We start from the raw sequence: 57,671 nt of genomic DNA, 5'->3' as shown, positions 1-57,671 counted from the left end.
CCGGCTCGACGCCGAGGAGCTCGGTGACACGCGCGTAGAACTCGGCCTTGCCGATCTGCCGGTCGGCGTGCCCCTTCCAGCCGCCGCCGAGGACCACCAGGGAGCCCGCAGGAAGCTGGATCGGCGGCAGCCCCTGGGCGCGCATCCGCTCCAGGGTGAAGTGCAGGAACGCGGGGAAGCCGAGGATGCGGACCGGCAGGCCCTCCTTCGCGTACTGCCGCAGCGCGGTGATGCATCCATGCACGTCGAACTCGTGGCCCTCGCCGGTGTGCCGCAGCGCGTGCGTGACGCCCTTGGCCGGGGCGAAGTCGCACAGGTAGTTGTCGGTGAAGGACGTGCCGAGCTTCATGCTCGGGGCCGCTTCGTAGCTGTAGAGAAGGTAGTTGACGGGCCGGTCGGGGGTGATCCAGCCGTAGTGGTCGAAGATCCGGGCCACCATGCGCTGCGCGGAGCGGATGGTCCACTCGTCGAAGAACATCTGTGACTTCTGGCCGGTGGTGCCGGAGGACGTCAGATGCAGGAAGACGTCGTCGCGGGGGACGGAGAGCACCTCGTGGCGCTTGAAGAAGTTGGCGTGGATCAGCGGGGTGCGGACGCCCGCGCCCACCGTCAGTGCCGGGGCCTCCGGAGCGTCGGCGAGCAGCGAGCGGAAGAACGGCGAGCGGGCCGCGTGCCAGTCGTTCGTCTCGGCCATGGCGGCCGCGAACAGGGCATCGGTGTCCGGTCCTCCGGCATACGGCGCGGCCAGGTCGCACAGCTGCTGGACGTGTGCCAGGGCCTGCGGGTCCGGTACCCGGACGGGGGCGAGATAGGGGTTGGTGTCGGTGTTCACAGGGTGACCTCGTGACGGGGCAGATAGGTGGCGGCCCAGGCGGTCAGATAGGCGCTCACATAGGGCTGGAGCGGCCCGCCGACGGCGAGGGACCGGAAGTCGATCTGACGGCTCGTGCGGGAGAGCACGACGTAGTCGTGGAAGCGCTCGCCGATGCGGCGCATGGCCGGGTAGACGGCGCTGGGGACGAAGCCCGCGGCCAGGAAGGCGGTCAGGCTCGCGGTGTCGGACAGCGGAAGGAGCGTCTCGACGTAGTCGGCCCCGGCCCGGGAGACCGTGGCCATCAAGGGCTCCAGGGCCTGCGTGACCGCGGCGGGGTAGGGGTGCACGGCGATCAGCGCGCAGCTCCCCGCGACCGGGTCGAGATCCACGTACGCCTCGAACGCGCCGTCCGGCGGCACCAGTACGGCGTTGGGCGCGTGCAGCGGGTAGTAGCGCCCCGCCGGGTTGGGGAAGAGCTCCAGGAAGCGACGGCGTACGAAGCCGGGCGCGCCGACCACTTCCAGGTCGGCGGTCGGCGGAGCGGCTGGGCCCTCGGGGCGCGCAGAGCCCAGCGTGTCCGAGGGCAGCACCGTGCCGTAGGGGACGCCAGTGTTGTTCTCGGCGGCGGCGAGGAGCGGGCCGAGCGCGGCAGGCGCCCGGGTGACCGTCTCGCGGTGGGCAAGCACCCCGTCGGCGAAGCGGGCGAACAGGCCGAGGCTTTCGCAGCCCGCCACCTCGGCGGCGTTGGGCAGCAGGCCGAGCGGCCTGAACCCGTTGCGGACCACGACGTGTTGGGGACCTTCGGTGACCATCCGCACGGTGGCGTACACCGAGTCCAGGCGTCCGGTGGCGCATGCCTCGGCGCACACCGCTCCGGTGAGGCGTCCGGCGAGACCGCCGCGGCGGCGGTCCGGGTGGACCGCGAGGCCGACGAGTTTGCCGATGCGGCTGCCCGGGTCGGTCTGCACGACCGCCGAGCCCGCGAGCTCCCCGGTCCCGGCCAGGCGGGCGGTGAGCCAGTGGGTGTGCGGGTCGGTGATCAGCCGGCGCATCACGGCCGGGTCGCTGCCCAGGGGTACGGGGTATCCGTGGCCGTACACGTCGAAGTACAACTGCCGCAGTTCCGCGATGTCCTGGAGTGCCGCGGGGGCGAGGGTGACGGTCATCGGGCACCTTCGAGGGAGGCGGGGATGGCGCGGACGTCCTCGGTGGCGGTGTCCCGGGGGCTCGCGGGAGCGGGCGCGCCGGGTGCCGCGGTCCGCTCGTCCTGTGGAGCCGCGTTCGGGCCCTCCGTGGCCGCGCGCCCTCGACGCCCCAGCAGGAACAGCGCCACCGCGACCGGTGCCAGACCCACGCCCTGGACCAGGCACAGCCAGCGCGCCCCCAGGTGGTCGCCAAGCACCCCGAAGACCAGCGAAGACAGCGGGAACGTGGCGCCCAGCAAGGCCTGCATCACCGCGAAGAACCCCGGCTTGTCGGCGGCTGGGACCGACCGCTGGAACAGAGCGACGAAGCGTACGCCGATCACGCCGACGCACCAGCCCGCCAGGGCCAGCGACACCAGGGCCACGGCGAGGCCCGGCGCCGCTCCCGGCATCCCCAGCGCGAGCGCCATCAGCGCCAGGCAGGTCCCGCCGACCGCGGTCGGGGAGCCCGACAGCCGCCCTCCGGTGAAGGAGCCGAGCAGGGTGCCCACGCCCAGGGCCGCCTCCAGCGCGGCGACCGTCGATCCCTGCCCGTGCAGCACCGAGCGGGTGTACAGCGGCATCACGACGAACACGGCTGTGGTGAAGACGTTCGCCGCGGCGAAGCAGAGCAACACCTGCCGAATGAAGGGCAGTTCGCTCAGGATCTGCCGCAGTGTGCGGCGCTTCGGCACGTCACCGGGGGCGTGCGCGGCAGGGGCCGCGGCGGTGCGGGGGAAGCGGGTCAGCGCGACGAGCGCGGCCGCGGCGAGGTAGGCGCCCGCGCACCCGGCGACGATGCCCGCCAGGTCCCAGGCGTCGACCAGCAGGGGGCCCAGCAGCCCGCCCGCGAGCCCGGCCAGGGACTGCGTGGCGAGTTCGAAGCCGGTCGCGGCCTCGATGTCGGCGTCCTCGACCAGTTCGGGCACCGAGGTGGTCAGGCACGGGTCGAAGAGGGCCTGGCAGCCCGCGAGGAGCAGGGCGGCGCCGTAGATCATGCCGGTGGGCGGCTGTGCCGTGTACGTCCACGTGGCGGTCGCGGTGGCGACGAGGCCCGCCACCGCCGCCGCGCCCGCGAGCACACCGCGGTGCGGACAGCGGGCGACGATCCGCGCGACCAGCGGGACGAGGACCACCGCGGGGAGCGTGGAGACGGCGAGGAAGGCGCCGGAGGCGAAGCCCCGGTCGGCGCCCGCCGCCTGGCTGACCAGCCACCACACTACGCCGACCTGGAACATCCGGGCCGCCGCCTGGGTGAGGACCTGAGCGGCCCAGACCGCTCCGAAGGCGGGGTTGCGCAGCACCACGGGGAGCTGCCCGCGGGATGCCGACGCTGCCCTTCCGCTGGTTTCGCCGGACGCGGTCATGACTCCATCCGTTCGTCCACGACGCGGATGAGCTTGCCCGAGCGGGAGTTGACGGCCAGCACGCCGTGGCGCACCCACTCCACCGACAGCGGATGGATGTGCCCGGCGTCGACCGCGTCGCCGAACGACGCCCGGTCGGCCAGGAGCTGCTTACGGATCGCTTCCGCGAGGTCGTCGCGCCCGGCCGGGTCCCCGTCGCTCGCGAGACGCAGCCGTAAGCCGTCCCGCCCGTCCCAGTGGCGCACCACCAGCTGTACCCCGGTCACCCGGCCCGCGACATCGGCGCCGCGGACCAGGTCCTGTACGTCCTCGGTGTACAGCGAGACGGGCCCGACGCGGACCCCCTCCTGCGAGCGGCCCAGGATGCGGAAGTGTCCGGGTCCCGTGCCGGTCCACTCGGCGCGGTCGCCCGCCGGATAGCGCAGCACGGGCATCAGCCGGCGACGCAGGTCACTGACCACGACCTTGCCAGGGACCCCCGCTTCGGTGATCGGCTCGCCGCTCTCCTCGCAGAGGATCTCCACGGTGGCGTACGGGGTGAAGGCGCGGTGCACGCGTGGGTCGGCCCCCGGCACGGCGCACCCCAGCAGCCCCGCGTCGACGCTGGCGTAACCCACCGAGCGCGGACGGGCGTTGGGGAACGCCTGGGCGAGCAGCGGCTCCTGGTCCGGGTAGAGGCTCTCCCCGCCGAAGAGGAGCAGCTCCACCCGAGGGAGCTGCCGCCCGGCGGCGACGAGGTGGTCGGCCAGGGCGCACAGCGTGGTCGGGGTCCCCGCGACCACCTCCACATCGAACTGCTCCAGGGTGTGCACCGTCGACTCCAGGGGCGCGGCGCCGCCGATCGGTAGCCGGACGTTGGAGACGGGGGAGCGGTGCAGCGAGTCGAGGACGAAGGTGAAGCTGGCGTACAGCTCTCCCGCGTAGAAGAGGTCGGCGACCCGGTGCCCGGGACGCAGCCCGGATTCGAGGAGCCCGGCACCGAAAGCGCCGGTGAACTCCCGCCATTCCTCACGGGTGTAGAAGGAGAACTTCGGCGAACCGGTCGTGCCGCCGCTCTTGAAGATCACGGCTTCGTCGAGGGGGCCGGTCAGAAGCCGATTGTCGCGCGGCGTGTTGGCCCGCCAGAACTCGGCCTGGGGAACGACCGGAAGCTGTGTGAGCTCAGTAACATTCTCCGGAACTCCCGCATAGAGATCGGCGTAGAAAGGCGACTGACGGCGGACGAAACGTATGAGTTCCGTCAATGGTTGAACGGGCATCAATTCCTGCTCTGCGGCATACGAAGGCGGCGAATTCCCCTGTGGGGGAGGTCGCCTGAGTGGTTGGGATGGCACCCACCTGCCGGGCCTGCCGGGACTCCCGTCCTGAGCGGCTCACCGGAACTACGGAGTGCAACCAAGACATTACCGCATCGCGAATGCCGCGATTTCCCGGGCGGGTTCCTGCTTCCCTGTGCCGAAACCTTCCGGCCAATGTGCGAAGTCGGCCCTTCGGCTCGGACGGGCGGGATCCCCCGTGGTCGAAGGCTGACGACGCGTCACCCGTGAGTGGAAAACTCGGCCTGAAAGTATTTGTCGTGATGCATGCATGCTGAAACGTGTGCAACTGGCGGACCGCCCATACATATTCGCGGGATCCGATACTCAATCATTAATTCGAGGCATCGTGATTCAACTCACTGGCCTTCGCGCGGAGCGAGTTCCAAGGCGGCGACCGCTCCGCCGTCGGGCGCGTCGGCGAAGGTCAGCCGGGCGCCGAGGACCGAGGCCTGGCCGAGCGCGATGGCCAGTCCGAGCCCGTGCCCGTGTCCGCGCTCGGCGGCCTCCGTGCGGAAACGCTGCGGCCCGTGCGCCAGCAGATCGGCGGGGAAGCCGGGGCCGTGGTCGCGTACGGCGATCCGGGTGCCGGTGACGGTCACCTGGACCGGAGGCGCGCCGTGCCGGTGCGCGTTGGCGACGAGGTTGCCGACGATGCGCTCCACCCGGCGCGGGTCGGTACGCACGACGTCCGCGCCCTCGACACGCACCTCGTCGGCGCCACCGCCCCTTTCGACCACGTCGGCGACCAACTCACCCAGCGGCACCTCGTCGAGCCGCGCCTGCTCGGCACCGGCGTCGAGTCGGGAGATCTCCAGGAGATCCTCGGTCAGCCCGCGCAGCCTCCGCACTTCGGTACGCACCAGATCCGCCGCCTCGTCGTCCTCGGGGAGCAGACCGGCGGCGGTGACCAATCCCATCAGAGGGGTGCGCAGTTCATGGGCCACGTCCGCGGTGAAGCGCCGCTCCGACTCCAGCCTCTGCTGCAGGGTCGCGGCCATGACGTCCATGGCCGCGGACATCTCCGTGATCTCGTCGCGGGCCCGGCCGGGGCGCCCGATCCGGGCGTCGAGGTCGCCGTCCGCGATCCTGCGGGCGGTGCGGGCGCCGTGCCGCAGCCGCCGGTTGATCGGCTCGGTGGCGAGCGCGGCGAGGGGCACGACGACGGCGAGGGCGGCGAGCACGGACTTGAGGATGCTCCGGTCCAGAAGCTGGAGGCTGCGCACCTCGGCGCTCATGTCCGTGCGCACGACGAGCACCTGGTCGCCGACGGACACGGCCGCCCACATCCAGTACCAGTTCGGCGGCTTCTCGTCGTACCACAAGGCGTACTCGCCGGTCCCGCTCAGGCCCGCCAGGTCCCGGGCCAGGGGTTCGGGCACCTCGTCCCGCGACATGAGGTCGGCGGACGCGGGCCTCTCGCCGGTACGGGCGTACTCCTGCTCGACGGCGTGCAGTTGAGCCACGGCCCGGTCGCGCCCCGCCCGTTGCCCGTGTTCCTGCGTCGACCGGTGGACGAGCAGACCGACGACCGCGGCGACCGCGCAGCAGGCGGCCGCGGTCAGGGCGGCGATCTTCCAGCGCAGGGCGCGGGGGTTCAGGAATCGCATGGCTGCCGTTTCAGGACGGGGAGAGTTTGTAGCCGAAGCCGCGGACGGTCTTGATGCGGTCGGCGCCGATCTTCTTGCGCAGCCGCACCACGCACAGGTCGACGACCCGGGTGTCGCCCTCCCAGCCGTAGTCCCAGACGTCGCGCAGCAGGCGGCGCCGGTCGAGGACGATGCCGGGGTGCTCGGCGAACGCCAGGAGCAGGCGCAGCTCCGTGGGCGTGAGGGGGACGGCCGCGCCCGCTCGGCTCACGTTCAGTCCGCGCAGATCGATGGCCAGATCACCGAAGAGGAGCGGGCGGCTGTCGCTCTCGGAGCCGGGAGCGGTGCCGGTGTCGGAGGCTGGATCAGGACGGGTGAGGGCCGCCGCCCCCGCGTGGAACGTGGCACGACGCAGCAGCATCCGGATGCGGGCGACCATGACGCCGATGTCGACCGGCTTGACCACGTAGTCGTCGGCCCCGGCCTCAAGGCCGGACACGACGTCGAGCGCGTCACCCCGGGCGGACATCATCAGGATCGGTACGAGGCTCTCGTCACGAATGCGTCGGCACAGGCCGATGCCGTCCAGGCCCGGCAGCATGACGTCCAGGATCAGCAGATCGTGCCGCCCGGCCCGGAATGCGTCGAGGCCCCCGAGACCGTCCTCGGCGACCGAGACCTCATACCCGTAGCGCTCGAGAGCCAGTTGGACGGAACGGCGGATGACCGCGTCGTCCTCGACCACGAGGACGCGGACCGGGTTCGGGACGGGGGATTCGGACAAGACGTACCTTCCAGAGCTGCCGGAGCGTGCTGCGTTTACTGAGTGTTCCTGCGCCTTCCTGCGCCTTCCTGCGCCTTCTTGCCGACTGGTGATCGAATCGTAGCTACGCGGCGGCCCGCCCCTCGGCGGACCGTGTGCTCCGTAAGGGCGGCGTCACAGACGCAGGGAGGCAGCGACCGGAAGATGGTCGCTGCCCGTGGCGGGCAGGGTCCACGCGGAAACCGGAGTCACCCCCTTGACCATGATCTGGTCGAGGCGGACCACCGGGAACGAGGCCGGCCACGTGAAGCCGAACCCGGCACCCGCCTCCTGCTGCGCCGAACGCAGCTGGGAGGTCAGCGGGCCGAGCGCCGAGTCGGCGGTCGTCCCGTTGAAGTCGCCCACCACGACGACCCGGCCGAGCCTCTCCGCCCGGACGGCATCGGCCAGCTTCCCGGCCGCCTCATTGCGGCGCTCCGTGGTGAATCCGGAACTCGGCAGGACGCGTACGGAAGCGAAATGCGCGACGTAGAGGGCGACAGGCCCCTTGGGGGTGTCGACCGTGGCGCGCAGGGCCCGTGTCCAGGGCATGATCTCCACCGGCTCCACGGCCCGGAGCGGGTGCTTGCTCCACAGCCCGATGCCCTCGCGCACCGCGGAGTACCGGTAGGTGCGCGCCAGCTCGCGCTCGTACGTCGCCACGGCCGGGCGGGACAGTTCCTCCAGCGCCACTACGTCGGCGCCCGTGGCGGCCAGCGCCCGTGCGGTCCCGCGCGGGTCGCGGTTCCCCTCGTGCACGTTGTGGCCGACCACGACCACGTCCCCACCGCTGGATTGCTTGTCGATGAAGGTGCCCGCGAACAGGGAACACCAGGTGACGGCGGGGACGAGGACGGCGAGGCCCGCGAGGGCGGAGCGGCGCGCCACGGCGGCCGCCAACAGCGCCACCACGCTCAGGCCCGTCCAGGGCAGCACCGTCTGCAGCAGACTGCCGAGGTTGCCGAAGCCGTTCGGAATGCGGGTGTTGAACGCCATGAGCAGGGCGCAGAGCACGGCGGCGGTGGCGATGAACCGACCCCGCCGCCACGTCCCCGTACGCCACATCCCGGTAGGCCACACGCCGAGCGGCTTCGAAACGGGAGGCGAGCCGGTGCTGCTGGGAGTGGGCTCGCCGCGGAGAGTGTCCTGGCTCATCGGCGTCCGTCCCGACCGTTGCCGTCCGCCGCGAGGGCTGCGGGCAACTTCTCCCGGAGGGCGTCGAGGAGGCGGCCACTGCTCTCCAGGGCTGCCAGATTGCCCTCGGCGGGCGACGTGCCCACGCGCTGGGAAAGGACGACGCCGTACACGAGGTGACGCCTCTGGCCGTCCGGAACCTCGGCCGCCCACATCAGGTTGCCGCCCGCCGGGGTGCTCGATCCGGTCTTCAAGCCGATCACGCCGGGCCGGTCGAGCAGCTGGTTGGTGTTCCGCACCGGCTCGCCCCGACCGGGGACGCTGGTGCTGCGCAGGCCCACGGTCGCGCGCAGCGCCGGGTCCTTCATGGCCGCGCGGGCCAGCTTGAGCTGGTCGGCGGCGGTGGACCGAGTGGTGGACTCGATCCCGCTCGCACCGGTGTACGTGGTGTCTGCCATGCCCAGCCGACCGGCCGCGGCGTTCATCTTGGCCACGAACTTGCGCTGGCTTCCCGCGTCCCAACGGGCCAGCAGCCGGGCCACATTGTTCCCGGACGGCAGGAGCATCAACTCCAACAACTTCCGCTGGGACAACTTCTGTCCCTCCCGCACCGGCGCGGTGGACTCGCTCAGCGAATGGGCCTCGGACGCGGCCTGTTGGTCGACCGTGATCGAGGGCCCGCCCTCACCGCCCTCGAGCGGATGGGCCTCGAGAATCACGTACGCGGTCATCACCTTGGTGAGGCTCGCGATCGGCACCGGCTGCCGTGCTCCCTTGACGCCGAGGCCACCGACCTTCTCCACCGAGACGGCCGTCTGCCCCTCCCGCGGCCACGGCAGATCCAGCCGCTCGACGACAGCCCTCGGCGCGGAGGCCTCCTGCGCGACGACATCGCTCGCCCCGCCCTCGCCGCCATTGCCGTCGTTGAGCGCCATCAGCCCGCCGCCGGCGCAGCCGCCGATCAGCACCGCAGCCAAGGCCCACGCCGCACCCCGACGGGCCCGCGACGGCCCCCCGAGCACGGCGCGGGCAGCAGAGTGGACACGTACGAGCACGTCAACCGCCTCCCAGAGCCAGATACGCGTACACCGGAGATCGGGTACGTCGACAGCCTCCGGGAGATCCACTTCCAGGCGGTCAGGGCGAAGCTTCCGCTGTCGTGCGGTTGTGTATCAGCTGCGTATCAGCGCTTCGCCCGAGTCTCGGCAAGTGGCCGCCGGTGCGTGACGCCAGGAGTCGCTGTGGGACTGGCTGCGTCAGGAACCCGCACCGCGCGGCCGCGTCCGTCGGGACATGCCTCCACCGCAGGCGGGGACGATGGGCGTGTTGAGTGAACTGGTCGTCGAGAGCGCGGTCACGGGCACCATCGGCGCGCTCACCGGTGCCCGCGGGGGCGGAACCACGGCAACGGGATCACATGGCACCCGCATGCGCGGAGGAGCCATTCGCCATGGCCGCTTCAGTGAGATCAGATCCTGACGATCCCTCTGAACTGGCGCTCCGACTGGGCCGGGCACGGGCGCTCGAAGGACTCCTACCGGAGAATCGGCGCTCTCGACACTCGTCCGCTACGCCAAGGAGCCCGCCGACCAGTGACGGGACCGGTCAGTGACGAGGATCGGCCAGTCAGGTGTGGGTCCCCGTGAGGGTCGCGTAGACGACGATATTGTCCGAGTACCGCCGGTCCGCCTCCGAGTAGTCGCCGGCGCAGGTGATCAAGCGGAGCCCCGCGTGGTCGAGGTTGCGGTAGACCTCGACGGTCGGAAATTCGGCTTTGGGGTACTGCGCGACGCGGTCGACGGTGAACTCCGCGGTGACTCCGTCCTGGCGGTCCACGGTGATGGCCTCGCCTTTCTTCAGTTTGGCGAGGTTGAAGAAGACCGCGGGAGTGCCGTTCCAGGTGACGTGGCCCGCGATGACCGCAGGGCCCTTCGCGCCCGGTGCCGGACCCGGGCGGTACCAGCCCGCCTTGGCGGGGTCACGTGGCGTCTCCATCTCCTTGCGCTCGCCAAGGCCCAGCCGCTCCAGCGGCGAGGACACATCAAGCGAGGGGATCGCCACCCGCACCGGGGCCGAGGCGGCCAACGGTGCGGGGCGGTCCCGCCCGTGCGGACCGCTCCGCTGCCGCGGTGATGCGCCGGGGCGGTCGGGCGACGCCGCGGATGTGCCCGGGCTGTCCGCCCGGCCGGGAGGGGCGGGCTCCTGTCGGCCCAGACCTGTCACCAGGAGCAGTACGCCCACGATGAGCAAGGCGAACGCACCTGCGGCCAGAGCGACGCGGCGCAGCCGGGCGCCCCGGACCGCATCGCCTTGTCCGGACCGCCCGGGTTCCTTCATGGATCGCTCGCCTCCGCATCCGTCGCTTCGCATGCCCGCCCGATGGGGGCGTGGGCTTCAGCTGTCGGTACGCACTGTGCGGCGGCCGACGCCGTGGCGGCGTACGGCGAAGAGACCTCCCGCGGCGAGCAGCGCCGCCGCACCTCCGGCGATCAGGCCGGGCGATTCGATGCCCTGGGTACCGCCGCTGCCGGTCTCCACGCCGCCCACGGGCATGGAACCGACGGCGGCGCCCCTGACCATGCCGCAGTCCGCGGGGGCGGTGGCCTCCTGGGGCAGCTTGGGGTCGAGTTCGCTCTTGCCCTTGCCGAAGTCGTACTCGTTGTTGTTGTTCGGGTCGATGCCGTGCTGCACCACGTGCAGGTCCTTGATGTGGTCGGCCACGTCCTGGGACACGGTGATCGTGCGCGAGTAGGACAGCGTGCCGTCCTCCTTGGCGGTGGGCATGCGCTCCACGGCGAGGCCGCTCTTCTTGGAGGTGTCTCCCTTGGTGGTCAGCGAGATGTTGATGTCTCCGTAGGAGGGCAGTCCTTCGGCGGTCGTCACGATGCCGTCGCCGTTCTTGTCCGCGCTCGCGTCCGGGCAGTGGAAGTCGTGGCCGTCGGTCGAACCGTGGATGTGCTGGGCGTGCGGCTGCCCGGGAACGAGCCCCTTGGCCTCAATCTTCACGGTCAGCTTCGTGCCGTCCAGACTGAGCAGGGCGGTGCCCCGCGAGCCGGAATCGTTCAGCGGTTCGAGGTTGATCTGGTACGCCTGGTCGGCCGAGGCCGAGGTGGAGGTCTTGGAGGTGTGTCCGTCGTGCGCGAGCGCGGGCGTCGCCGCTGCCAGGCAGAGCGCCGAGGGCAGGACCAGCCATGCTGTCGTACGGGCCGTGCGCTGAGCTGTCACGATCTGGCATCCCCTTCCGATGGCCCAACTCACGTGCTGCTGGGCGCAGTTCTGTCATGGACACAGATAATTCGAAGCTGATCCGGCCGGGGATTGGTCGTGCCGTGAGGGGCGATGGCTCAGCCGGGACCTGTCGAGACCGTCGGTCCCCTGAGACGACGCGAGCTTCAAGACCGACAAGCCGGGCGCCCCGCGCAGGCCGTACGAAGTCAGTGCGCGCCGGCGCCGTACTCGGCATGCGCGACGACACGGCCCTCATCGCCGGTCTCGGGTGGAGGCGGTGCGGGAAAGGTGCCCCTGTGCGCTTCCGCCGACAGCCGGGCCATCAGCTCATCGAACTCCTCGTCCGTCACCACAACCACCTCGCACTCTCTCTTCACCAGTGATTCGTCACAGGCGGGCCCAAGGATGGGTCAACCCATCCGCGGCAGGGCGTGTTCTGCCCACCGGTCACCGGCCACCGGCCACCGGTCGCGGCAGGTCCGGCGGATCAGCCTCGCCCGCGCGGGGATGTCTCCGTGCGCTCGACGCCCGGGGATTCTCGGCGCCACGACCAGCGGCACGGACCCGCGCCACTCCTTTGCGGAAGAGGCCAATCCAGATCGCGACCGGCAACGGATCAGTGGTGATGGGGGGCAGAGAGCCCTCGTGCACACGATCGCTGAAGGATCCTCATGCAGACTCCAGTCCGCCGTATCGCCGTCGCCGTCGCCACTGCGGCCCTGCTCCCGCTGGCGCTGACCGCCTGCTCCGACAGCGACTCCAAGGACAAATCATCCGACAGCAAGTCGTCGGGCGCGTCGAAGGAGTCGGACAAGTCCAGCCCGTCGGATGAGATGGCCAGCATGGACAAGCCGTTCGGTCCGGGATGTGCGTCGGTGCCCAAGGACGGCGCGGGCTCTTTCGACGGCATGGCCAAGGACCCCGTCGCGACCGCCGCGTCGAACAACCCGGACCTGTCCACGCTGGTGACAGCGGTGAAGAAGGCCGGTCTCGTGGACACGTTGAACAGCGCGAAGGACATCACGGTCTTCGCGCCGACCAATGACGCCTTCGCGAAGATCCCCAAGGCCGACCTGGACAAGGTCCTCGCCGACAAGGCCCAGCTCACCAAGATCCTCACCTACCACGTCGTGGGGCAGAAGGTGGCGCCGAAGGACCTGGTGAAGGGCTCGTTCGAAACACTGGAGAAGTCCAAGCTCACCACGTCGGGCTCCGGCAACTCCTACAAGGTCAACGACAGTGCCAACGTGGTGTGCGGCAACGTCAAGACGGCCAACGCCAACGTCCACATCATCGACACCGTGCTCATGCCTAAGAGCTGACTGCGGTTGACCGGCTGGTCGGCTCAGCACCTCCATGATGGTGGGATGCACGACGGTGCATCCCACCATGTCCGTTCCCCCGGTCTTGGCACGGGCCAGAGCCTCCTCGGGCCTGGTGACTGTGTCCGACCCGCTGAGCTGGTGCCTTGATGGCGCCAGTGGCACGGATTCCCGGGGGAGCGGGACCGCAGGCCCATTCCCAGCCGTTCACACGACTGTTCAGGACCTCTGTGCGCGGGGCCCGTTCAGTCGATGGTGACGACCACGGAATGCCAGCCGGAGGCTCCGTCGGGGATGCTGCGGGTGCGCTTGTAGGTCTGGGTCTTGCCGGTCCTGTCCGTGGCCCGGACGGTCAGGGTTCGCTGGCCCCTGGCGGCCTGCCAGGCGTACGACCACCGACGCCAGGTGTCCGAGGTGTCCTCAGCTGCCAGCCGGGCCTCCTCCCAGGGACCGGCGTCCACCCGGGCCTCCACCTTGTCGATGCCGCGATGCTGCGCCCAGGCGACCCAGGCGACCCAGGCGACCTCGGCGACCATCATGGTCCCGGCCTTGGGCCTGGCGAACGGCTTGGGGTGTCGATGCGGGACCGGGGCTTGATGGGGCGCGTCGGGCCCAGCCCAGCTTGACCCAGTACGTGTTGTAGGAGTCGAACGTGGCCGGCTCGTCGACGAGCAGCTCGGGCATTCGCGGCTCGGGGCCGGCGGCGACCTGGGCCCCTAGCGCAGCCGGAAGCGTCTGGGGCAGGTGGGTCAGACGGCGTTGTCCGTCGGCCAGGCGGTCGGCCACGGCACGCGGCGCAGCACCTTCGCTCGCCAAGACGGCAGCGCCAGTGATCTGTATGCGGCCCGGGCGCGGCACGCGGAGTTCGGGGCCTGGGCGCATTGAAGTCAGCGGAACGCCAGGAGCGGGTGGGAGCGGTGAGGCTGCTGTTGTGAGCCCCACCGCTCCCACCCGCTGGACACGACCTGCCGAAAAGGCACCGCAACCTTCCCGGCCCGTCCCCGCCTGCCCGTGTGCACCCCAGATGCCCTAGGAATCACCTGGTGCGGGCACGTGCGGAGGATCTACGACGCAGGCCGGGCCGCCAGCCGGCCTGCGTGGTCGTGTCAGCTCTTGGGCATGAGGACGCTGTCGATGATGTAGACGTTGGCATTGGCGGTCTTCACGTTGCCGCAGACCACGTTGGCGCTGTCGTTGACCTTGTAGTTCTCGCCGGAGCCGGAGGTGGTGACCTTCGACTTCTCCAGCGTCTCGAAGGAGCCGCTCTCCAGGTCCTTGGGCGCGAGCTTCTTGCCCACGACGTGGTAGGTGAGGATCTTGGTGAGCTGGGCCTTGTCGTTGAGGACCTTGTCGAGGTCGGCCTTGGGGATCTTGGCGAAGGCGTCGTTGGTGGGGGCGAAGACGGTGATGTCCTTCGCGTTGTTGAGGGTGTCGACCAGGCCGGCCTTCTTGACGGCGGTGACCAGGGTCGAGAGCGCGGGGTTGTTCGAGGCGGCGGTGGCGACGGGGTCCTTCGCCATGCCGTCGAAGCTGCCCTTGCCCTCCTTCGGGACGCTCGCACAGGCCGGGCCGAACGGCTCGGACATCGTGTTCATGCCGTCGGACGGGCTGGACTTGTCCGACTCCTTCGACGCGCCTGACGACTTGCTGTCGGATGCCTTGTCCTTGGAGTCGCTGTCGGAGCAGGCGGTCAAAGCCAGCGGCAGCATGGCGGCAGCAGCGACAACAACGGCGACACGACGCAGGCTAGTCTGCATGAAAATCCCTCAACGATCGGAACGGTGAAGGCCGTCTGCCTCCATCGCCGGGAATCCGGTGCGCTCGCCGCTGTGGATTGGTCGCTTCCTCAAAAGAGTGACGCCGGGGTGAGAGGACCGCCACGAGGGACGTGGTCAGGCCTGATGTCGGGAGCGCCAGTAGGGGTTGTCGTGGGGGAGTCCTCCACTGACTCGTCCGTACATGCCGCCGGTCATCAGCAGCAGCCCGACCGCGAAGCTGAACAGCACGTTCTGCATGCGGAAGTTGAGAAAGTTGAAGCGGCTGTCCAGCGCGAACAGAAACGCGAAGCCGGCCAGCAGGAAGGCGATGCCGAGCACCATGTTCACGGTGGACGCGGTGTTCCCGCCGCGGACGGCGGCCGTCAGGAGCACGCCGCCGACGAGAAGGGACAGGACGCTCAGAGCCCCATTGGTGTTGAGGCCGAGAGCGGTGTTGGCGCCGGTGTCGAAGAAGCCGATACGACGGATCAGCCCGAGGACACCGAATGCCAGCAGGAACAGGCCCATGATTCCGGCGCTGTACCGGTAGACCTGGCTCAGGCGATGGTCGACAGGAAGATGATCGTCGAGCTTCACCCGCGGGCGCGCGTGGGGCCTGGCGTGAAGGGTGGTCATGGGAGGACCTCCTTGCCCCCTCCGAGTGGGCTGCGGACCATGAGGTCAGCAGGTCGCGGGCTGCCACCCGGTGGGGTGCACGTAGGCGGCGCTGATCCAGCCGTGGTTGTCGTTGTCGAAGTACCAGGTCGATGTGCCGTTCACGTGGTCGCCGGTGGTCTGGCAGAACAGACGGATGTGGGCTCCGGCGGGCAGTGTGGAGGTGGCCTTCGCGTCCACGGTCGGCGCGTCACGCACGTACACCTCGGACCAGGCCGTCACGACGGCCGGCGCAGCGTGGCGGTCGTCGGGTCCCCACGACCACGAGGTGGCGGGCCCCCCGCCGTCCGGATCCCAGTCGGAAGCGTGAGCGCTCCCGGCGGCGGCCAGGCCTGTCAGGGCACAGGCTCCCGCCAAGGCGGCGGCGCCAATCCCGGCGCGGATCTTCAAGCGGTACATGGCCCACTCCTCCTGGTGCCGTCCCTCCCGTCCCGTTGCGCCCGCGGGACCGACTGCGAATGACGCCGCACCACCAGATACCAGGTGTGCCCTCCATCGGTAATCCGGCACAGACCGTCTCCTTGGATTGCCGAATCTGGCGAATTTCCCAAAACGGGGCAATCCGCATCTCATGTGGCGTCGAATTCTTGGTGTGAGGGCGCGAATGACGCGCCGACCCCCGGTAGCCCGCGCTCTCACCGGCCCCGGGCCGCTCGGGGGCCCGTTCGCCCGCCGCAAAGGAGTGTTGATCATGACCGCTCATCGCGTAAGCACCCGGATCCTGGTGGGATCGGCGGCGCTCGCGCTGCCGTTCTCGCTGGCGGCGCTCGCCCCGTCTGCGTCGGCGGACGACATGACCGGCCCGTTCGGTCCGGCCTGTTCCTCCGTGCCCAAGGATGGTGCGGGTTCCTTCGACGGCATGGCCAAGGACCCGGTCGCCACGGCTGCCTCCAACAACCCGGCCCTGTCCACCCTGGTCACGGCGGTGAAGAAGGCCGGGCTGGTCGACACCCTGAACAACGCCAAGGACATCACCGTCTTCGCGCCCACCAACGACGCTTTCGCGAAGATCCCGAAGGCGGACCTGGACAAGGTCCTCAACGACAAGGCGCAGCTCACCAAGATCCTCACTTATCACGTGGTGGGTGAGAAGGTCACGCAGGACAAGCTGGCCGACGGCAGCTTCAAGACGCTGGAGGGCGGCATGCTGACCACCTCGGGCTCCGGCGAGAAGTACAAGGTCAACGACACCGCGAACATCGTCTGCGGCGACGTACAGACCTCGAACGCCACCGTCCACATCATCGACAGCGTCCTCATGCCCAAGAGCTGACGGCACGACGCGCCGTCGGAGGGAAAAGGGGATCCAAGGGGTGCACCGTGGGTGCACCCCTTGGACATGCCCAGGAAGGGCCGCTGCTCATGCCATACAGCGCGAGGCCAGGTTGTGGTCGACGCGCCTGCAGCCACGGCCGCGGATCGCTCAGGCGGGCAGTTGCAGCAGGGCGACCGGCGGGGTGGTGGGCTGCTGCGATCCACCGGCCGGCTCGACGGTGACCCCTATGCCGGACGCCTTGCCGACGGCGCCCGCCATCAGGACGCTCTGGCTCGTCCGGGAGGGGTTCATCAGGCCGGCCGGGCGCATGTGATCGCCGTCGGCGAACCACAGTTGATACACCTTGCCCTTTGAGGGCTTCGCCATACCGGAGGAGATGAAGACGGCCTTGTCACTGTCGTGCGAGACGACCACGGAGCCGCGCGCCCCGCCCTTGACGGCCGCCGAGGTCACCTTGGCGTCCGGAGCGGCGAGTACGTCGGTGATCTGGTCGGCCTCATGCTGTGCGGTCCGGGCCTGTTGACGGGCCTCGTCGGCCTGTTGGTGCTGCCACAGCGTCGTGCCGCCGAGCGCGGCGGCCGCGGCAATGCAGGCAGCGAGCGCCCAGCGCATGGCACGGTTGCCACGAGTACCGCGTGGCACGGCCGTTGCCACGGAATGCGGGCGCTCCTGTCGTACGCCGGCGATCTCCTGCATCACCTGGACCTTGAGGCGGGGCGGTGCAGGCACCGTGGTCGCGAGTGCCAGCCGTCCAGCGGTGGCGGTCAGTTCACGTACCTCTTGGGTGCACGATGCGCACGCGCTCAGATGCCCTTCGAATGCTGCGCGCTCGTCGTCCTCCAGCGCGTCGACAGCGTACGCGCCGGTCAGCGTGTGCAGGTCAGCCTGGGCGGTCATGCGGTCACCCCCAAGCAGTCGCGAAGCCGAATGAGCCCGTCACGCAGTCGCGTCTTGATCGTGCCCAACGGGGCGGACAGCGCCTCGGCGACTTCCTTGTACGTGAGGCCCTGGTAGTACGCCAACGTCACCGACTGACGCTGGATCTCACTAAGGGAACGCAGGCAGCGGCGCAGCTGTTCCCGCTCCAACTGACCCTCCACCTGCTCGCTCACTTCGTCGAACTCCGGTACCTGATCGAGCAGCGCGGCCCGGCGCTCGCGCGCGGCAGCCGCCTGCACCGAGCGGATCCGGTCGACGGTGCGGCGGTGCGCCAAGGTGAGCACCCAGTTCAACACCGTGCCCCGGTCCGCCCGGTAGCGGGCCGCGGTTCGCCAGACCTCGACGAGGACTTCCTGGGCGACTTCCTCGGACTGGGCATGATCGCGCAGCAGCTTGCACACGACGCCGAACACGGGTGCCGCCACCGCGTCATAGACCACGGAGAACGCCTCGCGGTCCCCCTGCGCGACGAGGGCCAGCTGTTCCTGCAGATCGGGTCTACGTGCTGGACCGGGGCCGACCGGGCTGGGTTGTGTCATGCGCCGCCTTCCGACCACCGCTGGGCTGCGGCTGAGCAGGTCAAAGTGCCTAGTAACGCACACCCGCCGTTCCGTGTCCCGGGCGGGGGCTCGTCATCTTTGGTCCGTCAATCCACGGTCACGACGACGGAGTGCCAGCCGGAGGCGCCGTCCGGGATGGTGCGGGTGCGTTTCTCGGTCTGGGTCTCGCCGGTGCGGTCAGTGGCCCGGACGGTGAGAGTGTGGCCGCCTTTGGTGGCCTGCCAGGGGTAGGACCACTGTCGCCAGGTGTCGCGGGTGTCCTCGGTGGCCAGGCGGGCCTCTTCCCAGGGGCCGTCGTCGACGCGGATCTCGACCTTGTCGATGCCGCGGTGCTGGGCCCAGGCGACTCCGGCGACCATCACGGTGCCGGATGTCGGGCGGGCGAAGGGTTTGGGGGTGTCGATGCGGGACTGGGTCTTGATGGGGGCCCTTCGTGCCCAGTCACGCTTGACCCAGTAGGAGTCGTAGGCGTCGAAGGTGGTCAGCTCGATGTCCTGGATCCACTTGCACGCCGATACGTAGCCGTAGAGGCCGGGGACCAGCATGCGGACGGGGAAGCCGTGCTCGAAGGGCAGGGGCTCGCCGTTCATGCCGAGGGCGAGCAGGGCGTCGCGGCCGTCCATGACGTCTTCGACGGGGCTGCCGATGGTCATCCCGTCCACGGAGCGGGCCACGAGCTGGTCGGCCGCTCCGCCCTGGGACGGGGGTTTCACTCCGCACTGTTTGAGCAGGTCGGCCAGACGGACGCCGATCCAGCGGGCGTTGCCGACGTAGGGGCCGCCGACCTCGTTGGAGACACAGGTGAGGGTGATGCGGCGTTCGATGAGCGGCATCTTCAGCAGGTCGTCGAAGGAGACGGTCAGTTCGCGCTCAACGCCCTTGCCGTGGATGCGGAGCTTCCAGCTGGTGGCGTCGACCTTGGGGACGACGAGTGCGGTGTCGACGCGGTAGAAGTCGCCGTTGGGTGTCATGAACGGGCTGATGTCCTTGATCCGCAGGGCGGCGCCGCGCGGGACCGGGGCGGCTTTGGAGGATGGGGTGGGGAGCATCACGTCCTTGCGGGAGGCGACGGCGTTCTGGCCCTGGGACCCGTTCAGCGCGCGGCCCGCGAGGCCGACGCCGGTGGAGGCGGCGGCCGCGGCGGTTGCGGCCAGGATGAACCCGCGCCGGTCCCACCCCGACTCACCGTGGTCGTCGGCGTCATGTACGGGGGCTGTGCCATCCAGTGGCTGCGCCGCGGCGTCTTCCGACACCGAGTCTCGAGAGGCGGAGGACTGGCCGGCGACGTCCCGGGTGCGTCCAAGCCAGCCGATCAAGTAGTAGAGCAGGCAGGCACCGACGATGGCGCCTACGGCGGAAGGCAACGCGTCCGTGACGCTGGTGGAGTCGGGCCTGCTGGTGGCGGCCAGAGCACCGACGACGCCGAACGCGAGGACACCCAGTGAACCGATCAGCCGCCACCGTGCGGCGAGCGCCCCCAGCACCAGGGCGAGCACGGTCAGCACGGCCAGAATGCCCAGTTGCAGCACCAGCTTGTCGTTCGTGCCGAACTGCCGGATCGCCCAGTCCTTGACCGCCGGCGGGGTGCGGTCGATCGCCGCCCCGCCCACCGCGATGACCGGACCCGATTCGGGCCGCACCGCGGCGGAGACCAGCTCGGCGACCGCGATCGCCGCGTATCCGGCGAGCAGTCCGCTCAGTGCGCCCAGAGACAGGCGTTTGATGCCGCGCAGCGGCGTGGGGGTCGAGTCGTCGTCCATGTCGGGGAATCCGTTCTTGCGCCGCGCTTGGATTGGCCGATCACGCCATCGGAGCATGAAGCGTCATGTGGCAGCAGTAGCAGGCAGTCCGGCGCGGTCCCTGGTGGCAGCGCCGCAGGGCTGCCGGTATTCCACGCTCTGGAGGGCAGCGTGTGGGGCGAAGGGGTGACGGCTTGCGCGAAGAACCAAGCCGTGGGGCACAGGCCGCCGGATTACCAGTGGGCACACGGACCCACACCACACCCAGCCGCCGCAGGAATGCGGTGATACCTGCCGCTTCAGCGGCCAGGTTGGACTACTCCGGGGGAGCGCTGTGAGAGTACGCATCCGGTTCGCGTCGATCATGAGGAGGGTTCGGCCCGAGCTTGTGGCCGGTTGCCGGTTCAAGACTCGTCGCTGCCGCGGCAGCAGGAGGCAAGGTGCGGGTGACCGAGGTGAAATGCGCTTCAGCACCTGCCACTTGAGCGCAGAAGCGTGCCCGGTGATGCCGCCCGCGGAGTTGCGAGAAGCCGTATTCAGAGCCATCTCGCACACACCTCAGGAACCCGCAGACACACACGCCGCTCAACAGACCGACCACGGTGCACCCAACCCGCCCCCCGGTATGCCTCCGGAATAGGGCGGTGACCCGCAGCCGTGAGCATTTCTACGACCGGTCCCATCTCGCCCGCCTCGAGGGCCGCCACACCCAGTTGACCTGCCACTGGTGGTGGCCACCGGACCCGAACCGGGTCTGTGGATTCCAGCGCGCGTTCCAGGATCACCTGACCGGTGAGCATTGCTTGGCCGCCCGTCACGTCTACGTCGCGGGGTCCCCGCGCCTTCGTCCGCTACACCGTGTGCGCCCTGGAGGAATACGACGGGTCGCTTAGCCTGACGCGCGATCCACTCCCCGCGGAGCATCCCCCGGCAGTGCTCACCCATGCCGAGCGCGTCCTCGACCGGCCCAGGCCGCTCTGGGACAACCCGTCACTGCACCACACCGGATGACCATCGGGCCCACGTTCTCTACTCTCTAGTAACTATGACTCTCCAGTAACTGTGTTTCTTGATCGAGAGGACCCCTGACATGAGCCGCGTATTCATGGTGCGCAGGAGCATCGACATCGAGGTGACGCCCGAGGCTGCCTATCAGGCTGTCAGTCGTCCTGAAGACATGGGTCGGTGGAGCCCGGAGAACCGGGGCACAAGCGGTGATACTCCGGTCGGACCGGCCGTGCCAGGGACGTCGTTCGTCGGGCGCAACAAGCGGGGGCGGTTCCGGTGGGTCACACGATGCACCGTCACCGCAGCCGATCCAGGCAGCCGCTTCGCGTTCCGTGTCCATGCGATCGGTGCCCGTCGACCCCGACTGCGCGGCTCGATCGCCACGTGGGAGTACCTCTTCGAGCCGACGGACAACGGCACACGCGTAACGGAGACCTGGACCGACGACCGGCGCGCCTGGCCCGATCTCGCCGCGCACTTCTTCGACCGGATCGTCACCCCGGGCCAGACGTTCGCAGACTTCCAGATCCGGAACATCGACATGACGCTGCAGAACCTCAAACGCGAGCTGGAGAGCGCCAACGCCGCCTGATGCGACAGCGTGGGACGCACCACTCACTGCCCCGACCGACTGTGGAGAAGGGAGGGGCCCAACGGGTGTGCGTCCGGTGCGTGTTGATCGCTGCGACTGCCCCGCTCAACGGTTGCTCGCCGGGCAGTGAGCCTCCTTCGTCGAGTGAAGAAACGCGACGGGCCCAATTCGCCGAAGCTGCCTGAGCCGCCGTCCCGGACGCAGCCGGGGCTGCCCCGTGCTGGTGGCCATCGGTGGAGCGGGGGCGGGTCTCGAAAGCGGGCACGATGGTCTCCGAGCGGGCCCGCGCCAAGCTGAACCAGATCGCCGCACGAAAGACCCGCCCGCCCAAGCGGAAGACCCGGCCGCTCGCGCAGCTGCGCGAGCGGTGGAAGGCAAGCGCGATCCTTACCTCCGGTGTCGCCGCCGACGTCATCACCTCCCTCCTCGAGCACGCCCGCGCCGCAGCCGCCGGAATCCGGACCCGGGTAACCGCCGTGGTCGACGTCGCCTTGGCGGCCGTCGAAGTCGCCGCGACCGTGTTCGTGATGAACGACGGCGGCCGCTTCCAGCGCCGGCACGTGCTCGCCGAAGCCCGACGCCACCTCGCTCTCGTCCTGCGCGGCCGCCATCGCGAGCCGGACCTAGATGAGCACATCGTGGACGCCGCACTCGCCAGGTACTGCGTCGACATCAGCGAGCCGAAGACATTGCGCGGCCGGATGCCCGCCTATCGCCTCTACATCGCCCGATGGTCGTTGGCCGACCTCACCTCCGGCCACGGGAGCCCGCCCGCCACCGCCCCGGACCGGCAGCCACCGATCGACCCGGGCAAACCGGCCGCGCCACCTTCCTCGGGTCCGGAACCGGGGGAGTGCGAGATACCCCGCGTGCCGTTGCAGCACGAGCGGGCCGTCCTCGCCGGCGCGGCGCTCCGCGCGAAACTGAACTCCACAGTCGCCACGCGCGGCCGCTCCTACGACGTCGCCCGGCACCAGCAGGCGGCGATGCCCGACCAGCTGCTCGCGCCCGAGCCGGCCGACCCCGAGGACGACGACCAGGAGCAGGAGGCCGGGCCCGGAGAGGTGATCGACATAATGGCGCTGCGGGCCCTCCGGAAATCCCGCACGGATGTGGAAGCCCTCAATCACACGGCCGATCGGCTGCGCCACCTACAGGACGTCTTCACCAAGGCGGGCGAGGACTCCCGCATCCGCGCGACCCGCTACGCCACACCGGACGATGCCGATGGGGCGCACCCGGCGCGCCGGGACGACCAGCGGGCGCACCGCCCACAGCAACAAGGACCGCACCGGGGCCCGGAGGCCAGCCGCTGAGAAGCCGTCCCGCTTCTCCTTGATCCATGACGTGCTGTATCTCGGTGTCCCGCCTCAGATGATCTGGCCCGAGGTCGTCGTCGTGACCTGCGACGACCAGATCATTTGAGACGAGTGGCGAGCCGAAATCTCAACTGATCTAGCCCGTGGCGTGTGGATGTCGCCCTGAATCTCAATCCGTCTGGTCCGCCGTGGCGGGACCCGAGAGAGCGGCAGCTGGCACACTTGCGCGACATGAACGACTGGTACGAGCAGTTGGAGCTGGGTAGTGATCTGGTTCGGATCTTGGAACCCCGCGTCGGCCCGCTGGTGTCAGCAAAGCTGTGGTGGCTGCGTGGAACCGACCGTGACATCGTCGTTGATGCCGGGCTTGGCGTCGTTGCTCTGCGTGGGGAGATCCCGCGCATGTTCGAACGTGACCCGCTGGTAGTTCTCACCCACGCGCACCTGGACCACGTTGGCGGGGCTCACGAGTTCCGTGAGCGGGCCGGCCACCCTGCCGAAGCCGCAACCCTGGCCGAGGGTGTCCCTGCCAGTCTGTACGGTGCCGAGCTCTCCGAGAAGCTGGGCATCGAGGCTGGGGATGAGCCTGTCCCGGACCTGCTGATCAAGAGTCTTCCGTATCCCGAGTACGACCCGCGGACATATCGGGTTCAAGCGGTGAAATTGAGCCGTCAGCTCGACGACGGGGACCGAATTGACCTGGGCAGCCGTACGCTGACGGTCCTTCACCTACCGGGCCACTCCCCGGGAAGCATCGCCCTGCTGGAGGAGCGTACCGGGGTGCTGTTCTCCGGCGATGCGGTGTACGACGGCTACCTCATCGACGACCTCCCCGACTCCGACGTGCCTGCCTACCTGCGCAGTATGGAACGCCTCGCGCAGTTGGACGTGTCCGTCGTGCATCCGGGCCACGGGCGTAGCTTCGACCAGATGCGGCTTCGTGAACTTGCCGGTGACTACCTGCGCGGCAAGCGGTGACGGAGCCCGACGCTGGGTATGCGGAGGGCCCGGCTTCTGTCCCTCATTGGTAGCTAGGCACGGGCGGCTCGGCGCACATCGCGGCGGGGCCCGGACGGAGCGCTGTGCGTGGCGTACTCTGACCGCACCTGCACGGTAATCGCCCCCGGCACCACGGAGGCATCCGGCCCCGTCCGGTTGCCCGGCCCCGCACGGACCGTGCAGCGCCCAGGGGGGGCACCTGCATCCGAAGACGCCCAAGAGGGCGATCGGGCCGCACGCGCCGCCATGGCCCGTGTGGTGGGCTCACCCCTTGTGGGGGATGCCGTCTTTTGCGGTACGTCGCTCAATTGAGGTGCAACTCGCAGAGGGAGAGAGGGAGGTCGTGATGACGGCCGAGGGCGGTCCCGTGCAGGTGCTGATGATCGTCTTCGACCCGGACGCGGAGTGCGAGGGACAGGCCACCGAAGGGCTGGAGTCTCGTGGCTGCGGGGCAGATCCTCGTGCTGGATCTGCTGGTCCTTTGCAAGCAGCCCGAGGGTGATCTTGTTGCCGTCGACTGTCAGGCGCAAGCCCTGGAGCCTGGCACCACGGCCGGGTTGGTGCTGTTGGAACACCGCTGGGCGGGGAGGCTGCGGCGCGCGGTCGGCGAGCAGGCAGGCGTGCCGGTGGCCGAGCGATTGTTCACCGGAGAAGTCCTTGGCCCCGTCGCCGCGGAACTGCTTGGCTCCCCGCGCGGTGCGAGGAAGAGCTGGAGGCACGATGAAGAGCCGCAGACAACGACGGGCGAAGGGTTCTGCCCGCCGCGGCGGGCCTGCGTGAAACCGGCAACAATGCCGCGGGCGGCCCTGGTCAGGGACGATGTCCGGCAAGCCAGGGACGCTGTGCGGCACGCTTTTGCCGGGAGCGGGCGTCGGTGCCACGGCCAAGGGGGGGCATCGCGGTGCGGCGTGGCCCGCCCGGCGACGGGCTGAGCCCCGGTGCGGGCGCGTTGGCGGCGTGGCGGACGGGGCCCAGGTCGCGGTCTTGACGATCCGGTACGCCATCCCGTTGCCGCAGGTGCGAGCCCGCGCCTGCGCACTACTGCTGGGGCGCCCCGCGGGCGCCTGGCGCGCCGTTCTGGTCAACGGTGCGAGGAAGGAGAGGACTGTGAACGGTTCCGTCACCCTTGCGTACGACTATCCGCTGCTCAGCGTCTTCTGGAGCACGTTCTGGCTCTTCATGTGGATCCTGTGGTTCTACCTGCTCTTCCGTATCATCAGCGACATCTTCCGCGACGACACGCTCAGCGGGTGGATCAAGGCGGGCTGGATCATCTTCGTGATCGTGCTGCCTTTCCTCGGAGTCTTCGTGTACGTCCTGGTCCGGGGCCGCGGCATGGGCCGGCGGGAGGCCGGGGCGTTACAGGCCCGGCAGGAGATTTTCGACGCCCACATCCGCCGGACCGCGGCGCAGGACGTGTCCCGCACCAGCCAGGCCGACGAGCTGGTGAAACTGTCCCGGCTCAGGGAGCACGGCGACATCTCGGAGGAGGAGTTCCAGCGGGCCAAGGGCAAGGTCTTGAGCTGACTTCGCCGGAGGCGGCAGCGTCGTTGTGCCCCGCCTGGTGGGGGCTTCCGGCCGGGAGCGGCCGCGGGGCGGGGGACTCATCGGGACCCGTGCCCCGGATGAGCTTCCCTTGATGCGGCCCGCCGCAGCGGTCGGCGGCCTCCCCACCCAAAGCCCCTGCACGGCAAGGAAAGGGGGGTGGGCAGGGTGGCTGTGACGTTGTTCAGCGGCCCCACCTCAGTGGGGCCGGTCGGGGTGATTCTGCCCGGCCCCGCTGCTCGTCCGCGCGTGGCTATGTCCATCGCATTCCGATCCGTGAGAGCTGTTCGATCCGTTCTGGTGTCAGTGTGGCGGCTCTGCTGCGTTGGTTGCTGACCCATGCCCCGAGCTTGATCTCTCGTTCCTCCTGTTCCCTGCCGCTCTCACCATCGCGACCGCCGCCCCCGCTGTCGACGGCGATCCGTTCGACGTGCTTCCTGGGGACTTTCAGGTGGCCTTCGCGTTGGTGGTACTGCTTGGCGGCGGCGTAGTTGAGGGCCCATTTTTCGGCCTGTGTACGGCGTGGCTTGGGTTTTTCGTCGTCGGTGGCGGGCTGGATCCCGAGGATGTGTGCGCACATCCATTGCTGCGCGGTGGTGAGCTGGTCCCACCCGAGCCGCACAGACTGCACCCACCGCCCGAGATCCTCGCCCTGGCACAGAACCTCACCCGTCTCGGTGGGCAGTGCCTCGCCCGCGTCCAGGTGCATCCGGACGAGGCGGAAGCACCGTTGCCACGTCACCGGCCATGAGGGGCACCAGGAGGCGTCGATGTCCTCCAGCTGCTCGCGTCGCTCGTCCGACAGGGCGCCGGCCGTCGACTCCACGGGCAGGCCTTCGGCGCGCCGCTGCTCGTTCTCGGCGGCCTTCCTTGCGGCGGCCCGCGCGTTCTTCAGCCAGATGCCCACCTTGTACCCCTGGTGCGTGGCGTCCAGCGGCGCCAGCAGGTGACCGTTGTCCTGGGCCCACCCGCGCGCGGCCGTGAGGCCCTCCTCCCAGGCGACGTCGAAGTGTGACCAGATCATGCCGAGCTTCTCCAGCTGCTGGATGCGGTCCTCGTCCATGGCACCGCGGGCGTAGAACCTTCGAGCGTCGGCGACCCACTGTCCTAGAGGAAACCCGGCAAGCGCGGTCGGCCACCTCTCGGCTTGCGCCGCCTGTTCGTCGGCGTCGGGGACGCGGTAGGTGAACGGGACCCGGAGGTCGCTGTGCTCGCGGGCGTAGATGGCGGCGGCTTCGATGCCGCGTCGCCAGTGTTCGTGTTCCGGGCTGAGGACGCGGAGGTTGATGAACGCGGCGAGGGTGGCCGGGTCGCGGGGTGTGGAGAACTTCAGCAGCTCCCGGGCTGGCAACGACAGACCACGGTCGCTTCGGTCGCCCCCGGCGTCCTCACCCTCCTCGACTGCCTCGTTACGACTCTGCACGCCCCTGACACGGCTCTGCGCCTGCTGCTCGGCGAGCTGCTCGACAACACGGGCGTCGTGCGCACGGAGTGCCTCCAGCAGCTTGGCGAGCCCGCCGAACGCCCGCGAGGTCAGCATGTTGTCCGCCGTCTCCCCGGGCCCGAGCAGGACCGGCACCACGAGCGAGGCCATCTTGCCCTCGCCGGGCTGCATCCGCAGCGCGCGGCCCACGGCCTGGACGAGATCAGGCATCGAGCCGCGGACGTCGGCCCAGTACACGGAGTCGCAGTTCTTGGTGTCGACGCCTTCGCCCAGCACTTTCACTGAACACAGGAAGCATTTCTCCACGACGGTGCCGTCGGTGGCGATTCCGGCGGCGAACTCGCCCAGGAGCTGGCGGCGGTGGAGTGGCTTGTGGTCTCCGCAGAGCCAGTTGGCCCAGATCGTCTTGGGGTACAGCTCGGGGTCGGATGCGTGCAGTTGCGCGGCGACGTCGGGGATGCCGGCCGCGAAGGCTTCGGCTTCCTTGACGACGTGGTGGAAGACGAGCGTCCTGCGGAAGCCCTCCTCGGCCGACGCCTTCACCAGCGCAGTCTGGAGCGCGGCGATCCGGGCCCCGCGTACGCGCTCGGAACGCGCGTCTTCGCCCAGGAGCTGGGCTGCCTGGAGTGCGGTGTCGGTGACGTCCACGCAGACGACCTGGTAGGGGGCGCAGATTCCCCGGTCGATGGCGTCCGAGAGGGTGAGGGTGAAGCAGCGGCTGCCGAAGGGGCCTTCGGGGTCGTCTTCCATGCTCGCGACCAGCTCGCCCGGTGTACCGGCCTCGTCTTCGTCGCCGAGTTGCCACAGGCGGGGCGTGGCGGTCATGTAGAGGTGGCGCAGGGAGGGGATCTTCTGGTTGTCGTGGACGACCGCCCACGGTTTCCCGATCCGGCCGGAAACGCGGTGGGCCTCGTCTACGACGATCAGGTCCCAGGCCGCGAGGCCTCCGGCGTGTGCCAGCTCCAGTGTGCCCAGTGCGAGGCTGGCGTACGTGGCGTAGACGGTGACCTTGTCCAGGCCACGCGTCCACTCCACCAGCTCGTCTACGTCTGTGGTGTTGGGGAAGGAGGCCTCTTCACCGCGCAGCGAGGACACCCCGATCACCGGCCCCCGGCGGCCTGCCTCGCGCTATGCGGCTTCGGTCTGGGTGAGGAGGTCCAGTGAGGGGACGAGCACCAGCACGCGGCCGGCGTGGAGCTCCTGGGCGCTGCGGGCCGCGACCCGGGTCTTCCCGGATCCGGTGGCCATGATCACCTGGGTTCGGAGCCCTCGTTCAGGCACGAACGATCTTGCAGGGAACTCTAGGGCCCGGAGGACCGCTTCGATGGCTTCTTGCTGGGCAGCCTCACGCTGATCGGCGCGCTCGGTCGACATGTGCCTCAGTCCTTCCCTTGGTGTCTCCCGGAAGACCAACGAGCAACCCTGTGAGCTAAGTTGATCAGTGATGCGGAGCCGGATGGAGATTCTGAACGGGGCAGTGATCGTCTGCCGTCGGAAACGTTCAAGGCCTCTGTGAAGTTTCGTCTGGCTGCCAGTAACTGCATCTCGCCTATGTGCCAGCGTCAGATGCCCTCTACGGTGTGTCTGATGTGCTGAAGCTGCTCTGGAATCTGTGGCAGATGGCGCAACTGCTTGGTGGCAAGTAGTGACATCGCGCGGGACAGGTGCATGGCATTTCCTATATGCAGTGCCTGCGGCGGCCCGCTCGTTCGCTGGTTTGGATGCCCCGTCAGGCTGATTCCTCTGGGGCTACAGAGCTGGCACCGCGAGCGTGGTCAAAGGTGGTGCGGGTGTCCTGTGCGGCAGTGGTCAACTCGCTCAGCACCACGGCCACCGCGTTTTGTGCATCGGCTGCTTCGATCTCCCACTCGTTGCGCCAAAGTTCCTCGCGCTCGTTTCCGCCGGAGCGCCAGTGTTCGGTGCCCACAACGGCATGAAGACGCAGGCGCTCGTTGTCCAAGACCTGAACAGCCGCCGCTGCCGTCAGGGTGTACGACTGGCGGGGGAGGTTCTCCACCACGCACAAGAAGCCGTGTTCGTAGTGGACGGCCTCCCCTCGCACTCCAGGCCTTCGCGCCCGCATGCTTTCGGGCACTGCCGTGATCCGGGGGTAGTTGGCGACTTCAGTTCCGGGCCACTGGCTCAGTTGCGAGACAAGCTGTGTAGCACCTGTTTCGAGCTGTGCCAGCATCTGCTGGATGAGCTGGGCGCTGGCCTGACGGCGTGCTGTGGCCTCGGTTTCGGCGCTACGCAATGCGATTAGACGCTCGGTCAGGGAACCCTCGCGCTGCGGAGCAGGCCAGGCGTGTACGGAGGGCGGCCGGGGCTGAGGGACAACACCTTCAAAGGGAAAGCAATGCAGGCTGCGGTTGAGGTACTGCAGGTACTCCACGGTGACATCGGGATAGGGCTCAAGAGCCTGCAGCAGGTCCGGTACGCGCTCTTGCGGGAACGCGCTACCCAGGACAACGCCGGTGAGCGCGGCTCGGATGTCCACGTAGTCGTAATCGGTGGACTGGTTAAGCAGGATGAGCCGGTACTCGCACTCGCTGTCCCAGTCGATGTGCTTGCGGAAGAACAACGCTTCCTTGTTGGCCTCGGCGTAGGTCATCGCGACAGCATCCACGCCGAATTCCGCGACCTGTCCCAGGTCAATGCCGCGGGTGGCTGGAGCGGCCTGGCTGCTTAGGTATCGGACCGGACCGTGGAAGGCAAAGGCTGCGGAAGCAGAGTGGGTGAGGAGGGACTCGATGAGTTTGTCGCGGTCGAATCTGAGGCACACCCCCGTGTGTGCGGCGCCGTAATGAGCCCACAGAGACAGATGGGCCCACCCCCGCAGCGCGTCTCGGTTGAATACGCTGCGCGGCAGGGTCACGTCCTGCGTTAGGCATCCGACCTTGGTGTGCATGCGCAGCTGTCGGTCGATCTCATCCCAGAGGGAGAAGCCGGCATCGAGACCTTGGTGGTCATGGTGTGCGCTGAGTGTCGGGTAGTGCGGCTGTAATTCCCACAGGTCATTGGTCAACTTGTAGGGCGACAGACGCAGCATACCCTTGCCCAGGATGCCGGTAACTGCGGCCTCGGTGTTGGTGTAGTGGAAGAGGTGGCCGGTCACGGTTCGCGGGGCCGTAGCCACCTCGTATTCGCTGTGGGTCTCGAATGTGGGGCTCGGGTGCGCGGCTGTCGCACGGCTGTCGGAAAGCTCGCCATCGGAGGTCATGCGCAAGCCCCTCTGTTGTCCTGTCTCGCGCAGCTGGCGCCAGCTACTCTACCTTCATTATGGTCAGTGTGACGAGAAATGGTCGGGGAGTATCGCCTCCTATGTGGGGCGGCCGCCACTGGCACGACGCACTGGGCGCTGGGATCGCCCTTTCCTGCTTCCGCAGGCTGAAGAAGCGGCGGTGCCGATGGCGTAGAGGACGACAAACTGGTGGAGGCCGCGCTCGACGACCTTGCCGGCGAGCGCGGCGGGAGCGGCAGTTGACGGCGTCAGGGCGTCTCAAGGCGCTGCGTGCGGCCCACGAGCGTGCGTGTCAGGTGCTGCTGAACCGCGTCTCTCCGGACCGTCCCGCGGGCGCTGATGGTGTTCTTGACCAGTGGGTCGGTGGCTTCGGGTGATGGAAGTTGCGAACGCTCCGCCACGCGCTGTCGATGTGGGCGCGGTTGCTCGGCTTGACTCGACAGACGGCGAGGAACGTTACTAGTTGTTCCTCGGTCGCAGGCAGACGACGGCGGTTGATGATGTTGTAGAGGGTGGTACGGGGAATGGGTGTCAGCCCTGCCGCGGGGCGGGTGAAGCTGCTGGGGGAGGGGGCGCCGGCTTTCTCGTAGGCGTTGGCGAGCACGGCAGCGAGTGCCCCGCGGCCATAGATGTACTGGGCGGAGGGCGCACCGATATCGCGGCCGCGTGCGGTGGTGCGGCCCTGAGTGCGCAGTTGGTGCGCGTCGTGGCGAGCGTGGCCGGAAGCCCCGCACGCGTCCAGGAGGGCGTCGAGGACGGCGAGGGAGGGGGCGGAGGTACCGGACTCGGCGTTCTGGATCGTGCCGCGGGAGACTGCTGCGGCCGAGGCGAGGGCGCGCTGACTGAGCCGTGCGTGCTTGCGCAGCGCGGTCAGGTGCGCGGCGAGGCGGGCATAGGGCGCGTGTGCGGCACTGCTGGAACGGGCCATGGCGGGCGTTTACCTGCCGACGCCGGAGCGCACCGCGGCCTCGGCCAGGGCAGCGATCAGTCGGCGGCCGCCGCCGGCGAGGGCGAGGGTGCCTGCGCCGATCGCACCGCAGCCGCCGAGCAGGGCGAGGATGGCGCCGGTGGGCGTTCCCCGGAGGAACAGCAGGGTGCCGAGCGTGAGAAACGCGATCAGCAGGATCAGGGCGTGCGTGGAATCCCAGCGCACGGGGGAAGCTGGCGCGGTGGGAGGGGGCAGGTGGTTCACGGCATGACTCCGTCGGGCGAAGGACCCGGCCCGACGGCCGGAGCCCTGGGGCTGAGTGGTCGCAATAAGCGCGCAGTCCAGCAGCAGTTGGCCCTGCATTTCAGCGGGGCTGCGCGATGCGTACAGCCTTCCATGCCTGTCCCGCTGGCCACCCACCAACCAAGGCCTCTATGTCCACTTTGCCGGTTCACGGCCTAGTCAACGTTCCCCTGCCGGCTACACAGTTCGCTGCCGGCATCGTGGCGCTCCGAGACTTGCCGCTGACTCGCCATGCAGTGTTGCGCACGGTCAAGTTGTAATCAGGCTGGGCAGCCTGCGGGACGACCGCCGCCAGCAGAGGCCAGCGCGGCCCAGTATTTGTTCCCGCTCGCTTGCAGTCCAGGCTCGATTGGGGGACGCTGCGCAGCGACGACACCGCTCGCCTCAGCGGCCGGTGTCCCCCTGAAGGCGACTGGTCGCAACCTCGAACCTCAGGAAGGGCAGGCGCGTTGGCCCGCGCCTGCCGAGCGCCCGGCCGACACCCCCGGTGCTGGCCTTCGGTGTGTCCTGCCTACCTATGACAGCCTGGGCCGTCGGCAGCGCGAGCCACCCCATAACCTCGCTGGGTTCCTGACGTCGGCCAGTTGGGTCTCCACGGCCAGTTTTGGGTTCGTGGAATGAGGAGGCTGCGCTCGGTGCCCGCGATCCAGATCGCCCACCGTCAGACAACGGGCCTGGAAGGCGGCGGGATGCCATGGTCGCGGGCCATGGCGGGAGCCGGACTGTCACCGAACAGCCTCGGCCATCACAATGCCTCGTCGGCCAATTGGCTTATAGGTAAGGGTGTTTGACCTGCGAGTAAGCCCCTCGCCGGTGGCGAGGAACGTTGTACGACGGCGTCTCCGGCGGCAGGGCTGATAACCCTGGCCGCCCAGCGGCTGACGCCTGGGCGTGGTCGATGGCGCTGACTATGTCGTGAAGCGGAACGGCGCAGCGTTTTCAGTCCAGTTCGTCGAAGAGTGTGTCCTGCACGGGGCCGGCGGAGCGCGGCCGGGGGAGCGGGCTGCCGCCGGGGGCCGGGGGTGGCAGGGGAGCGCCTGCTGCGCCGTCGGTGAGCGCACATCGGCAGGCCGCTCGTAGCGTCGGCAGATCGTGCCGCGCCCCCAGCAGGGCGAGGAAATCCTCCACGCTCCAGTCGATGAGTGCGCCCTGACGGGAGAGGTAGAGCCCGAGGGAGGTGATGGCGTGGGTGTCGCTGTGGTCGAGCAGTAGGTACCCGGCGAGCTGGTAGATCTCTGCGCGGTTGATGCGTTCGGGACGGATGGTCGCCTTGCAGTCGATCAGTGCGCCGTCGAGGATGAAGTCCGCGTCCGTGCCGCCGACGTAGGCACAGCCGGCGAAGGTGGGGCCGCAGATCCGCAGCCCGTCGGGCAGGAGCCGCAGGTTGTCGAAAGGGCCGGGATGAGCGGCGAGTTCCATCTGCTGCTGGATGTCGTCGACGACGTAGTCCGCCACCGCGCCGACGAGGTCGTCCAGGGTGGCGGTGGGGGTGCATAAGCCCAGACGGTTGCCGCGCATCCAGCCTCCGTGCCGGAAGATGGCCTCGAAGCCGGAGGCGATGTGGCACAGCCGGATGAGCCGGTCCTCGGCCGGCGGCTCAAGGGCCAGCGGCTGCCCGGCGTCGCTCTCATACCGGCTGAGTTCTCCCAGCAGGGCACTGCCCGCCTCCTGTACGGTGCGGATCACCTCGCGGCTGGGCCATCCGGCGTCGTCGACTACGGCACGCACGACCCCCTCCCTGATCGGAGAGCCGGTGGGGGCGCCGAGCGTGATACGCAGCCGGTGGTCGATGGTGTGTCCGAGCATCCGGTACTCGACCTGCTGGCCGACTGGTGCCGACGGCCGTTCCGGGGCGGGGAACGGGGCCAGTCGCCTGCGGCAGTCGGCCAGTACCGCCCTGGAATGGGGGAGTTGCTCCGCGAGGAAGCGGGAGATGGTCGAGCTGGGTTCCTTGAGGTGGGACGTAAGGCTCATGCGCGCATCGTGGCGGAAGGCTCTGACAACGCCTCGCGTGCGGACCCCTGCGGACCGCAGGGATGAGGCTCATCCGGCCCCACCGCCGCGGCTCGTGCTCTTGCCCCCAAGTGCGGACCTGCTGGGACAGTTGATCGCGTCGCCGTCAGCGCGGCAGGACGGCGAGAATTAGTCAACCCTGGCCGCTGGCAGTCGAGTTGGCGCTGTCGAAAGCAGCGAAATCGGGCCCTGTTGTCAGACCCCGCCACTAGGCTGCCCGCCGCTCAGCGGCGGCAGCCGCAAGATCGACCCGCACGCGCGTTCGGCGAAGAAGCGCGGGACCCGGTGGCTCGGCGTACGCGCCCATCGGTCGAGGGCGAGGAGAACCGCTCTCTGCCTGCGCATCCTCGCGGGGCGCCGGGGGAGACCGCCCGCCGCGTGGCGGGGCCCTCCCCCCTGCTCCGCGGCACCCCCTGGACGACTGGGCCGAAAAACTCAAAGAAGCCTGGACCAACCTCGCCACCCAGGCCCACTTCCACACCGGCCCCCAGCAATCCCGCGCCGCCCACCTCGCCTCCCGCGCCGTACGCGCCATCCTCCTGTACGGCATCGGCTCCTTCGCCCAACGCCCCCGCATGGTCACCGGCACCACCCCCCCCCCGCCACCTTGAGCGCGACGTCCCCCCGGACGCCGAAATCATCGGCTTCGACGACGACCTGATCACCTGGCAGAAACCCACCGGGTTCTCCCGCGACCCCAACGCCCACCCCGAATGGTCCGCCGCCATCTGGTCCGGCGCCCGCGCCGCCCTGCTCACCCAGCGCCACCGCGACCAGAACACCCACGCCGGAGCCCTGCACGCCCCGCCCGGCAGCGTCATCGCCTTCCGCACCGACGCCCTCTACCTCACCCAGCCCCAGAACTGGCCCCACCGGCACCAGCCCGGCGACTACCTCCTCAAAGGCCACCTCGCCGGCCCCCTCACCGCCCCCGCCAGCGAAGAAGACCTCCTGACCCTGCGCGACGCCGGACGCACCGCCCTCGCCCAGACCAGCACGGGGGCCTGATGCCACCCCGCAACCGCCGCCGCACCACCGCACCCCGCCAGCAGCTGAACGAAGCCGCTCAACTCGCCGACCAACTCCAGGCTGCCGGCTACACCAAACGCGACATCGCCCGCATCATCAACCGCGACCCCTCCCTGGTCTCCCAGTTCTACACAAAACACAAAGGCGCCGCCTTCGTTCCCGCCCTCACCCACGTCCTGACCGCCGTCCACACCGCCGGCATCACCGACACCACCGAACTTGCCGCCCTCGCCGCCCCCCACATCACCCGCCGCACCACCAACTCCGGCACCCGCGCCCGCGTACGCACCAAAGCCGTCCTCATCACCCCCACCGGCACTGGCACCGGACGCGTCGCCGCCCAGGCCATCGCCTCCGGCTCCGCCCGCCTGCGCCCCCTCATCGCCGAAGCCGCCCGCCAGAACCTCCGCCTGGCCTTCACCGTCCGCCTCGCCAAGACCGGCTACCTCCACGCCTCCGGCAGCCGCACCGACTCACCCGGCATCCGCCGCGACGTCATTCAGCGCGCCGACCACACCGAGGAACGCTCCTACGGCTCCGCCACCACCGGCGGCTTCGCCGCCACCGACTTCGCCCGCCGCGTGGACACGGCAGGCGGCGACGTCACCGCCGCGGTCCATCAGTGGCTCGTGGAGACCGGGCGTATCCACCCGGACGCCCACATCACCCACCTCGAAGTCCGCACATGGCGCCCGCGCTGACCACGCGCCAGCAGCGGCAACGACGCTGACATGCCGGGGGCTTCGCCCAGAACCCCGGCCGCACATCTATGCCCCTGGCAACCAAGCCGCCAAATGAAGGGCCCGAGTGGTGTTCGAGGCTACCGGCAGGCAGCCCAGGGCCTGATCGAGGAGGAGGGGGACAGGAAGCGGCGAGGCCATGTCTGGCGCTGGGCACCGGATCCGTGATGATCACCGCTGCCCGCTGCCCGCTGCCCGCTGCCCGCTGCCCGCTGCCCGCTGCCGTGTGTGTGGGGGACTGCCACCTGTCCAGGGTCGGGGCTTGTATGAACGGAGTGCCATTGGTTCGAGGCTGGCGATCCCTATTCAGACGTCTCGGCTGGCGGGATGTGTGGTGGTCGTGAAGGGCCCTGCGTGGTCGGGTGCCTGAGTGTCGGGTGGCTGCACGCTGGGTGACCCGGCTGGTCAACGAGGTTGAGGAGGTGGCTAGTTCTGGTTGGTGCCGACCATTCGATGAATGCCGCTCTGGCGGACTCTGTGTCCGTGAACTGTCAGTCATTTCGGATGTTCTTCGTGCCGATCCGCAGTGTGCGGGCGTCTGTTTGCCGGGCGGACGGTGTTGGCGGGTTCTGTATCGGTGGCATCCCCATACTGGCTACAGCGAGTAGCGAAGCTGTATTCGCGCCCCGAGGGCGTAAACTGGCCGGCGCTTGCCATTTCGCCCGGTTCGAGCCGTACGGACGCGCGGAATTGTGTTCCGGTTCACATTGACGTGGGGAACTGTTGGGGCGTTAACTCGCTCCGCCTGTAAACAAATGGTGACTCTGGGGTGGGGACTGTGGAGTTGGAGCGGGGGCACTGTCATGCCGGTGCGCAAAGACGATTACGCCGTGTGACCGGAGGGGCGGCGACAGCGGCGATGCTGCTGTCGCTTTTGCCGTCTGTGGCGTTTGCGGCTGCCGATCCGTCGCCCGACCCCGTCCCGCAGTCCGGGCTCAGTGAACAGTCAGCTTCCCAGCGGGCGGTGGCCTCGGGGGAGCCGGTCGAGGTGAGTGCGGAGCGCACCGAGTACACGACGACGATGGCGAACCCGGATGGAACGTTCGTCATCACGCAGGCCACGGAGCCGCAGCGGTCCCGTACGGCGGACGGCGGCTGGCGGGGCATCGATGTCACTCTCGAGAAGCGTTCCGACGGTACGGTCGGCCCGAAGGCGGCGGTGGTCGACCTGGCGTTCTCCGGCGGCGGCCGCGGGGCGGACATGCTGCGGCTGGGCCGTGACGGCCAGGGCCTCAGGCTGGGGTGGCCGACCTCGCTGCCCGCACCGTCGCTGGACGGTGCGACGGCCACCTATGCGGATGTGCCGATCAAGGGCGTGGACCTGCAGCTGACGGCGACCGCCGAGGGGTATCGCGAGGTGCTGGCGGTCAAGACCGCCGAGGCCGCGGCCAGTCCCGAACTGGAGAAGATTAAACTCTCGGCCAGGGGCGAGGGGCTGAGCCTGGTCCCTGGCGAGGGCGGCGGTCTGCGCGCCGTGGACGCGGACGGCAACGCCATCTTCCGCGGCCCGGCCGGCCAGATGTGGGACTCCGCCGGTGACACCGCCCAGCAACCACAGAAGTCCGGGCCGGCGAAGCGAGCCGTGACGCCGCAGACGGAGCGCGCCCTGGCACCGCAGGGCGAACAGGCCGGTACGCAGAGCCCGGCGCAGCCCGGTGAAGGCGATGCCAGCGCCGAACTGCCGGTGACGGTCGGCGACGGCGCGGTCTCGGTGTCGCCGGACCTGGATCTGCTGCGTGGCAAGGACACGGTGTACCCGGTGTTCATCGACCCGTCGGTGGGGCTGGGCAAGTCGGAGTGGACGAAGCTGTCCTCGGACGGCGATAAGTTCTGGAAGTTCAGTGAGCCCAAGGGCGTAGGCCGCTGCGGCATCGCGGACGGCTATGCGTGCAGTACCGGCGGCTATACCGACCGGATGTACTTCGAGTTCGGGGCGTCCAAGCTGTCCGGCAAGCAGGTGCTGGACGCGACCTTCCGCGCGTATGAGACCTGGTCGTTCAACTGCACCCCGCACTGGGTGGATCTGGAGCGCACCGACGGCATCTCGGAAGGCACTCGCTGGCCGGGCCCCCGGCAGTTGGACCAGATGGGCGACCGCTATGTCTCCGCAGGTCGCGGGGACCTGTGCAGCCCGGATCAGCCCAATGCCTGGGTGGAGTTCAACGACAACCCGGACGAGAAGGACGAGAACCTCACCTCCACGGTCCGTTCGCTGGCGGACGGCAAGATCTCGCGGCTGACGCTGATGCTGCGGGCCAAGGACGAGGGGGAGCCGCGGGCGTGGAAGCGGTTCGACTCCAATGCCGAACTCAAGGTCTGGTACGTGCACAAGCCCGGAGTGCCCACCTCGGTCGGCGCCATCCCGGGCTCCGGCGACAAGGCGTACTGCTCCCCCTCCTCCGCGCCGCTGACGGTGACCACCGCGACGCCGACCGTGCAGGCCCGGGTGCAGACCAAGGTCGAGCAGCACCAGAGCGAGGAAGAGGGCTACCTGCAGGCTGAGTTCGTCATGCAGCGCTCCAGCACCGACACCACCGCAGGCAGTTGGTCGAACGTGTGGAGCACCTACAAACCGCCCTCAGGGTGGCACTCGGACGGCACCCTGGAAAAGGCGACCACGGACAAGCGCGCGGACGGCGGGCTGTACCGTTACCGGGCCCGCACGCAGTCGCACTGGAACTACAACGGCAAGTCGGGCGACCTGTTCTCGCCGTACTCCTCCTGGTGCTACCTGCGCATCGACTCCACCGCGCCGAAGGCACCGACCATCGTGACCGGCGCCCCCTACACCGAATGCACGGCCAACGACTGCGCGCCCCACGGCGGCCCCGGCGAGCCCGGCAGCTTCACCTTCAAGCCGAACACCGCCGACAAGGACGTGAAGGCCTACCGGTGGCGGCTGCTGACCTCGGACGCCGACGCGACGAAGACGGTGAATGCAGCCGAGACGAACGCCCCGGTCACGGTGAAGAACGTCAAGCCCGGCCTGCCGGGCACCCAGACTCTGGCCGTGGAGGCCAGTGACCTTGAGCTGGACAAGGACGGCCGCAAACGCTGGGGACCGCCGGCCGAGTTCACCTTCAAGACCGGCACTGCTGCGGGAACCACCGGCCGCTGGCGCTTCGACGACGGCGCCCCGGGCTCCGCGCTGTTGACGGCCAAGGACACCGGCGAGAGCGGCTCCCGCCACGATGTGGTGCTGCGCGACGAGGCCGGGACCGGCTGGTCCACCATGGGCCGGCGCGGCGCCGGCGACTACGCGCTGCGCCTGAACGATAACCTCAGCGACCCCGCCCAGCAGGTCGGCTACGCCTCCACGGACGCCGTGTCGGTCAACTCCCAGGACTCCTTCACCATCTCCGCCTGGGCCTACCTCACCGACGCTTCCGCCAACCGCACGGTGCTGGCCGCCCCGGGCGAGCATGGCTCGGCGTTCACCCTCTACTACTCGGCCACGCACAAGAGGTGGGTGTTCAACCGCACCGACCAGGACAAGAACGGACCGGTCTACATTCGTTCCCTGGCCGATGCGCCGAGCCCCCCGCTGAAGGTGTGGACCCACCTGACCGGCGTGTTCGACACCCAGGGCGACGTGGACAAGACCAACGACACCATCCAGCTCTACGTCAATGGACGCCCCCAGGGCTCCCCGGTGGTCCTGGCGGACGCGGCGGCCACCTACACGCCCTGGACGGCGGACCGGAACCTGATGGTCGGCCGCTCCAAGGTCGGCGGCAGCTACGGCGAGTACTTCCACGGCCGCATCGACGAGATCGCGACCTGGCAGCGGCCGCTGACGCCCGAGGAAATCCGCAAGGAGGACCGGGTGGAGAAGGACGAGGTGCCGGCCAACGAACTGGTCGCCCACTGGGATGCCACCATCTCCTCCGGCAGCCAGGTCACCGAGAGCCCGGAAGACTCCGACGACCCCGCCAGCACCTCCTTCCCCTACCGGCGCGGCGCGCTGGCCCTGTCCGGATCGGGTGCCGGACTGACCGGCGAGGACGCCACAGCACTGGTCCTGAACGGAACCTCCGGCTACGCCGCCGGCGTCGGCCCGGTGGTCGACGAGACCGGCTCGTTCACCGTCTCCGCACGGGTACGGCTGAACAAGGCGCTGCTGGCCGCCAAACCGGTCGGCTACCGCGGCCTGGTCGCCGCGCAGTCCACCCCGGTCGGCAAGGAATCGTCCTGGGCGCTGTGGGTGGAGAAGCTGTCCGCCGACGCCTACCAGTGGAGGTTCGGCCGTTCCGCCGTGGACGCCAGCGGCAAGGTGATCGACACCGCACTCGCCCCGGCCCAGGAGCCGATCGGCGACAAGGAGTGGGACACCTGGGTGGACGTGACCGGTGTCTTCGACGCCGGCCTGGACTTCACCGATGACCAGGGCAAACAGCAGTTCGGCCTCGCCCAGCTCTACGTCGGCCCGTTCGCCCAGCAAGGCGAGGAAGACCCTGGGCTTGGCACACCGCAACAGGGAAGCGGCGCCCTCACGGCGGGCCGTGGATCAGCGAAGGGCACGACCGGGCACTACCTGCCGGGTGACCTGGCGAAGCTGCGCGTGTGGACCGGGGCCATGTCCCAGGGCCAGGTGAGCAGCCAGATCGCGGACCTCGCGTCCTGAGCAGCGGCTGACTTCCTTCCGCTGTTCTGCCCCCCTCCTTCTTGCTGACTTTCCTTCGACGGCGTGCGGTCACCCGGAATCCGGTGGCCGCACGCAAGGAGCTGCGTGATGAACCTGCCTGCCTTCGGCCGTGCCCGGACGGGCGGCACCAAGAGACCCTCGCCCGCCCGGGCCCGCACCCGGAACCGGTCCTTAAGACCACGGATCGCGGTGCTGACAGGATTCGCCCTGCTGCCGGGCCTGTTGAGCCCGGTCGCGTTCGCCGCGGACACCGACCCCCTGGGCCGGCCCAAGCTGGACGCGCCGCGCGCCTCCGAGGTCTCCCCGTTCACCGCGAAGGTGAACAAGCAGAACGCGGCAGCAGTAGCGAAAGCGGCCGCGGCCGACACGACCGCGGCCCGTCGTGCCCGCACCGACCAACGCCGCACCGTCACCTGGCCCTCGAGCGGGAAGGCAACGCTGACCCTGTCTTCGTCGGGGAGGGCAAGCGCTACCCCAGGCGCCCTGCCGCTCACCCTCACAGCGCCCCGCCAGGCCAAGGGCAAGAAGCAGCCCGCAGCCACCGGCAAGGTCCACGTCCAGGTCCTGGACCGGCGCAAGACCCAGCAACTCGGCGTCAAAGGCGTGGTGCTCGCCGTCACCGGCCCCGAAGGGGGAGGCCAGGCCCGACTGGGCCTGAACTACAAGGCGTTCGCCTCCGCCTACGGCGGCGACTGGGCCGGCCGCCTGCAGCTGCTGCAACTGCCCGACTGCGCACTGAAGACCCCGGCCAAGGCCGACTGCCGCACCCGCACCCCCGTCGAGTCCACCAACCTCCGCAAGGACGAGGAACTCACCGCCCCGCTCACCTTCCCGGCCACCTCCAAGGCCCGCACGGCCGGAGGGCGGACGATGGTGTTCGCCCTGGCGGCAGGCACCAAGTCCGGCTCCGGCGACTACAAGGCCACCCCGCTGGCAGCCTCCTCCACCTGGGAGGCCGGCGGCTCCTCGGGATCCTTCACCTGGTCCTACCCGCTGCGCACCCCGCCCGCCGCGGCCGGCCCCGAGCCGGACCTGTCGATCTCCTACGACTCCGGCAGCGTGGACGGCCGAACCGCCTCCACCAACAACCAGGGCACCGCGATCGGTGAGGGCTTCGACCTCACCTCCTCCTACATCGAGCGCAAGTACGGCTCCTGTGACGACGACGGCCAGGACAAGAAGTACGACCTGTGCTGGAAGTACGACAACGCCTCCCTCGTCCTGGACGGCAAGGCCACCGAACTGGTCAAGGACGACCCCACCGGCAAGTGGCGGCTGAAGAACGACGACGCCTCCACCGTCACCCACCGCACCGGCGCCGACAACGGCGACGACAACGGCGAGTACTGGACCGTGGTCACCGGCGAGGGCACCACCTACACCTTCGGCCTGAACAAGCTGGAGGGCGCGGGCTCCGAACGCACCGACTCGGTGTGGACGGTCCCGGTCTTCGGCGACGACAAGGACGAACCCGGCTACGAGGACGGCTCCTCCTTCGCGAGCCGGGACAAGAAGCAGGCCTGGCGCTGGAACCTCGACCTGGTCGAGGACGCCCACGCCAACGCGATGACCTACTGGTACGTGGCCGAGCACAACAATTACGACAAGCTCGGCGACGACACCACCGGCACCGACTACACCCGTGGCGGCCGCCTCAAGGAGATCCGCTACGGCCAGCGTGCCGACGCCCTCTTCTCCGCCAAGCCCGCCGCCTCCAACAAGGTCACCTTCACCTATGCCGAGCGCTGTGTGGCGGCTGGTACCGGCTGCGACGTGCTGACCGAGGACACCCGCGACAACTGGCCCGACGTGCCCTTCGATACCGTTTGCAAAGACGGCGACAAGTGCACCGGCAACGTCGGTCCCGCGTTCTTCACCCGCAAGCGCATGACCGGCATCACCACCCATGCCTGGGAGGCGGCCGCCGCCACCCCCGACTTCACCGCCGTGGACACGTGGGAGCTCAAGCAGCGTTACCTCGATCCCGGTGACACGGGGGACTCCACCGACCAGGCGCTGTGGCTGGAGGAGATCAAGCACACCGGCAAGCGCGGCACCGACCTGGCCCTGGACCCGGTGACGTTCAGCCACGTCTTCCTGCCCAACCGGGTCGACGGGGCATCGGACGACATCATCTCGCTCGACAAGCCCCGCCTGCGCTCCGTCACCTCCGAGACTGGAGCACAAACACTCGTCTCCTACGCGGAGGCGGACTGCGTGGCCGGGCAGACCATGCCCAAGCCGGACGAGAACACCCGACGCTGCTACCCGGTGTACTGGTCGCCCAACGGCGAGAAGACCCCCATCCTGGACTGGTTCCAGAAGTACCCGGTGACCGCCGTATCCACCACCGACCCGCGCGGCGGCTCCGAGGCGGTCCAGCACACCTACCAGTACTCCGGCGGCGGGGCCTGGCACTACAACGACGACCCGATGACTCCCGCCAAGGAGCGCACCTGGTCGATCTGGCGCGGCTACGGCAAGGTCACCCACCTCACCGGCGACAAGGACAGCGACCAGCTCAAAGAGGTCAACGTCTACCTGCGCGGCATGCACGGCGACCGCGTCCTTGCCGCGGACGGCAAGACCCTGGACCCGGACAAACGCAAGACCGTCAAGGTGACCGGCATCAAGGCCGCCGAGATCACCGACTCCGACCCGTACGCCGGCTTCACCCGCGAGAGCGTCACCTACAACGGCGACGCCGAAGTCTCCGGCACCATCAACGACCCCTGGTCGCAGCGGACCGCCACCCAGCACAAGTCGTACGCGGACATCGAGGCCAACTACGTCCGCACCGCCGCCAGCCACGCCCGCACCAACATCACCAGCACCGCAACACCCCGCGACCGCATCCGCACCACCAAGACCACCTACGACGACTACGGCATGGCCGAAACCGTCGAGGACACCGGCGACAACGCGATCCCGGGCGATGAGACCTGCACCCGCACCTGGTACGCACGCAACGCCGACAAGGGCATCAGCTCCCTGGTCTCGCGCACCCGCACCGTCGCCAAGACATGCGCGATCACGGACACAGCCCTCGACCTGCCGGCCAACTCCGACCAGCCCGGCGACGTGATCACCGACACCGCCACGGTCTACGACAACCCCGCCGCCACCGCCTGGTCAGCCTCCCAAAAGCCCACCCAGGGCGAGCCCGCCTGGACCGGACGCGCCAAGGCCTACACCGCGGACAACACACCGTCCTGGCAGAAGACGGCCACCACCAGCTACGACACCCTGGGCCGCCCCCTAGTGGTCAAGGACACCAACGACCTGACCACCGCCACCACCACCTACACACCCACGGCGGCCGGCCCGCTCACCTCCAGCAGCGTGAGCAACGCCAAGAAACACACGACCACCACCCACGTCGACTTCGCCACCGGCTCACCGGTGAAGACCATCGACCCCAACGACAAGGTCACCGAGACCACGTACGACAGCCTGGGCCGCGTCACCAAGGTCTGGCTGCCCAACCGCTCCACCGCGCTGAACAAGACCCCCAACTACGTCTACGACTACAAGGTCACCAGCAAAGACCTCTCCTGGGTGTCCACCGGCACCCTCAAGGGCGACGGATCCGGCTACAACACCACCTACGAGTTCTACGACTCCCTGCTGCGCACCCGCCAGACCCAGACCCCGACCCCGATCGGCGGCCGCCTCGTCTCACTCACGCTCTACGACGACCGCGGCCTCGCCACCAGTGCGCAGGGCGACATCTGGGACAACACCTCCCCGCCGTCCACCGACGTGGTGCAGACCGAAGGCAGCCAGGCCCCCGTCCAGACCGACACCACCTACGACGGAGCCGGCCGCGCCACCAAGGCGGTGACCAAGAACTACGGCGTCACCCGCTGGACCACCCACACCAGCTACACCGGCGACACGGTCGCCACCAGCGCCCCCACGGGCGGCCAGGCCACCGCCGAAGTCACCAACGCCCTGGGTCAGTTGACGCAGCGCCGAGAGTACGGTGGCCCGCAGCCCACCGGCACCGACTTCACCACCACCAACTACACCTACACGCCCGCCGGCCAGCAGGAGACGCTCACTGGCCCCGACGACGCCAAGTGGACCTACAGCTACGACCTGTTCGGCCGCCGGGTCGCCGCCAAGGACCCGGACAAGGGCACCACCAGCACCACCTACGACACCCTCGACCGGCCCATCACCACCACCGACGAGGAGAAGCGAAAGCTCCTCACCGAGTACGACGACCTCAACCGCAGAACCGGCTTGTGGCAGACGGACAAGACCAACGCCAACAAGCTCGCCGCCTGGACTTTCGACACCCTCGAAGAGGGCCAGCAGGACACGGCCGTGCGCTATGAAGGCGGCACAACCGGCAAGGCCTACACACAGCAGGTCACCCAGTACGACAGCCTCTACCAGGTCATGGGCAGCCAGCTGACCCTGCCTGACGACGATGCGCTGGTGAAGGCGGGCGTGCCCAAGACACTCTCCTTCACCACCGGCTACCGCCTGGACGGCACCATCAGCCAGGCCTCCGAGCCCGCGGTGGCGGGCCTGGCCGCCGAGACGGTCGGCTACACGTACAACGCCACCGGCCAGCAACTCAAGTCGACAGGCACCAGCGGCTACCTCCTGGGCGCCGTCTACTCTCCGCAAGGCGACCTGCGCCAGCACACCCTCGGACTGAGCAGCACCACCTCGGCGAAGAAGGCCTACCTCAACTACGACTACGAGCCCGGCACCCGCCGCCTGACCCGCTCCTACGTCACCGACGACGTCCACGGCTACATGCCGCAGGAACTGAAGTTCACCCAGGACGACGCCGGCAACGTCACCTCCATCTTCGACGCCACCACCCAGGGCGGCACCACCAAGCCCGACTACCAGTGCTTCGCCTACGACGGCCACCGCCGCCTGACCGAAGCCTGGACCCCCAAGACCGCCGACTGCGCGACCACCGGCCGCACCACGCCCAACATCGACGGCGCCGCCCCGTACTGGACCAGCTACACCTACAACCAGGCCGGCCAGCGCAAGACCGAGACCCAGCACGCCAGCTCCGGCGACAAGACCACCGCCTACACCTACCGCACCGACCAGAACCAGCCCCACCCCCTGGTCAAGACCGAAACAGCAGGCAAGACCCAGACCTACAGCTACGACAAGACCGGCAACACCACCTCCCGCCCCGACGGCACCGCCCAGCAGACCCTCGCCTGGAACACCGAGGGCAAACTCGCCCGCACCACCGAAGGCCCGGCCCAGACGGACTACCTGTACGACGCGAGCGGCGAACTCCTCATCCGCCGCGCCAAGGGCGACGGCGACACCGTCCTCTACCTCGGCGCCACCGAAGTCCGCCTCACCACCAAGGGCACCACCAAGACCCTCTCCGGCAGCCGCTACTACACGGCCAACGGCCAGACCATCGCGGTCCGCACGGCGACAGCCGGCGCTGCGGCCACGAAGCTCAACTTCCTGGCAGCCGACCATCACGGCACCGCGAGCCTCGCCCTTGACGCCACGACCTATGCCGTCACCAAGCGCTACACCAGCGCCTTCGGTGCCCCCCGCGGCGAGAAGAGCACCAACTGGCCTGACGACAAGTCCTTCCTCGGTAAACCCGCGGACACCGCCACCGGCCTGACCCACATCGGCGCCCGCGAATACGACCCGGGAATCGGCCAGTTCATCAGCGTCGACGCACTCCTACAAGCTGAAATTTCCCAATCCCTCAACGGCTACAGCTACGGCGCCCAGAACCCGCTCAGCAACGATGACCCCAGCGGCCTTGGCCTGGCCTGTGGTGGGAGCAACCCGGCATGTCCCAAGCACGGCAACGACGGCCATGAAGCCAATGGCGGTAATGGGTACGTAGGGGGCGGAGGCGGCGGCGGAGGCGGCGGTAGCGGTGGCCGTAGCGGAACTGCATATGTCACAAGTTCGGGTCAGACGATGCGTGACAGCCGGGGCGGGACCCTGGCTTGTGCAGTAGGCCGGTGTATCGCAATCAACATCGGCCCGAGCGATGTCGAGCAGCGAACCGGAGGCCTTCTCGGCGCCATCTTCAAGGATGTAGTCCTGCCTGACCTCAACGCCTGGAAGAGGTGCGTCAGCAATCCCGGATTGAGCGCGGACTGCGGAAACTCGCTACTGGACCTGCCCACTCCCGCCAAGGCGCTCAAGCTCCTCAAGCTGAAGAGGCTTAAAGAGGCCGAGGAAGCAGGGAAAGACGCACAGAAGTTGAAAAAGGGTGCTCCATCCGGATGTAAGTGCTTCCTGGCGGGAACCGGCGTCCTCATGGGTGACGGCAGCACTAAGGACATCGAGGACGTAGAACTCGGCGACAAAGTAATGGCCGCAGACCCGGAAACGGGAGAGTCCGGCCCACGCGAAGTAACCCGCCTGATCGTCACGAGAAGCGACAAGAAGTTCAACACGCTCTCAATCGCCACAGACAGTGGCACTGAGAAACTCACGGCGACGCACGAACACCCCTTCTGGTCCCCATCTGAGCAGCGATGGGTCGAGGCCGGCGACTTGAAGCAGGGGATGAAGCTCCTGACCGACGATGGAGAAACCGTATCCGTCACAGGGAACAGGGCTTTCAGCAAGGCGGCTCGGACGTACAACCTTACGGTCAGGGACCTGCACACGTACTATGTGCTGGCGGGGCAGACCCCCGTTCTCGTTCACAACAGCAACTGTGATCTTGCTGCGCATGAGGCTGCGGGGGGTCACGCGATCAGTCGGCACGTCGGAAAAACCGATGCTGAACTGGCCGCACGCAACATCCGATACTCCTCGACGTTTACTGACCTCGCTGCGGCCAATAGGGCGACCGGTGATAATCTCGCCGCCAATCAGGCAGGCATCAACCAGTGGCTCGCAGGGAGAGGGAATCGACTCGTGATTAATGGTCCGATGGATGCTTCCGGGGGAAGGGTGTATGAGCGTGCTACGCAAAGCACCCTCAGCCCAACAGGTGTGACCACAGTGCTCCAGCGTAATCCCTCAATGCCTAACGGCTACCACATCGTGACCTCGTACCCGATGCCGTAATGAAGGCGGACTCGATGCGTTACCTTGCGCAGGCGTATTTCCATCAGGATTACGACCTTGAAGCGGAAGAGCCGATTCAAATTTTGACGGAGTTTCGGCAGGTCGAACCCCCTGAGGTAGTCGAAGAATTGCGAGCCTCCCTGGAGCAGATCCTAGCTTCGGGTATGGGGGAGGGCGGCTTGGCTGAGGTTTGGCTTGAGACGGCCGGCGCCTCGTACGATCCGCGTCAGGATGGGATTGCTATGTCCCTCTGGTTTCACCAGGTGATCGATGCGCTGACGTAGGTCTCCCGGACGTGAGAGTGCAAGTGCAAATCCGAAGCCCCGCCAGAGCATCTCTGGCGGGGCTTCTGGGGTGCTTGACGGCAGTAGTTGACGGCAACGTCAGCGGACGGCAGCTATGGCGGGTGTGCCGTCAGGGTCGTCGTCGGCTGGGCCGAGGGCGTCGTTTAGGGTGTCGATTGGTGGACCTCGGCTACGTTGACGGCAAGGCTCTCGCCAAGGCACGGAGGAACGCCGACTCCGCGCCGGTCGTCCCCGACCTGCTGTGCGATGTACTCGCCTTGGAGGTCGGACTGCGAAGCCTCATGTGAACAGCCCCGACACGGAAGCCGAGCACGTGGAAGCCACCAACCTGCTGTATCGCGATCCGGCACTCTACGACGTGGTCCAGTCCGACAGCACGAGCGCCGGAATGTGCCAGATCCTGATCGATCTGCACCGGCCGGACGCCCGGACCCTGGTCGACTTCGTGTGACGGAGCAGTGATCTTTAGGGGGGGACTGCTTTGGTCTGGTGTTTCGTCTTTGGAAGTGGGACTCGGGACGGCTGAAGGGGTTGCGTTCGGGCGTGGTGGGCGTGGCTGGCGGCGTGTTCGGTTTGGTTGTTCGAGGGCTTGGCCTGCGGTCCGGTAGTTGTGTGGGATTGATCTTGGCTTTCTCGTAGGTGTGGTGGCACGTCTATAGGAGGCTGCGCTCTCTGGGGGTTTGGGGTTCTGGATGGTGCTGGTCAGTGGCGTGTGTGGGTGAGGAAGACGCGGAGTGGGTCGTTCGCGTTGCTTGCCAGGCGGGGCAGTCCGAGGCGGTGGGCGATGAGGGTGAGGGCCTTGCCGGTGTCGCGGTGTGGCCGGTTCGGGAGGGCGGCGAGTGCGCGGGCGAGGGTGACGGTTTCCGGGTAGATCACCAGGTCGCGGGTCACCAGGGCGGGGGAGGCGCTGCCCGTGGTGGTCAGGCGGGGGTTGGCCGCGCAGAGCCGGGTCAGGCGGGTGTGCCAGCGGTGGGTGAGGTGTTGCTGGTGGTCGTACCAGCGGGTGGTGATAGCGCGCGCGGTGGTCCAGGCGGTGGCGGCGCGGGGGTGTCGTAGCAGGCGCTGGTGTGCGTGGTGCGCGGCGACAAGCTCCGGCACGGCCCAGGTGCGGACGGTGGAAGTGAGCCGCGGGTCGGGGGCTGCTTGCTGGTCGCGTGGGCACACCAGCCGTTGTGGCGCCGGGTGGGCCCAGGCGGTGTCGGTGGCGTCGTGGCTGCGGTGGCGGGTGCACAGGGTGCAGGCGCGGACGGGCTGCTGCTCGGTCTCGAGCAGCTTCCAGCGCGCGGTTGCCCCGGTGTCGTGGGCGCCGAGCAGGGCGAGGCGGGGCAGGGCGCGCGTCAGGTGGGGGAGTGGGGTGCGGGCCAGGACGGCGAGGTGCCGGGCCGCGTTGTGATTGAGGTGGAGTTCGGCTGCGGGCAGGGTGCCGTGGCCGTGGAGGGTGATGTCGGCGCCGGCGAGGAGCTGGGGCAGCGTCAGCTGGTAGGCCATAGCCAGCCGCTGTACGTAGGAGGCGGTCGCTTCGCCGGGCAGTGGCCGTACACGGAGCACGCCCGCAGCGGCTGACGGGATCCGCAGCCATGCCCCCGCGACGACGATGCGCCGTGCGGCGTGGGCCCCTGCTGCGGCGCGGGTCGTGACGTCTGACCGGCTCACGACGTGCTGGTACTCCGGCTTCGCGGCCGAGTGTGGGGGCGGTGGTGCTGTTCGGCGAGGTGGTCGAGGCGGATCGCGTCGAGGGTGGTCTTGGTGATCCGTTCGGTGCCGTCGATCAGGGCGGTGATCGCGGCCTGGCGGATGAGGCGGGCGAGGCTGCCGATACGGCCGCCGGTGCGCTCGTGCAGGTACGGGGCCAGCCGGGGGAGGGCTCCGGGCCGATGGTGGCGCAGGTCCAGCGCGCTCTCCATGGCGGTAATGAGGTTACGGAAGGGTTCTTCGTCGCCGAGGCGGGCGGGGAAGGCGGTGCAGTCGATGAGGGAGGCGCGTCCGGCGAGCTGCGCGCCGCGTACCCCGGTGAACAGGGGTGTGGTGGTGACGTCGATGCCGGCGTAGACGAAGGTGGCGCCGATGCGTTCGGTGAGGTCTTTGATCAGGTCGGCGCTCTGGGCGCCGGTGGTGGTGCGGGGGTTGAGCCGGTGGATCTCGTCGATCATCACCAGCTGGACGCCCGCGGCGGTGTAGGTGTGGCAGACGGCGCTTGTGATCTGGGCCTGGGACATGCCGGCGGTGACGGGGATGCCGAGGTAGCGGGCGAATTCGATGGCGAGGGTTTTGGCGCTGGCGGCGGGCGGGACCAGGACGTAGGCGACGGGGACCTGCCCGGCCGCGGCTGTGGGGCCGTGGCGGCGGGTGTGGGCGAGGTGGCAGGCGCGCCCGACCTGGAGCAGGGCGGTGGTTTTCCCGGCGCCGGCAGGACCGGTGACGATGAGGGAGGGCCGGGCGGTGACGGCTTGGTGGCGGCCGAGGATCATTAGGGTGCGCACGTTCTTGGCGAGGGTGTCGATGGCGGGGGTGCGCACGGTGACGAACCGCGAGTGGTAGGCCAGGCGTTCCTCGAGGCTGCGGGGCGGCGCGCCTGGCGGGGGAGGGGATGCCACAGGTGTGGTGGCGAAGGCTTGGAAGCCGTCCCAGGTGGTCACCGACTGCCGCTGCGCCTCAAGGGCATCGCTGTCGGTGCTGGCCGCGGCGTCGGGAGAGCGGCCCGTCGGCGGGGAACTGGTGGTCGGCGCCTCGTCCGTGCCCGGTGGGGTGTTCACCATTGTTCGGCCTCTGCTTCGGCGTCCCACAGCCCGTACCCGCCTGCCTCGGCCGGCAGTCGCATGCTCGCGCCCTCCGGCTTGCTCGTGCCGGTATCGGCTGCCACCTCGATACCGGTGAGGTCGTCGAGGCTCTCGCTCCAGTCAGGGTCCGGAGCCGGTGTGGTCTCCGTGTCGAGGGGGCGCCGCTGCCCGGGCAGGTCTGGCAACTGCACGGCCGTACCGCGGGCACGACGTTTTTCGCGGCGGCCGGTTTCGTGTTCTGTCCCGGCAGAGCTGCGGGTGCGGCGCAGGAGCTGGTCGAGGGCGTCGGCGAGGTCGGCTTCGTGCTGGTCGCGGTCTCCGCGTTGTTCGACCTCGGTCTGGATGTGGCGCCAGACGCTGTCGTTGAAGGGCTGGTGGACGTGGTCGCGATGGATCCACGGGACCTCGTGGAGCTGGCCGTCGGTGAGACGGACCCAGATCTGGCGCGCGTCGTGGGGATTGTGGTGGACCTCCCACTTGCCGTCCTTGGCCTCGACGGGGGAGCGCTCGCTGCGGTGGGGGTCGAGGATGTCGTGGTTGTAGGTGCGGTAGTCGAGGCGGATGCCGCGTTCGGTGATGGGCTGCCAGCGCACTGGCAGCAGTTCGAGGTAGTCGGCCCCGCTCAGTGGCACCGGCACGTAACCGCTGATGGTGATGAGCGCGGCCCACATCTGGTTCGGGGTGAGGGCGGTTTTGGGAAGGACGGGGTGGCGCAGTCCGTCGTGGGGCCGGTTCTGCCAGCCGCAGGTGATCCATTCGTCGAGGAAGTCCTGCAACTGCGGGATCGTCCACCGCGTCTCGGCCGTCGTCTTGGAGCCGCGGAGCTGGGGGTTGGATCCGGTGTGGTCGGCGACGTGCTGGCAGAACAGGTCGTTGATCGCGCGGAAGGTCCGCTCCACCACGGCCTTGGCCTGCGGCTGCCTTGGTGGAGCGGGCTGCACGTTTACCCCGAGTGTCTCGCAGGCGGCGACGAAGCCCTGCGAGAGGTAGATCTTGCCGCGGTCGACGACGATCGTCTCGGGCACGATCACCGGCCGCGCGGCCGCGCCTTCCAGGCGCTTGTCCAGCGACAGCATCCGCTCATAGGGCACTTCGGCCCGCGACAGATGAAGCGCTGAGGGCCAGGTGGGGCGGACAGGGTGGGGAACAGCCATCTCGGCCAGGAGGAGGGCGGCGTCGACGGCTTTGGTGCTGTGCGGGCGCAGGACGGCGGCCAGGATGGAGCGGGTGGCGACGTCGACGGCGATGGTCAGCTCCGGTCGGCCCAGGCTGCCGTCCTCGAGGACGGCCATGATGTCGAGGCGGGTGGTGTCGATCTGTACCTGTTCCCCGGGCCGCAGTACCACCGGCGCCGACGAGGCGCGGGCGGGTGCGGTGGCGGTGCGCGCCGGGCGGCCTGGGCGATCGGCCGGGTCGGCCAGCACGCTCACCAGCCGGTAGAACGTCGACCGTGACGGCATCTCCACCACGCCGCGCCCGTGCGTGTCCTCCAGGATCTGCCCGACCAGTACCTGCAGTCCCTTCACCGTCCCCTTCGACCGGCCTCGCTGGCGCCGCAGCGCCTCCAGCACCGCGGCCACGACCCGCTCGTCGGCATACCCCGTCGGATGACGCCCGCGTGCCGGCACCGCACGCTTGTCGACCAGCCCCCACAAGCCCTGCTTGCGGTAGGCGTGCCGCATCCGCTCCACCGTCGTACGCGTCACCCGCGCGAAGCCGAGCGCCGCCAGTTCCTTCGCCTTGGCCGCGTCCCGCTGCGCCAGCGTCCACCGCTCGGGGTCGTACTCCGGCCGCATCGTCTGGTCGTCACGGCTGCCCGGGGCATGCGGCAGCCCGGTCTCCACTTCCCGGATATGGGGCAGCCAGGCCAGCGCCCGCTGCTGGGCCGCCACCGGAACGGTCTCGAACAGCCCCCACTGCGGCACCGCGTCCGGCGCCCGCGCGCCCACTACTTTGAAGCCCGGATCGGCGAACAACCGTCCCAGCAGCAGACGCGTTTCGGTGCCGTCCTCCTGCAGCAGGTAGACCTGCTGGCCCTGCAAGGCGGCGACCTGCCAGGTCTGTCTCCGGTAGACGACGTGCGCGCCGACCTCCACCACCGGTCGCTGGCTCTTACCGTGTGTGCTGCCCACTGGGCTCGCCCCTTCCTTGGTCGCCCCCGGCGCCCAGCCGCTTTTCGACGCCCCCGCCACTGCGTTCTGCGCCAGCGCGGACCAGCGTCTCCTCGTGCAGCGGCTCATCAAGAGGCGTCGTCAGATGCCCGCACCACAGCGCGTGATAGACAGCCGACAGTACTTGCAGAGGATCACCCACCGCGGCTGCGCCGTCGGCCAGCGGCCGGAGCCCGGCGAACGCCTCAGCCAACGCGGCCCGCAGCCCGGGCGGGCCCTGATTGCGGGGGTGGCGGTAGCCGGCCAGCCACCGCAGGTTCGCCGCCACCACCGCTGGAGGTGGCTCGAGACGCCGGTAAGCCCAGCCCACACGGGCACACGCCGCCTCCAGAACCATCCGCGCCCGCTGCGCCCCGTCTCCACCGGCGGTCGGGCTGGAGGGGCAGTCGGCGAGCATGCCGGTGCCGTCGGCGTATCGGGCGAACAGCTGCGGCACCCACGAGCGCAACCGCCCGTCGGCCGTGTCCCGCCACAGCAGCCGTACCGGACGTGCGGCCAGGCCGGTCACGTCCGGATTCCGGTCCAGGACCATCAGCTGGGTGCGCATCGCTGCCGAACCGTGTACGACGTGCCCTCCGGTGGTCGCCGACCACCACCAGCCCGGCCCCCACCGGCGACCCGGAACGACCGGAAACGCGGATACCGGTGCGAGGTCCTCGAACCGCACCGACGCCGCCTGATCCCACGGCAACTGCGTCAACCGTCCGGCGGCCGTGACCAACGCGGCCTCGATTCCCGCACCGTCGCCCCCTGCGGCAGACCGCCGCACCCGCCTGCTGTGCTCGTCCCCCTCCACACTCAACAGCCAAGTCCATGGCGGGCCGCTGAACGCCGCGATCCGGATCCGCCACCCGAACGGGTGAACGGCGGCCGCAATGCCGAGCTCCTGTACCCGTGGTCAGACCGGGAAGGTTCTCAGTTTCTGCAGGAGCCGCTGCTGGCCGGGCAACAGGGTGTGGTGTCTAGCGAGTTGCTCGCTGAACCAGGAGCGCAGCCTGGGCGGTGGTTCGAGGCCAGCGGTGAGCAGGAGGCGCAGACGGTGGTAATCGCGCTGCCAGGCGAACGACCACGGAGGGAGCCACCACGGATCCAGAGCGGCGAGGGCCTGCATGCCCGGCCATGGAGCTGGTGTGCGGCGCGCGTGGGCTCGGGCCTCTCCGCGTTTGCTGGTGAGCCACCTGCCCAGAGGGAACCCGTTGTGCTGGACGGGGTGCGGCAGCGCCAGGTGGCCGTGAACGCCGGCGTAGTCCCGGGCATGGGCCAAGCCCACGGCGAAGTCGATCCGGGCGCCGGTGGGGCGGTACCGCGCGGTCTGCCTCGCTTGTGCCGTCGGCCCGCGTCCCACCAGGAGGCAACGACCGCCTGGGCCACGGCAAAAGCGTTCTCGCACGAGCTCCGACGGCGCAGCATCGGCAGAAGGCGCTGGTGCGCACGGATCACCTCTGGTAGCCCGGCGAGGCTCACCTGGCCTTCGACCAGCGTGACTCTGTCCAGCGCCAGTGAGTCGAGGGACCAGCACTGGTGCCTGATGCAGATCCTTGAACGCAAGTCGGAGTACAGACGGGCAGGACACGGAGCGCCTGTCCGGGTCGCCGTACACAGTCGGCATCCCAGCATGACGGCAGGAACTGTGCTGCCGGAGGCGAAGCGCACGTTCGGCTGGTCACCGTTCGCCTTCGCGCCAGCGCCCTCACCCCAGGAAGGCAGTGCGCGGGACAGATGCGACTCCGGCACCTGGCAGAGGGAGGCCAGCCGGCGCTGCACCGCGGACGCCAGGAACACCTCGCCGACGAGACAGCCCTTCCCCCAGACACCACGCACGCCAGGGCCCGCCATCGCAGACAGCAAGCCCGTCACGGTGACGTTGTAGCGAGCGGCCAGCCGGTTCACGAATGACATCGTCGTTTCACCTGTCACCGGGGCCAGCCGGACGATACCGGCCACCGGCCACGGGAAAAACGGATCTGTCACCTGCCACTCCACAGCTTCACCGGCGTGCGCGACCGGCACAGGCCTCCCACTGCCTCTACGCCGCCCATTCGATGCCCAGCTTCCGTAGCGCTTCCCGCTGCTCCGGGGTGAGGTTGCCCCGCCTCGATTTGGTGTTCGAGACCCATACGCCTAGCTTGACGACCATCGGCTCCGTCTCGCCGTCGACCGCGACCTCCACGACGGCGCCGCGCGGGACGGGCCGTTGGCCTTCCCGCTCGACCCACTGTGCGAGGGCCGCGAGGCCGCGCTGGAACGCCTGCTGCGCCTTGCCCGATCCCTTCGTCGACCGCGCAGCCGCCGGTGCGGGAGACGCTGCTTCAGCGGGCTGCACGCCCAGTGCGGTCAGCCGTTCCTGCTGTTCGGCTGAGAGCTGTGTCCAGTTGCTCGCTTCTCTTTGCTGTGTGAGCCATCGTCCGATGTCGTCGCCCTCGAACAGCACACCGGGGTCGATGGCCGGCAGGATGCCGTCGGCGTCGACGAGGTCGGCGAGCACCTTGTAGTGGCGTTGCCAGTCGATCGGCCAGGGGCAGTTCCAGTCCGGGTCGATCTCCGCGAGCTGCGCGGCCCGGGTCTCTGCGCGCTGCAGGTCCTTGCCGAGGCCGCCCTTCCTGCGGAGGTTGGCCACGTGCTGCCCGATGGGCACCATCGCCTCGCCCTCGCCCCAGACGGCATCCTGCCGGGGTGCGAGGTGTCCGGTGGCCCGGTGGTAGGAGCGGAGAGCTGCGAGCTTGGCCTCCCAGGCTTCCTCGCCCGGTTCCCAGACCATCCCGGCCTCCGGCAAGTCGAGCAGTTCCTTGCGCCGCTCCTCGAGCTCCCCGGCCCGCAGCGCCTTCCTCTGCTGGTGGACCCAGCGTCCGAGGGGGAAGTCCTTGGTGACGCCGACCTCGGTCTCAGTGTCGTACGGGACGGCGTACAGGCCGGTGATCTCGTTCTCGGCCCGCCAGCGCAGCAGGGCTTGGTAGCCCTCCAGCCACACCAGCGATTCGGGCCGGTAGACCCGGGTGCGCAGGAACGCGGCGATGGTCGCCGCGTTGCGGGGAGAGGAGAAGTGGAGCAGGGCGGACTCGGCAGCGGCGTCGGTGTCGTCCTGCTCCTGGTCCTCGCCGTCGCCCTCGCCGCCGGTCCCGACGATCCGTCCGTCCTTGTCGCGCTGGACGTGCACCTTGCGCTTCCCGCTGGTGAGGGCGCGGGAGGCGAGCTGCTCGACCAGGTGCTCATCGTGGCTGCGCAGGCCCTGGAGCACGGCCACAAGGGGGCGGAACGAGGCGCTGGCGACCATGTCGGTCGGGTCCTCGCCGGGCTCCAGGAACACCGGCACGATGATCCTGGCGATCTTGGTGGAGCCGTCTTTGTTGAGGCGGAGCGCGCGGCCGATGTTCTGGACGATCTCGACCTGGGAGCCGCGGGTGTCGGCGAAGCAGACGGCTTCCACGCCGCGCTCGCCGGTGATGTCCACGCCTTCTCCGAGCACGCGAACGCTGGCGAGGAAGGCGCGGTGCACCCGGTGTCCGGCGGCGTCGATGCCGCCTGCGAACTGCCGGAGCACTTCCCGGCGTTCGGCTACGAGGTGGTCGCCGCACAGCCACGCGGACCACACCCGGTCCGGCGGAACGTGGCGGCCGGCCTCCAGCTCGTAGAACTCCGCGTCGATGGACGACTTCGGCAGCTTGTCCGCGGCGGCCAGGTCGGCGTCGGAGGCGTCGTTGACGTACAGCTCGGCAGCGGTCTCGGGCAGCTTGTCCGCGAACGCGGCGGCTTCCTCCACCTTCTGGTGGAACGTCATGACGGTCTTGAGGTTCCACTTCGCTGCGTGCTCCAGGAGCGCGGTCTGCAGGAGCGCCAGGCGCCGGCCGCGCCGCGCTTCTTCGGACTCCCCCAGCACGGGGGAGGGGTCGCGGATCTCCAGCACGTCGATCTCGAACCCGGCGAGGATCTCGCGCTCGATCGCCTCGGAGAGTCCGAGCTCGGCGAGCCACGCGCCGTACGTGCCCTCCGGGTCGTCGGCCATGGTCGCAATCTCCAGCTCCTGGCCGTCCGCGCCCTTCTGCGGCCGGGCCGCGGCGAGGATGCGCGGGGTCGCGGTCAGGTAGAGCCGGAAGTCCGCCGGGATGCGGGCGTTGTCGTGGATCGCCGCCCACGGCCGCCCAAGATCACCGGCGGTACCGTGCGCCTCATCCACGATCGCGAGGTCGAAGCCGTCCATCTGCTGCCCGTACAGCCGCTCCCCGCCCGCCAGAGCGGCCTCCAGCGGCCCGCGCACCTTCCGCCGACCTGCCGGGTCCTCGGGGACCTCGCGGTCCACGAGAGAGGCGTACGTGGCGAACACGACCACGGGCCCGTGCCCGGCCCACAGGGCGAGCTGGATCGGGTTGGTGGTGGTGCGCACCCCCAGCGAGTTGAGCACCGCGTCGTTCTCCAGCGAGCACACGGCGACCATCGGCGCCCGGTGGCCCACCGCTCGCCACGCCTGGGCGGTCTGCGCGAGCAGGTCCAGGGTCGGGACGGTGACGAGGATCCGGCCGCCCGGGAAGCAGTCCAGCGCGCACGCGGCGGCCGTGATCGTTTTGCCCGAGCCGGTCGCTGACACGATCGTGCCCCGGGCCCCCTGCGGGGGCACAGATGACCTTGCAGGGAATCCCACCCACTTCCGAAACGCCGACTTCTGGTCGACCTGGTGTTCCTTGAGCTGAATCGCTGACATTCCGTGTCTCCCCGAGCGCTGAATTCCTGTGGCCTTTTCAGAGGGCCGCGTGCGGAATGCAGGCCGCGCCCGAGTCGTTCCAGATCTGCCCACCGGCCTTATGCCAGCCGCCGGGCTTTCCGTCCTTGAAGTGCGGCACGTCGTCCGGGTCGTAGTGCCCGGCATCGAGCGTGCAGACGACGACGTCCCCATCGCTGTTCCTCGTGCGCGCGGTGCACAGGCCGCCGGCCTCACCCAGCGCCTCCAGCACCTGGCGCCGCTGCGTGGTGTGCGGATGCGTGGCAGGCAGCACGGCCTCCCGGACGTACCGCTCCAGCCGCACCAGGTCGGCCCGCTCACGTTGCCTCACCTCCGCGATGTGCACGGCCAGCTCAGCGGCACCGGCCGACCGGCCGCCGCGTCGGGACCACTCCCGGTCAGCGATGCCCATCAGGGCCTCGCTCACGGCCGTCATGCCCTCGTCCCAGCTGTCCTCGAACACAGGGCCGCGGGAGCGCGGCGCCATGCCGCCCAGCTCCACGACCTCGCACTGCGCCCCGGCGACCGCTCCGGCCTCCAGCGCGGCCACCAGGTCGTCCGCCTCGCTCGCGGGCACGCCGTGCGCCTCCAGGAGCGCGAACAGCCTGGCATTCACGCCCGCTGTCTGGTATTGCGTCCCCCGGCGCAGAGAATCGCTGCTCAGCGCGGTATCGGGTCCGGTAGATTCGTGGCTAGCGGTCATCGTTGGCCGTTCCTCCCGGAATTATGGGAGGTTCCCGGGTGGTTGGGGAGTGTCTCGTGTTTTCGCCAACGGTACATGCTGCATCAGACTGATGCACGCGCTACACCAGAACCCACACGAACGAGCGACCCCCACTCCCTCGTAGTCAGCCAGGCCCGTGTAACGGGCCTTCAGGTTCTGGAGGCGCAGCCGGAAGAACCTTCAAGGCGGGGGAGCGCAGCGGACCCGCCGATCCCGGGATGGAGCGCAGCGGAATCCCGGGGAGAAAGCGGGGCAAAGCCCCGCCCGGTCCGAGAGCGCAGCGAACGGACCCGCATCACCCTCGCGCAGCGAGGGTGATGCGGGTGGCGCAGCCACCCGCCAGCGCTCCCGCGGAGCGGGAGCGCAACCACCGCGCGCAGCGCGGTGGTTCGCTGCTCCGGGCGCAGCAGATCGGAAGAGCGTCGGGG

At 69.2% G+C, this 57,671-nt stretch carries 40 protein-coding genes and 4 pseudogenes (1 of these 44 running past the window's edge); 13 read left to right on the top strand and 31 right to left on the bottom strand.

What is annotated here, in order from left to right:
• The 8 genes from AB0L89_RS34505 to AB0L89_RS34470 all read right to left on the bottom strand — a co-directional run.
• Positions 1–832, bottom strand: partial view of an acyl-protein synthase gene (locus AB0L89_RS34505; RefSeq protein ID WP_365150171.1) — the 5' portion only. 347 nt of this gene lie to the left of the window's left edge; the window shows 832 of its 1,179 coding nt (coding positions 1–832); the start codon lies at positions 830–832; its stop codon lies beyond the left edge, outside the window.
• Positions 829–1,980 (bottom strand): GNAT family N-acetyltransferase, encoded by a 1,152-nt coding sequence (locus AB0L89_RS34500; RefSeq protein ID WP_365150168.1) that lies wholly within the window; start codon positions 1,978–1,980, stop codon positions 829–831. The genes AB0L89_RS34505 and AB0L89_RS34500 overlap by 4 nt, the downstream gene beginning before the upstream one ends.
• On the bottom strand, positions 1,977–3,365 hold the full coding sequence (locus AB0L89_RS34495) for an MFS transporter (RefSeq protein WP_365150165.1): 1,389 nt from the start codon (positions 3,363–3,365) through the stop codon (positions 1,977–1,979). The genes AB0L89_RS34500 and AB0L89_RS34495 overlap by 4 nt, the downstream gene beginning before the upstream one ends.
• Positions 3,362–4,624, bottom strand: a complete 1,263-nt coding sequence (locus AB0L89_RS34490; RefSeq protein ID WP_365150163.1) for a phenylacetate--CoA ligase family protein — start codon at positions 4,622–4,624, stop codon at positions 3,362–3,364. The genes AB0L89_RS34495 and AB0L89_RS34490 overlap by 4 nt, the downstream gene beginning before the upstream one ends.
• A gap of 416 nt (positions 4,625–5,040) precedes the next feature.
• The gene (locus AB0L89_RS34485) at positions 5,041–6,291 is read right to left on the bottom strand and encodes a HAMP domain-containing sensor histidine kinase (RefSeq protein WP_365150160.1); all 1,251 of its coding nucleotides are present in this window, start codon (positions 6,289–6,291) and stop codon (positions 5,041–5,043) included.
• A gap of 10 nt (positions 6,292–6,301) precedes the next feature.
• Positions 6,302–7,054 (bottom strand): two-component system response regulator CseB, encoded by a 753-nt coding sequence (cseB, locus tag AB0L89_RS34480; RefSeq protein WP_365150157.1) that lies wholly within the window; start codon positions 7,052–7,054, stop codon positions 6,302–6,304.
• Positions 7,055–7,207: 153 nt separating this feature from the next.
• Positions 7,208–8,227, bottom strand: a complete 1,020-nt coding sequence (locus AB0L89_RS34475) for an endonuclease/exonuclease/phosphatase family protein (protein ID WP_365150154.1) — start codon at positions 8,225–8,227, stop codon at positions 7,208–7,210.
• On the bottom strand, positions 8,224–9,174 hold the full coding sequence (locus tag AB0L89_RS34470) for a serine hydrolase (protein ID WP_365150396.1): 951 nt from the start codon (positions 9,172–9,174) through the stop codon (positions 8,224–8,226). Before AB0L89_RS34470 ends, AB0L89_RS34475 begins: the two co-directional genes overlap by 4 nt.
• A 271-nt stretch (positions 9,175–9,445) precedes the next feature.
• Here AB0L89_RS34470 and AB0L89_RS34465 point away from each other — a divergent pair, with 271 nt between their 5' ends.
• Entirely contained in the window at positions 9,446–9,685 is a 240-nt protein-coding gene (locus AB0L89_RS34465) for a hypothetical protein (RefSeq protein WP_365150393.1), read from the top strand.
• Between the two features lie 147 nt (positions 9,686–9,832).
• Here AB0L89_RS34465 and AB0L89_RS34460 read toward each other — a convergent pair whose 3' ends face one another.
• The 3 genes from AB0L89_RS34460 to AB0L89_RS34450 form a co-directional block, all read right to left on the bottom strand.
• On the bottom strand, positions 9,833–10,543 hold the full coding sequence (locus AB0L89_RS34460) for a class F sortase (RefSeq protein WP_365150151.1): 711 nt from the start codon (positions 10,541–10,543) through the stop codon (positions 9,833–9,835).
• 57 nt (positions 10,544–10,600) lie between these two features.
• A complete protein-coding gene (locus AB0L89_RS34455; RefSeq protein WP_365150149.1) occupies positions 10,601–11,431 on the bottom strand; it encodes a hypothetical protein in 831 nt (276 codons plus the stop codon).
• A gap of 209 nt (positions 11,432–11,640) precedes the next feature.
• Positions 11,641–11,784 carry a hypothetical protein gene (locus AB0L89_RS34450; RefSeq protein ID WP_365150146.1) on the bottom strand — a complete coding sequence of 48 codons (144 nt, stop codon included), beginning with the start codon at positions 11,782–11,784 and terminating at the stop codon, positions 11,641–11,643.
• A gap of 321 nt (positions 11,785–12,105) precedes the next feature.
• Here AB0L89_RS34450 and AB0L89_RS34445 point away from each other — a divergent pair, with 321 nt between their 5' ends.
• Positions 12,106–12,756, top strand: a complete 651-nt coding sequence (locus AB0L89_RS34445; protein ID WP_365150143.1) for a fasciclin domain-containing protein — start codon at positions 12,106–12,108, stop codon at positions 12,754–12,756.
• A 245-nt stretch (positions 12,757–13,001) separates the two neighbouring features.
• Here AB0L89_RS34445 and AB0L89_RS34440 read toward each other — a convergent pair.
• The 4 genes and pseudogenes from AB0L89_RS34440 to AB0L89_RS34425 form a co-directional block, all read right to left on the bottom strand.
• Positions 13,002–13,410: pseudogene (locus AB0L89_RS34440) on the bottom strand (molybdopterin-binding oxidoreductase); the annotation flags it as partial.
• Positions 13,411–13,862: 452 nt separating this feature from the next.
• On the bottom strand, positions 13,863–14,513 hold the full coding sequence (locus tag AB0L89_RS34435; protein WP_365150140.1) for a fasciclin domain-containing protein: 651 nt from the start codon (positions 14,511–14,513) through the stop codon (positions 13,863–13,865).
• 135 nt (positions 14,514–14,648) lie between these two features.
• Positions 14,649–15,149, bottom strand: a complete 501-nt coding sequence (locus tag AB0L89_RS34430; RefSeq protein WP_365150138.1) for a DUF4383 domain-containing protein — start codon at positions 15,147–15,149, stop codon at positions 14,649–14,651.
• A 45-nt stretch (positions 15,150–15,194) separates the two neighbouring features.
• Positions 15,195–15,410 carry a hypothetical protein gene (locus AB0L89_RS34425; RefSeq protein WP_365150135.1) on the bottom strand — a complete coding sequence of 72 codons (216 nt, stop codon included), beginning with the start codon at positions 15,408–15,410 and terminating at the stop codon, positions 15,195–15,197.
• 469 nt (positions 15,411–15,879) lie between these two features.
• Between AB0L89_RS34425 and AB0L89_RS34420 the strand changes: the two genes are divergently transcribed.
• Complete coding sequence (locus AB0L89_RS34420) at positions 15,880–16,461, top strand: fasciclin domain-containing protein (RefSeq protein WP_365150132.1); 582 nt, start codon at positions 15,880–15,882, stop codon at positions 16,459–16,461.
• Positions 16,462–16,611: 150 nt separating this feature from the next.
• On the opposite strand, the gene AB0L89_RS34415 is transcribed toward AB0L89_RS34420, so the two are convergent.
• From AB0L89_RS34415 to AB0L89_RS34405, 3 genes are all read right to left on the bottom strand, one after another.
• Entirely contained in the window at positions 16,612–17,361 is a 750-nt protein-coding gene (locus tag AB0L89_RS34415) for an anti-sigma factor (protein ID WP_365150129.1), read from the bottom strand.
• Positions 17,358–17,942 carry an ECF RNA polymerase sigma factor SigK gene (gene sigK / locus AB0L89_RS34410; RefSeq protein ID WP_365150126.1) on the bottom strand — a complete coding sequence of 195 codons (585 nt, stop codon included), beginning with the start codon at positions 17,940–17,942 and terminating at the stop codon, positions 17,358–17,360. The genes AB0L89_RS34415 and sigK overlap by 4 nt, the downstream gene beginning before the upstream one ends.
• A 107-nt stretch (positions 17,943–18,049) precedes the next feature.
• Entirely contained in the window at positions 18,050–19,723 is a 1,674-nt protein-coding gene (locus AB0L89_RS34405) for a sulfite oxidase (protein ID WP_365150124.1), read from the bottom strand.
• 1,069 nt (positions 19,724–20,792) lie between these two features.
• Here AB0L89_RS34405 and AB0L89_RS34400 point away from each other — a divergent pair.
• The 4 genes from AB0L89_RS34400 (at position 20,793) to AB0L89_RS34385 (ending at position 25,147) form a co-directional block, all read left to right on the top strand.
• The gene (locus tag AB0L89_RS34400; RefSeq protein ID WP_365150121.1) at positions 20,793–21,302 is read left to right on the top strand and encodes an SRPBCC family protein; all 510 of its coding nucleotides are present in this window, start codon (positions 20,793–20,795) and stop codon (positions 21,300–21,302) included.
• Positions 21,303–21,568: 266 nt separating this feature from the next.
• Positions 21,569–22,618 (top strand): hypothetical protein, encoded by a 1,050-nt coding sequence (locus AB0L89_RS34395; RefSeq protein ID WP_365150118.1) that lies wholly within the window; start codon positions 21,569–21,571, stop codon positions 22,616–22,618.
• Between the two features lie 234 nt (positions 22,619–22,852).
• Positions 22,853–23,599, top strand: a complete 747-nt coding sequence (locus tag AB0L89_RS34390) for an MBL fold metallo-hydrolase (RefSeq protein ID WP_365150115.1) — start codon at positions 22,853–22,855, stop codon at positions 23,597–23,599.
• Between the two features lie 1,128 nt (positions 23,600–24,727).
• Positions 24,728–25,147 carry an SHOCT domain-containing protein gene (locus AB0L89_RS34385; RefSeq protein WP_365150112.1) on the top strand — a complete coding sequence of 140 codons (420 nt, stop codon included), beginning with the start codon at positions 24,728–24,730 and terminating at the stop codon, positions 25,145–25,147.
• A gap of 271 nt (positions 25,148–25,418) precedes the next feature.
• On the opposite strand, the pseudogene AB0L89_RS34380 reads toward AB0L89_RS34385, so the two are convergent.
• The 5 genes and pseudogenes from AB0L89_RS34380 to AB0L89_RS34360 form a co-directional block, all read right to left on the bottom strand.
• A pseudogene (locus tag AB0L89_RS34380) lies at positions 25,419–27,983 on the bottom strand (Helicase associated domain protein).
• A 355-nt stretch (positions 27,984–28,338) separates the two neighbouring features.
• Positions 28,339–29,829 carry a DUF2971 domain-containing protein gene (locus tag AB0L89_RS34375; protein ID WP_365150109.1) on the bottom strand — a complete coding sequence of 497 codons (1,491 nt, stop codon included), beginning with the start codon at positions 29,827–29,829 and terminating at the stop codon, positions 28,339–28,341.
• A gap of 313 nt (positions 29,830–30,142) precedes the next feature.
• Positions 30,143–30,778, bottom strand: coding sequence for a helix-turn-helix transcriptional regulator (locus AB0L89_RS34370; RefSeq protein WP_365150106.1), 636 nt, complete (start codon positions 30,776–30,778; stop codon positions 30,143–30,145).
• A gap of 9 nt (positions 30,779–30,787) precedes the next feature.
• Complete coding sequence (locus AB0L89_RS34365) at positions 30,788–31,003, bottom strand: hypothetical protein (RefSeq protein WP_365150103.1); 216 nt, start codon at positions 31,001–31,003, stop codon at positions 30,788–30,790.
• A 1,017-nt stretch (positions 31,004–32,020) separates the two neighbouring features.
• On the bottom strand, positions 32,021–33,055 hold the full coding sequence (locus tag AB0L89_RS34360) for a hypothetical protein (protein WP_365150100.1): 1,035 nt from the start codon (positions 33,053–33,055) through the stop codon (positions 32,021–32,023).
• Positions 33,056–33,472: 417 nt separating this feature from the next.
• Here AB0L89_RS34360 and AB0L89_RS34355 point away from each other — a divergent pair, with 417 nt between their 5' ends.
• The 6 genes and pseudogenes from AB0L89_RS34355 to AB0L89_RS34330 all read left to right on the top strand — a co-directional run.
• Positions 33,473–34,102 (top strand): hypothetical protein, encoded by a 630-nt coding sequence (locus tag AB0L89_RS34355; protein WP_365150097.1) that lies wholly within the window; start codon positions 33,473–33,475, stop codon positions 34,100–34,102.
• On the top strand, positions 34,102–34,824 hold the full coding sequence (locus AB0L89_RS34350; protein ID WP_365150094.1) for a helix-turn-helix domain containing protein: 723 nt from the start codon (positions 34,102–34,104) through the stop codon (positions 34,822–34,824). Before AB0L89_RS34355 ends, AB0L89_RS34350 begins: the two co-directional genes overlap by 1 nt.
• A gap of 898 nt (positions 34,825–35,722) precedes the next feature.
• On the top strand, positions 35,723–39,487 hold the full coding sequence (locus AB0L89_RS34345; protein WP_365150091.1) for a LamG-like jellyroll fold domain-containing protein: 3,765 nt from the start codon (positions 35,723–35,725) through the stop codon (positions 39,485–39,487).
• A 210-nt stretch (positions 39,488–39,697) separates the two neighbouring features.
• Positions 39,698–46,555 carry an RNase A-like domain-containing protein gene (locus AB0L89_RS34340; RefSeq protein ID WP_365150088.1) on the top strand — a complete coding sequence of 2,286 codons (6,858 nt, stop codon included), beginning with the start codon at positions 39,698–39,700 and terminating at the stop codon, positions 46,553–46,555.
• Positions 46,555–46,839, top strand: a complete 285-nt coding sequence (locus AB0L89_RS34335; RefSeq protein ID WP_365150085.1) for a contact-dependent growth inhibition system immunity protein — start codon at positions 46,555–46,557, stop codon at positions 46,837–46,839. The genes AB0L89_RS34340 and AB0L89_RS34335 overlap by 1 nt, the downstream gene beginning before the upstream one ends.
• A gap of 334 nt (positions 46,840–47,173) precedes the next feature.
• Positions 47,174–47,302, top strand: a pseudogene (locus tag AB0L89_RS34330) (SAM-dependent methyltransferase); the annotation flags it as partial.
• A 260-nt stretch (positions 47,303–47,562) separates the two neighbouring features.
• Here AB0L89_RS34330 and AB0L89_RS34325 read toward each other — a convergent pair.
• The 8 genes and pseudogenes from AB0L89_RS34325 to AB0L89_RS34290 form a co-directional block, all read right to left on the bottom strand.
• Positions 47,563–48,513 carry a TniQ family protein gene (locus tag AB0L89_RS34325; RefSeq protein WP_365150082.1) on the bottom strand — a complete coding sequence of 317 codons (951 nt, stop codon included), beginning with the start codon at positions 48,511–48,513 and terminating at the stop codon, positions 47,563–47,565.
• Positions 48,510–49,496, bottom strand: coding sequence for an ATP-binding protein (locus AB0L89_RS34320; protein ID WP_365150390.1), 987 nt, complete (start codon positions 49,494–49,496; stop codon positions 48,510–48,512). The genes AB0L89_RS34325 and AB0L89_RS34320 overlap by 4 nt, the downstream gene beginning before the upstream one ends.
• Before the next feature lie 113 nt (positions 49,497–49,609).
• Positions 49,610–51,769, bottom strand: coding sequence for a transposase (locus AB0L89_RS34315; protein ID WP_365150079.1), 2,160 nt, complete (start codon positions 51,767–51,769; stop codon positions 49,610–49,612).
• Positions 51,750–52,604 carry a TnsA-like heteromeric transposase endonuclease subunit gene (locus tag AB0L89_RS34310; RefSeq protein ID WP_365150076.1) on the bottom strand — a complete coding sequence of 285 codons (855 nt, stop codon included), beginning with the start codon at positions 52,602–52,604 and terminating at the stop codon, positions 51,750–51,752. The genes AB0L89_RS34315 and AB0L89_RS34310 overlap by 20 nt, the downstream gene beginning before the upstream one ends.
• Before the next feature lie 102 nt (positions 52,605–52,706).
• Positions 52,707–53,417 (bottom strand): helicase associated domain-containing protein, encoded by a 711-nt coding sequence (locus AB0L89_RS34305; RefSeq protein ID WP_365150387.1) that lies wholly within the window; start codon positions 53,415–53,417, stop codon positions 52,707–52,709.
• Positions 53,384–53,707 (bottom strand): annotated as a pseudogene (locus AB0L89_RS34300) (DNA-binding protein); the annotation flags it as partial. The pseudogene AB0L89_RS34300 and the gene AB0L89_RS34305, both read right to left, overlap by 34 nt.
• 127 nt (positions 53,708–53,834) lie before the next feature.
• Complete coding sequence (locus AB0L89_RS34295) at positions 53,835–56,501, bottom strand: Helicase associated domain protein (protein ID WP_365150073.1); 2,667 nt, start codon at positions 56,499–56,501, stop codon at positions 53,835–53,837.
• Between the two features lie 37 nt (positions 56,502–56,538).
• Entirely contained in the window at positions 56,539–57,135 is a 597-nt protein-coding gene (locus AB0L89_RS34290) for a hypothetical protein (protein ID WP_365150070.1), read from the bottom strand.
• Positions 57,136–57,671 lie beyond the last annotated feature (536 nt).

The sequence above is a fragment of the Streptomyces sp. NPDC052114 genome, from assembly GCF_040680155.1.
GTDB lineage: Bacteria > Actinomycetota > Actinomycetes > Streptomycetales > Streptomycetaceae > Streptomyces.
Note: the sequence above shows the minus strand (reverse complement) of the source record. Positions and strands in the feature narration are given on the sequence as shown.

Excerpts from the sequence above, each read along its gene's own strand:
- AB0L89_RS34345 (WP_365150091.1), top strand. The coding sequence starts at position 35,723 with ATGCTGCTGTCGCTTTTGCCGTCTGTGGCGTTTGCGGCTGCCGATCCG.
- AB0L89_RS34495 (WP_365150165.1), bottom strand. The coding sequence starts at position 3,365 with ATGACCGCGTCCGGCGAAACCAGCGGAAGGGCAGCGTCGGCATCCCGC.
- AB0L89_RS34370 (WP_365150106.1), bottom strand. The coding sequence starts at position 30,778 with ATGGCCCGTTCCAGCAGTGCCGCACACGCGCCCTATGCCCGCCTCGCC.
- AB0L89_RS34400 (WP_365150121.1), top strand. The coding sequence starts at position 20,793 with ATGAGCCGCGTATTCATGGTGCGCAGGAGCATCGACATCGAGGTGACG.
- AB0L89_RS34350 (WP_365150094.1), top strand. The coding sequence starts at position 34,102 with ATGCCACCCCGCAACCGCCGCCGCACCACCGCACCCCGCCAGCAGCTG.
- AB0L89_RS34395 (WP_365150118.1), top strand. The coding sequence starts at position 21,569 with ATGGTCTCCGAGCGGGCCCGCGCCAAGCTGAACCAGATCGCCGCACGA.
- AB0L89_RS34375 (WP_365150109.1), bottom strand. The coding sequence starts at position 29,829 with ATGACCTCCGATGGCGAGCTTTCCGACAGCCGTGCGACAGCCGCGCAC.
- AB0L89_RS34295 (WP_365150073.1), bottom strand. The coding sequence starts at position 56,501 with ATGTCAGCGATTCAGCTCAAGGAACACCAGGTCGACCAGAAGTCGGCG.
- AB0L89_RS34420 (WP_365150132.1), top strand. The coding sequence starts at position 15,880 with ATGACCGCTCATCGCGTAAGCACCCGGATCCTGGTGGGATCGGCGGCG.
- AB0L89_RS34435 (WP_365150140.1), bottom strand. The coding sequence starts at position 14,513 with ATGCAGACTAGCCTGCGTCGTGTCGCCGTTGTTGTCGCTGCTGCCGCC.
- AB0L89_RS34405 (WP_365150124.1), bottom strand. The coding sequence starts at position 19,723 with ATGGACGACGACTCGACCCCCACGCCGCTGCGCGGCATCAAACGCCTG.
- AB0L89_RS34445 (WP_365150143.1), top strand. The coding sequence starts at position 12,106 with ATGCAGACTCCAGTCCGCCGTATCGCCGTCGCCGTCGCCACTGCGGCC.
- sigK (WP_365150126.1), bottom strand. The coding sequence starts at position 17,942 with ATGACACAACCCAGCCCGGTCGGCCCCGGTCCAGCACGTAGACCCGAT.
- AB0L89_RS34500 (WP_365150168.1), bottom strand. The coding sequence starts at position 1,980 with ATGACCGTCACCCTCGCCCCCGCGGCACTCCAGGACATCGCGGAACTG.
- AB0L89_RS34460 (WP_365150151.1), bottom strand. The coding sequence starts at position 10,543 with ATGAAGGAACCCGGGCGGTCCGGACAAGGCGATGCGGTCCGGGGCGCC.
- AB0L89_RS34415 (WP_365150129.1), bottom strand. The coding sequence starts at position 17,361 with ATGACCGCCCAGGCTGACCTGCACACGCTGACCGGCGCGTACGCTGTC.
- AB0L89_RS34430 (WP_365150138.1), bottom strand. The coding sequence starts at position 15,149 with ATGACCACCCTTCACGCCAGGCCCCACGCGCGCCCGCGGGTGAAGCTC.
- AB0L89_RS34490 (WP_365150163.1), bottom strand. The coding sequence starts at position 4,624 with ATGCCCGTTCAACCATTGACGGAACTCATACGTTTCGTCCGCCGTCAG.
- AB0L89_RS34335 (WP_365150085.1), top strand. The coding sequence starts at position 46,555 with ATGAAGGCGGACTCGATGCGTTACCTTGCGCAGGCGTATTTCCATCAG.
- AB0L89_RS34360 (WP_365150100.1), bottom strand. The coding sequence starts at position 33,055 with ATGAGCCTTACGTCCCACCTCAAGGAACCCAGCTCGACCATCTCCCGC.
- AB0L89_RS34390 (WP_365150115.1), top strand. The coding sequence starts at position 22,853 with ATGAACGACTGGTACGAGCAGTTGGAGCTGGGTAGTGATCTGGTTCGG.
- AB0L89_RS34305 (WP_365150387.1), bottom strand. The coding sequence starts at position 53,417 with ATGCCGACTGTGTACGGCGACCCGGACAGGCGCTCCGTGTCCTGCCCG.
- AB0L89_RS34475 (WP_365150154.1), bottom strand. The coding sequence starts at position 8,227 with ATGAGCCAGGACACTCTCCGCGGCGAGCCCACTCCCAGCAGCACCGGC.
- AB0L89_RS34485 (WP_365150160.1), bottom strand. The coding sequence starts at position 6,291 with ATGCGATTCCTGAACCCCCGCGCCCTGCGCTGGAAGATCGCCGCCCTG.